The organism is Bacillus hominis (genome assembly GCF_018332515.1).
GTDB lineage: Bacteria > Bacillota > Bacilli > Bacillales > Bacillaceae_G > Bacillus_A > Bacillus_A hominis.
Genome location: NZ_BOQD01000080.1, coordinates 1 through 49,241 on the forward strand (window position 1 = coordinate 1; position 49,241 = coordinate 49,241).

The following is a 49,241-nucleotide window of genomic DNA, read 5'->3' on the forward strand; positions in this document are numbered from 1 at the left end:
AGATCCTTTCTTTCTATTAACGATTATCGATCGTTTCTGGATATAAATCGTGATTCATCATGCGGTAATCTGCCATTTGCTCATACTTAGTTCCTGGGCGGCCGTAGTTACAGTAAGGATCGATTGAAATACCACCACGTGGTGTAAATTTCCCCCATACCTCAATATAGCGTGGATCCATTAATTTAATTAAATCATTCATAATAACGTTCATGCAATCTTCGTGGAAGTCACCATGATTTCGGAAGCTAAATAAATATAGCTTTAAAGATTTACTCTCTACCATTCTTTGTTCTGGAATGTAGCTAATATAAATTGTTGCAAAATCTGGTTGTCCTGTTTTCGGACATAAGCTTGTAAATTCAGGACAGTTGAATTTTACAAAGTAATCACGGTTTGGATGGTTATTATCAAATACCTCTAAAATTCCCGGGCTATATTCAAATAAATATTTTGTATTTTGATTTCCTAGTAATGTTACATCTTTTAAATCTTCGTCTAATCTTCCTGCCATTTTAAACATCCCTTCTTGTTATACTCCTCGTTTATTTCCCCATACTAACGCATGGAGCTGAGGCAATACTTTCGCATCATTCATTTCTTTACAATTCACAGCTTTTTCAATAAGCCATTCATATTTTTCTAATAAGTTTTTTATAAGCACCGCATCATCCACTGTTTTCGTATCATCATTCCCTACTTGTAAGAAAAATGGTACATTCGGATAACGCTCATGCATCTTAACTGCATATTCAAAATCTTGATCATCGAATACTACTACTTTTAAACTAAAATCTTTCCCTGCTAGTTTATGAATAACAGAATCTAACATTTGAAAATCTGTTTTCATCGTTGAACTTGGTGGTTTTGGAGAAATCGTTACCTCATCAATTTGAAGCAACCAATCTTGCCATTTACTTCCTTGTGTTTCTATCGCTGTTCGCATTCCATTCTCCTTTAATATAGAAAGAAGAAATTGCATATTTTTCAGCAAAACAGGATTTCCACCTGAAATCGTAACATGAGAAAAGTTTTCTCCACCAATTTCTACAAGATCATTCCAAATATCTTCCGGTGTCATTTGCTTAATTTGATCTTTGGCCGATCCATCCCATGTAAAAGCAGAATCACACCAAGCACAGCTATAATCACAGCCCGCTGTACGGATAAACATTGTCTTTTGGCCTACAACCATTCCTTCTCCTTGAATGGTCGGACCAAATATTTCTAAGACGGGGATTTTACTCATCGAGCATCCACTCCCGTCTTACTTCCGCATAACTAGTCGGTGTCTCAAAAAGACGAACAAATTCAACACGAGCTCCCTTGTATTCGTTCTCACGATTATCTTTCGTTAATGCTTCTGCCATCTTTTCATAAATCCAAACGACCATATTTTCAGCAGTCGTATTCATTTCTGGCAATGTTTCGTTTAAATAACGATGATCTAAATAAACTTCTATTTCATTTTTCCAAATCTCTTTTATATCTCCAAAGTCAATTGCAAGGCCTATTTCATTTACATATCCGCTAATTCCAAATACGACTTTATATGTGTGTCCATGTAAATTTTTACATTTCCCTTCATAGCAGTGTAAATGGTGCGCTGCATCAAATGTAAATTCCTTGCTGACCATTACTCTTTTATTATGATATTTGAGTTGTTCACGCTGAATATCCTTGTCCATTTTTTGTAAATTTTCTACGATGCGAAATCCAAAAAAGTTATCCATTAGTTGCTCGCTCCTTCGCGTTCTTGTAGATACGTATCTAATCCTGCTTTACGAAGTTGACATGCTGGACATTCACCGCAACCATCACCAATGATTCCGTTATAACATGTTAATGTTTTTTCTCTAACAAACTCAAATGCTCCAAGTTCATCAGATAATTTCCATGTCTCTGCTTTATCAATCCACATAAGTGGTGTATGAATAACAAACGGATAATCCATAGATAAATTTAATGTAACGTTTAATGATTTCACAAACACGTCACGACAATCTGGATAACCGCTGAAATCAGTTTCGCATACACCCGTTACAATATGACGTGCTCCAACTTGTTTTGCTAATACAGCCGCAAATGATAAAAATAGTAAATTCCGTCCATCTACAAATGTTGATGGCAATTCACCTTCTTCATGTGTAATCTCCATATCCGTTCTCGTTAACGCATTTGGAGCAAGTTGATTTAATAAGCTCATATCTAGTACCGTATGTTTAATTCCTAACTCTTTCGCGATTTCCGCTGCACAATCAATTTCTAACTTATGACGTTGATTGTAATTAAACGTTACAGCTTCCACTTCTGCAAACTGTTGTATTGCCCAAAATAAACATGTTGTACTGTCTTGTCCACCACTAAAAACAACAACTGCTTTTTCTTTTTTCATTTCACTCATTCTCCTTCTCTACTACGAATAAGAAGAAAGAACGTTCTTGAACTGTCACAATAAAAAAACAAAACAATACCTAAGGATATTGTTGTTTCCATAGTTTTTTATAGAGGGAGTTCGCGAACCTCTCCCATGCAGTGCACGGAATTTCTTCTTTCATTAACAAAGATTATTGTAACATATTGTATACTACCAGAAAAAATTTCTGATTTTTTCCGCTATTTCACATTTCATTTCTTTCATTTTATAGTATGATTAATTTAATGTGAGAAGAGAGGAGGCATCCAACTGAAACTCTTTATTATTTATCTCTTTTTAAATATATTATCCATCCTTGTTACAATGCTTGTATATCATTTATTTTGGAATCAAAAAGGGAAACGCTCTCCAAAATTAAATTCAGCTATATTTATTGTATTATGTTGCCTCGCTACCATACTATGTATCACTTTCGCAGCAAAAACAAATTATGGATTTCAATTTGATATGCGTCATATCGTATTAATTGTTGGTACATTAACGGGAGGTCCTATTGCCGGTGCTTCCATCTTAGCTGTATTAAACATATACCGCTTCTTATTAGGAGGAATAGGTGTTTTCCCATCCTTTATCGCTTCGGTTCTACTATTCATTGTTCTACTATTAACATACAAACTGTTTAACCGAAGTTCTAATCGTATAAAAATAGCACTCGCTATCTTTTACAGTCTCATATTCGGATTTAGCTGGATACCATTTTTCCTTTCAGAGGTTACAAATACGGCAGATTATATACCACATATTATCGTGTACGAACTATGTACGATGCTTGGTACAATCCTTATTTTATATTTGCTACACATATTACAAACGCAAGTTCGTCTCCAAAATGAACTTATAAATGCTGAAAAATTTCATTTAATCGGTGAAATGGCAGCTTCTATCTCTCATGAAATTCGCAATCCTTTAACTTCAACGAAAGGATTTTTGCAACTTTTACAGTCAGATACATGTTCTGAGGAGGAACGAAAATTATATATCGACATAGCCATTAATGGTGTCGAACAAGCAAATCATGTTCTTACAGACTACTTAACTTTTGCAAAACCGAGTATTGAAAAAGAACAACAATTACAAGTAGAGGAAGAATTACTTCATGCGTTATCTTTAATTACACCTCTCGCCAATTTAACAAATGTTCGTATACATTACATAAAACAAAGTACATCTTTCTTTATAGCTGGTGAAAAGCAAAAGCTGAACCAATGCTTATTAAATATTTTTAAAAACTGTATTGAGGCTATGCCTAACGGTGGTGACCTTATTCTTACATTAGTTCCAGACCATAAACATATACAATTATATATAAAAGATACAGGTATTGGTATGGATCAAGAACAAGTAAAACGCCTCGGGTCACCTTTCTACTCGACGAAAGAAAAAGGGACCGGACTCGGGATGATGGTCGTCTTCAGTGTTATTCAAGCAATGAATGGAAAGGTTGATATTATTAGTGAAAAAGGAACAGGTACAACATTTTTATTAACTTTCCCAATCATACAAAAAACGTGATGAAATTCATCACGTTTTTTCTGTTCCTTCAACTAATTCTGCAAAAGCTTTCACCTTTCCATGTGGCTTTTGATTTTCTTTCCGAGCTTTCCAAGCGCGCTCTTCTTCTCTCTTTTTCTTTGACATACTCTGTTCAACTCCTTCTAACTCTTTCACCAAGTATTATTCCAAAGTAAGACAGGAAACTATGCATAGTTTTTTCTACCCTTTTTGATTATTTACCATACATTCACCGGCTTTTGAAGTGAGCTGCGCACAAAAAAAGAAGCAGGAAGATCCCCCGCCCCTCTCATCTTACCTTTGTAGTATTGCATGTTTCGCCTCTTTTAACTGCGTAAGATGTCTTTGCTCATGCAAATCAAGAAATTGAACCCATTGATATAAATTCAAATCATTAAAAATAGGATGTTTTAATCCATTTTCAAATAATTCTTTCTCATCTATCACACTATGAAGCGCATGGAATAGTTCTTGTCGTGAATGTTCTAGTAATTGAATTCCTTGTTGTTTTTTCATTAAAGTTTCTGTTGGTTGCATTTGCTGAGGAGCTTCTCGTTTATATGTGCGATCAAGCGTAAGTTGGAGGTCTTTAAATGGAGTCAGTTTTCTTTCTTTTTTTTGTAAAGCATATACAAGGGCAGATGTAACAGATTGTTCCACTAAATGCAAGTGATGTAAAATTTGAATAATACTCCATTTATCACGGCGTGGCTTTACATTCACTTCTGTGTCATTTAACATTTCAATTTCTGATAATAGCGTGCTTCGAGTAGACTGTAATGAGTTCACCAAACTTTCTAAACTCACATCCATATTAGATTGGAGCATATTTCTTTCCCCCTTTTTGTTGGTGAAAAGAGGTGTTCTTTATTCGAAACACCCCTTTAATAATTCTGAATTTTCTTTTATTATCTCATCATTTTCCCATTATGTCGATGTTAAACATGTGAAAAAAAGCGCATGTTTTTTACAATTTTGTGTCGTCAATCGCATGTAACCATGCTTCAATTTCTGTAATAACACTTTTCACACAGCCTTCAGCAAATGGTGATGTTAAATTTGCCACTTCTACTAATTCTAAGAACGATTTACTTCCACCTTGTTGACACAGGTTCACATAATCTTCCCACGCCTCTTGTCTATTATCTCTTGCACGTTTCCAAAATTGTAGTGCACAAATTTGAGCAAGCGTGTAATCAATATAATAGAAAGGTGAGCTATAAATATGCCCTTGACGTTGCCAGAAACCACCACGCTCTAAATAATCATTATCTTCATAATCACGATGCGGTAAATATTTCTTCTCTATGTTACGCCATGCTGTCTTACGCTCTTCGGGTGATGCTTCAGGATTTTCATATACATAATGTTGATATTCATCAACAGATACACCATAAGGTAAAAACAGAAGGGCTGAACTTAAGTGAGAGAAGTAATATTTATCTGCATCCTCTTCAAAGAATAGCTTCATCCATGGCCATGTAAAGAATTCCATACTCATAGAGTGGATTTCACACGCTTCATATGTTGGCCAATTATATTCTGGAATTTCAAATTTACGACTTTCATATACTTGGAAAGCATGGCCCGCTTCATGTGTTAATACGTCAATATCACCAGATGTTCCGTTGAAGTTCGAGAAAATAAATGGCGCTTTGTAATTCTCAATATATGTACAATATCCACCGCCAGCTTTTCCTTTTTTCGCAACTAAATCTAATAAATCATTATCTAGCATGAAATTAAAAAATTCATCTGTTTCAGCTGATAATTCTTTATACATCGTTTTCCCGTGATTAATAATCCAATCGGCATCGCCTTTTGGAGTTGGATTACCTGTAGCAAACTCAAAGTTTTCATCATAATAAGCGAGCTTTTCTACACCAATACGTGCTTTTTGTCTATTTCTTAACTCGGTTGCAACCGGAACGATATAATCTAATACTTGCTGACGATAGTTCGCTACCATTTCAGCATTATAATCTGTACGATACATTCTTGCATATCCTAATTCAACAAAGTTTTTAAAACCAAGTATTTTTGCGATTTTCGTTCTCACTTTAACAAGCTCATCATAAATACGATCTAATTCTTCCTCATTTTTAGCTAAAAATCCGTAGTATGCTTCACTTGCTGCTTTACGTTCGCTTCTTTCTTTTCCTTGCATAAACGGAATAAGTTGCGATAACGTTCTTTCTTCTCCTGCAAAGTCAATTTTTGCAGATGCTAATAACTGTGTATATTGTGAAGACAGTTTATTCTCTAATTGTAAATCTTTCACTACTTCATCTGAATATGTTTTTAAATCACATTCAGCTAGAGCAAATAATTGCTTTCCATAATACGCTTCTAATTCTTCACGGAATGGAGAATTAATTAACGCCTTATAATATTTTGTTCCATAACCTTGTACAACTGGAGAGTATTCATCAAAAAAATCTTGCTCTTCCTTGTAAAAAGCATCTGTCGTATCAACAGAATGGCGAATGTAACAAAGGTTCCCCATTGTACCAAAATCATTACGAATTTCATTAATTGAATTAATTACTTGTTTTTGTTCTTCAACCGTTTTTGCCTTATCGAACTTTTCTAAAGCAACAGTAAACTTCTCTTTTAATTCTTCAATATTTGGCCGTTTATATTCATAGTCTTTAAATGACATGAACTAGCCTCCTCTCCATCATATGCATCATTACTATAATTCAATGCTTACTTACAAATCTCCTCTTATTCTTCAGCAAAATGCGGTAGATGATGTCATGAATACATGCACACCAAAAAGCCTTGGATTTCTTTATCCAAAGCTCCTTTGGAACATAGCATCATTTTTCATACTTTCCAATTTTTTTCAATAGATCAAGTAATTCATCCTTCTCATCCTTCGTTAACATTTCAAAAGACTGATGTATAACTTGCTCATGACCTGGAAAAATAGAAGCAATAAAGCTCTCTCCAGACTCCGTTAATTGCGCATAAATAACACGCCTGTCATTTGGACATGGAATTCGTTTTACAAGCCCTTTTTTCTCTAGCTTATCTACAACGTATGTAATGCTGCCACTAGCTATTAAAATACGCTCACCAATTTGCTGAAGTGGTTGACCTCCTTTATGATATAGTAATTCTAATACAGCAAACTCAGTTGGATTTAATCCGTTACTTTGTATGGATTTATTTGTAGTATCCATAACAGAACGATGTACACGGGATAATGCAATAAATACTTTTAAAGATTGAGAAATGTCTTCTCGTTCATTATTTGATGTCATACCATTTCAACCCTTCACTTAAATTCTCCACAACAAAAGAAAAGCAACTTCGCACTTCATTGAAATTTCCGAATGAGCACTCACTCATCCCTTTTCTTTTCCCTAATGTAATACGAATAATTCTTGAATAAAAACATGACAATTTTAACATAGTTTATATATAATGATAATAAAAAAGAAGGAGTACCAAATTTGAAAGTCAAATTAAAAAGCATAGTTTTTTACATACTGCTTGTTATACTGCCAACGATAGGGATTGGCGCTACTTTTTATTCGTATCACACTTATCAAATGAAACAAGAAAACAAATTGTCTGCTCACACCGTTCTCTTTTTATATAGAGACTATTTAGACCATCACCTTGGTGAAGCTATTTCCGCCTTAGAAATGCTCGCGAAAGTAGTAGGGACCGAGACAGGGAACATCAATGGGATTAAACAGATTGTACACGATACAGATGGAAATGATGTACGTTTTTCTGGTCTATATTATGCTACGACAGATGGGATAATTACAATCGCATCCCAAGGTGAATCAACGCATGTTGATGTCTCTGACCGCCAGTACATTCAAGATACATTACAATCTAAGAAAACAACTGTATCATCAGTTATTACAGATCGCGTTCTTGGACATCAAGCTATTATGATTGCCTCTCCAATATTTAATAGACAAAAGGAACTCTCAGGCTTATTATTAGCAAGTTTACGCTTTGACTACATTTCAGCCTCTTTAAATGCTATTAAACCACAATATCATTTCGAAGTGACTGATAAACATGGTGTAATTTTTCTAACCGATGATAATAACAAAACAAGTAATGGGCATTCTAATATGCTTACTACCCCACTCCAAAAATTAAATTGGAAAGTCTCTGTTTCTCCGTTACCTATTCATCAACAAACTTTATACCAGTTAGTTGCAATAGAGTGTATAGCTACTTTATTTTTAATGTCTATTTTATTTTTACTTGCTCAATATATGTTATTAAAACGTCAAACAAAACTAGAAAGACAACAAAATGAACTGCAAAAAATTGAATTGGTTGGAACTTTTGCAGCTAGTACAGCCCATGAAATACGTAATCCTCTTACTGGAATTAAAGGACTCGTTGCTCTGTTAAAAGAGAAATATAAAGATGAACAGGATCAGTTCTACTTTTCCGTAATCGAACAAGAAATAGAACGGATTAATGAAATTGTAAGCGAATTTCTTATTCTTGGAAAGCCAACTGCCATCATTGAACAAACATATGATGTAAGAAAGATTCTTAATGAGGTAGCATTAATTATCCAATCTGAGGCGAATCTACATAACATTGTATTTCATTTACATTTGCCAGACCACCCTGTTCATATACGTTTCTCAAAAGACCATATGAAACAAGTGGTTTTAAACATTACAAAAAATGCAATTGAAGCTATGGCTTCTGGTGGTACATTAACCATTGTAGTAACAAACAACGAAAAATACGCACAATTGCAAATTATTGATACTGGAAAAGGGATTCCAAAACATATTCAAAAACACCTCTTTCATCCGTTCTTTACTAATAAAGATACTGGAACAGGTCTTGGGCTTGTCATATGTAAACGAATTGTAGAGATGTACAACGGGCATATATTTATTGATAGTAAAGAAAACAAAGGAACGACAGTTCATATAGAGATTCCATTACACATAGTATAATTATCCTTATCCTAAAAGGGTAATTATACTTATTTCATAAAACCAGCCACAAACATTCTCCAAAAATTACTCGATTTCCCTTCATACCCAATTTGAAAAATAGGAACCTTTATAATTGAAAACCATTTCGGTGTTTGTTTTTCTTTATAACGCTGATACTGTAATATAAGCTTGTCCAATTCTTGACTAACTTGAATTGTCTCCATACTATTTAACCCACTTGTTAATCCTAAATGAATCATTTCTTCACGTTTCATATGAATATCATGCGAAAGCTTTTCTAATGTGTACTTCCTTTTTACAGTAAACATCCATATCCCCCTTATTTTTCTTCCATGCTCTCAACGTCTCTTCTACTTTAGCCCTTTAAACACTTAATCCTATTTGAATTTGAAGAATCAGAAAATTTAACATTTTCCCCCTGTAATTTACAAATCTTTACCCTCACTTTGAGAATTATTACAAATTATTCTATCTTTGTAAATACATTCACAATAATAGACATTTTTTTCATCTTCTTTTTTGTAAATACTCAGTAAACAGTGGGTTCTTCATTTTTAATGTACTTTTCTTCGACATTTTTTGTTTAATTTATATAAAAACGCAAAACATAATGATGATTGATAAAGTGAAACTTTAATCAGTGGGGGTTTTGTTCATCCCCCACTGATTATTAGCCCTCACCAATCGAGCGTTTACGGGCAGTGGATTTCCCACCTAACTTCTTCGCTCCAGCCGAATTTTTGAGGTGGGAGTCTTACTGCCCGCAAATAGCGGGATAAAATAGAAAGGAAATATTTATATGCGCAAATATACTATTACATTTCTCGTCTTCACCCTGTTCATACCCTTCTTACTATTTCCTATTCAAGCAAATGCTCATACGAATAAAGTCGCTATTGTCATTGATGATTTCGGCAATAATATGAAAGGCACAGATAAGATGTTATCACTTCCTATTCCACTCACTGTTGCTGTTATGCCATTTCTTCCTTCTACTAAGCAAGATGCAATAGCTGCCCATAAAAAAGGGCATGAAGTTATTATACATATGCCAATGGAACCAATTAGAGGGAAAAAAGAGTGGCTTGGACCAAAAGCGATTACAACAGATTTAAGCGATGAAGAAATAAACAACCGACTCGAACAAGCAATTCAAGAAATACCTCATGCAATAGGGATGAACAATCATATGGGATCAAAAGTAACCGCTGATGAAAGGATTGTACGTCTTATACTTTCTGCCTGTAAAAAACACGGTTTATTTTATTTAGATAGTAAAACAAACCCTAATAGTGTTGTCCCAAAAATCGGTAAAGAATTAGGCGTGCCTATTATTGAAAACCAATTATTTTTTGATGATGTATATACGGTAAGTCACATTTCAAAACAAGCACAATTACTCATTAAAAAAATCCAAGACAAACCCATTATGGTAGCTATCGGACATGTTGGGCCTCCAGGTGAAATTACATCACGTGTTATAGAAACTTCTATTCCTAAAATTCGTGAGCATGCAGACTTTATTTTTTTATCTGATTTAGTATTGTCTCCACCTTCTGTTTCAAAATAAGATTCATTTCTCGCACTAAAAAAGGTACCTATCTACATATAGCAGATAGGTACCTTTCCTTTTCAACTTAAATATAATCTACATGACTCACCCTGAATCCCTTTTTCTCTATCTTTTCAATTAACTGCTTTAATTTTTTTTCATTTAACTCATCCGATATATTTACGATAACACGGCGAATATATTGATCACCGTTATCGAGCGTAAACAGTCCACCGATATTATATGCTTTTAATAATGTCCCAAGCTCTTTAATTGTTCCCTTACAATCTTGTGTTGCAATTGTTAATATATAACCACCCGTCCGCATACCAAACGAATCCTCAATAACATCAAATACATTAGAATGTGTTAAAATGCCGACAAATTCATTATACTCATTTAAAACCGCTAAAAACGGGAGACGACGAATAACGTAAAAAGCTCTAAAAAAAGAATCCTTTTCAAAAATAAGCGCATATGGATCTTCCTGCATATCTTTCGTAATTACATGTTCTAATCCGCTATTACACTTCTTTTCTAAAAGATCTACTTTATAAATAATCCCTGTGAATTTCTTCTCATCTTCTGCTAATACAGGGATTGCTCGAAATCCCTTTTCATTCATAATTTGCAACGCCTGTTCACCAGAATCATTCGTTTTGCAAAAGGTCACCTGCTGTTTCGGCAGAAAATGATATTTAACTCGCAAAATATGTTCCTCCTTACATGTCAACATGTAATCTATATATAATAAGGAGACCTATATTTTATGAGTAAAATTATTTTTAAAACGCTTTCATTTCTTTATGGAATGGTAACACTGTGAATACATTTTTATATAACAGAGCTCTTTGCCCCTTTTATCATTAAAAGCTTTACGTGATAGTTCATTAAATATTCTATACCTTCCAACCATTTTTTCGCTTCTTCTGGCGTTTTCCCCCACACGATCATTCCGTAATTATGAACAAGAACTACTCCTCCGCCTTCAATAAAATTTGGCACATTACTTTCTAATAAATCAGCGAATTTCTTTTCATCTTCCACAATCGGAATTGTCATTTCTGTAATACCTTCTTTTCCAAAAACACGTTCCACGCTGCGCTTTTCGAATGTTACTTCTCCTTCTTTCCCATATAACTCAGACATTAAATGACTATCTACAGTCTGTACTTGTAAAATACATTCTGCACTGCTTTTTTTATAAATATCTGCATGCATAAATGACTCTGAAGCTGGCTTCCCTTCATTTTCAAATACCGGCTCACACATGCAATTTACAACGATAAAATCTTCTTCCGAAAATAACCCTTTATCTCTTCCCTCTACATTCACTAAAAATGTTAATGGTTCTTTTGACGTGCACATCGATAAACTAATTTTTGTACCATAAAACCAATCGCGAAGTGCCAATTCTGCTTTTACATCTTTTAATTCATTCCATTTCTTCAGAAAAAATAACATTTCGTCACCCCCGGCGTAATATTAATATAATTTTCAAATCCTTTTTATGTAAAAGGATTATTTTTTGATTATTCTAAAAATTTAATTGAATTATCACATGAGAATGCCTTTTTGTCAATATGGTTTCATCACTCCTCGTAAAAATAAGTAACTCACATATACACACTCCCGTCTATTTCTTACATAATTTTGTACATATAAAAAATACGTTATCCTTCCTATTAAAGAATAACGTATTTTCCTCATTTATTATTTAGTTATTGCATTATATAAAAACTGTGCATATTGTTCACGTGTTACGAAATCCTCGCCTAAAAAGTTTCCTTTCCCATCACCTTTTGATATATTATTATCCGCTAAAGCTTTCACATATCCTTCTGCCCAATGACCAGTTGGTACATCTTTAAAGTTCACTTGAGTATTTCCATCTTCTTTTAACTGAAATACTTTGTGTAATACTACAGACATTTCGTATCGAGTTAACACGCCATCCGGACGAAACTTCCCAGTACCATCTCCTTGCATAATTCCCACTTGTGCAACTGTATCAATATCTTTTTCAAACATATGCCCTTTCGTGTCTGTAAACAGCTCTTTCTGATTTGCTTTATTTTCTAGTTTCAAATACCTTTGTACTAAAGACGCAACTTGTCCACGTGTAATATTATCACCAAATCCAAATTGCCCATTTCCATATCCTTTGAAAATATTTTCTTTCGCTAAATAATTAATTGCTGCTTCTGACCAATGTCCTTTCGGCACATCTTTAAATTCTATTACTGCTTCTATTTCCTCGTCTTCTTTAGAAGTATTATCCTCTTTACTTTCTATCACATTTTGAATAACAGATCCTGTGAAGAAGATTCCTGTATCCGCAAATGGATCTTTCACTCCAAATTCATATACCTTTTCACCTGTAGTACTCCATTTCACTACATCGTTATTATACGTACCACCTTCACTCTTCAAACGAATTTTTGTAGAGATTTCACCGTCTTTTTCATATATAGGTACTTTCACTTCTTTATTTACTTCTGTGTCCGCTAAAAAGACTTTTTGATTTTGAACATTAATGTAAGCTGTCTTACTTAACTCCACGACTGGTCTAACATCGCGAATTTCATTTGCAACAAAACTTAGAAATACTAAATTTTTCAAATTGCTAACTGGTGTTAAGTCTGAAATATAATTTGCTTCTAAATCAAGTTTTTGTAAGTTTACTAGACTTGATAATGGAGTAATATCCTTTAACTCATTGTTAGGTAAGTTTAAAACTTTCAACTGTGTCATCTTACTTAGAGGAGTAACATCTTTTATTTCATTTTTCCCAATCCATAATTCTTGTAATTGATTCAATTGATCAATGCCTGATAAATCTTTAACCTTATTACGCGTTAATACTAAATCTTTTAACGGTAACGTATAAAGTGGTGTAATATCTTCAATTTGATTTCCTGCTAAAGATAAGTATGTTACATTTTTCAACTTACTTAACGGAGCAACGTTTGAAATTTTATTGTTTGCCACATTCAAGTAATCTAATTGTTCCATTTTCGCTAATGGTGCTACATCCTCAATTTGATTTCCTGCTAAAAATAAACTTGTTACATTTTTCATTTCCGTTAGTGGTGCAACGTCCGTAATTTTATTATTACTCAAATCAAGAGATTCTAAATTATCCATCTTAACAAGCGGTGTTACATCTACAATTTCATTAGCGCGTAAAGCCAAATGTTTCAATTGCTTTAAGTTCGTAAAGAACGACGGATCTTTTATTTTCGCATTAGCAACTGTTAAGGACTCTAAATTCGGCATATATTTTAATCCACTATAATCGAGAATCTCATTCGTATTTAAAAACAAGTCTTTCACTTGTAATAACTCTTCTTTCGTAATTGGTGTATTTAAATCTTTTCTATTAAATACTTTTTTATTAACAAGTTCTCTTAATTTCTTATCTGTTATCATATTTTGACTATCAACTGGAGTATCCGTTTCCGTATTGCCTGAATTAGAGTTATCATCTGGTTTCTCTGTTTCTTTGTCGCCTAAAGTTGGATCTTTAATTTCAAATTGAACTTGATATTTGTGATCATATCCAATAGCCGGAATAAGTATATGCATTTGCATATTATGCTTCTTCTCAAATTCACCAATTTCAAATTGCACTACTTTCGTTCCATTTTTTCTCTTATCTTCTGACAAAACTTTCACATCATGAAATACACCAGGTTGGTTTCTATCTTCTATTCTAAGATATTGAAAATAATCGCTATCTTGTACTGTTGCAGTGACAACTTTTTTCCCATTTTCAATCTTTACTTTAGGATCTTTTATGTATTGAGAAACCATAGATGGCTCGTCCTTTTGATCCTTGTATATTTTAATTTCAGCATCATATACACGATCGCCTACTGTTGTTCCCGCCTTATTTGCTTCAATTGTTACCGCTGCTAATGCTGGAGTAGAATACGCAGCAAACGGAATAGCTAATGTTGTGGCTACTAATAGAGCCCTAATATGACTTTTTTTCAAAATAATATCCCCTTGTCTTATATAATTTTTAATAATTGATAACTTTTATCAATTATCTACAATTAAATGATAATGAATCTCATTATCATTGTCAACGAGAATATTACATTAAAATTATATTTTCGACGATAAAAAATTAAAAAACCCTTTATTCAAAGGGCTTTTTTACCTATCGTATGAAGGATTTCACTTTTTTCTTTTTCATTAATAACACCGAGTTTTTGCAAAACATTCGCGTACAATACAAGCTTATTATATACCCGTTCCGACATTTTCGTCCCCTCTTTCCTCCAGCCAACTTTTTTTCTATTGGTAAATTATATGAAGGAAATGAGAAAATGTGTCCAATTTTTGCACGAATGCAAATCTTTTCTCTTACTATTCGAGAGCATATCAAAATTTTTGTTAAGTAAGTCCAACTATCCATAAAAGCTTGAGTCGCTAGTCAATTAACGGGAGATGGAACCTCCCGCCGCTTACTAGCAAACTGTCCATTGAATATTATGCTTTTTAACTTCTTCTTCAAAACTATATGGCATTTTCTTATCACAAATAACATGTTGAATACGAGAAAATCCTGCTATTCGGTAGTTCCCTTTTACGCCTATCTTTGTATGATCACATAAAATATACGTTTTCTCCGATAATTTAATCATCGCTTCTGACAATTTCGCTTTTTCTAATTCAAAGCTGGAAACCCCAAAGCTAGGTAACAATCCATCAATCGAAACGAATGCTTTATGAAAATGGAATTGATGAATTACTTGCTGCGAAATAGACCCCGACACACGTGAATGTTTTGGAGATACTTTTCCACCAATAAATAAAACCTCACCGTGAAACATCTTTTTATTAATAGAAGATATTAATTGTGTCGCTACTGGAAAAGAGCTCGTAACAATCGTTAAATTTTTACGATGAACAAGATATGGCACCATTTGAAGTGGTGTACTTCCATCATCAATCGCAATAACATCTCCATCTTCCACAAACGTTGCTGCTTTATATCCAATTCTTTTCTTCTCTTCTATATGCAGCATCTCTCGTTCTAACATCGGTGCCTCTATACCAGCTCCCGGAAGTTGAACGGCTCCACCGTACACTTTCTTCAATTTTTTTTCACGATCTAATTCTTCTAAATACCGACGAATCGTCTCTGTTGATACTGCGAACTCTCTTGCTAATTCTGAAACTTTTACTTTCCCTTTAAACTCTACCTTCTCAAGAATTGTCCTCTTTCTTTCTTCACCTACTACAGACATAGCCTCACCCCATTTATATCTACCTCATATTATACAAAGTTATAATTTTCTTTTTCAGTGAAAATCTCTTCATGAATATAAATACCGCGCTTTTCTAGTTCGTCAAAAATAATTTGTGGATTTTCGAAAGCTTCTTCAGGAGTAATAACACCGACTTTATTAACTACTCCTTTTGCAATTAACTCTGTAGCAATTCCAAATGGGATTCCAACGTTTCTTGTATAGGCTCTTAATTTCTCCCAACCTACTACAGAACCGTCAGATATCGGATGTGTATGGTATAAGACATGTCGCTGTTTTTGATTCTTTTTCATACCTACTACTTCTACATGAAGTGCATAACCATAAAGCTCTGTTGCTTGCCCTTCTTTCGATTTTAATAGATACTTCGAAATACAATCCATAATACCAATTTCTTTACCGTTTATTTCAATTTGATCATTACGCAATATACCATAATCATATAAAGCACGAACGAGCTGCATATTTTGCTCTGGCCAAGTACCTCTCGTTTCTATTAGCCCAACACCTTTATCCTCCAGTGCCTTCGCTAACGTAATCGTTTCTGAATGCGGGATTATATACTGCATTGTTTTTCCGTAAGGTGCTGGTAATTCAATTTCTCTCGGGCGCGCAAACGGAAGTACTTGCTTAAATTCACCTTCCTCATACACTGTACGCGTCGGCAAATGTGGATCATATTCATATGTCGTTGTCTCTGTAATTGATGCAGAAAAAGCAATTGGACGATACGAGCCATGACTTACTCGAACTGACTCTACAGTATCTAGCTGATTTGCTGCATACATGGCCATCATTTGCGTTACACCTGGTGTCATACCAAATCCAGGTAAACATGTTTTTCCGTTTTGAACAAATTTAGAGTGGGATTCATTTTCTTCACCAAATCCATTTAAGTTCACACCGTGGCAGCCGGCATCTGCAATACAGCGAGTAGACAATCCATTTAATTTTATCGTCGTACCATCCATTACAATGTCATAGCCTTTCATTTTTGCGACCGTATCCTCATGATTTGTCACATCGACTTTCACAAAATCAACACGAGAATCATTTAACCACTCTACTACTTTTCGGCCTTCCTCTTCATTAAAATCGGCTACCGTAATCGTCTCAAAAGATGAAAATTGAACTAAATCTAAAATTGCTTCACGACAAATTTTACCCGCTCCACCTAAGCAAAATACTTTCACCCTATAACAACCCCTTTAGCAATACTATCAACTAAGCGAATAATATCTTCCTCATGTACATCACCGATATTTCCAATGCGGAACGTATCTACTTTCGAAATTTTTCCAGGGTAAATAACAAATCCATAACGCTTTAAATCGTTATATAACTGTTGAAACTCGAATCTCTCTTCTGGATAAATGAAAGATGTAATAATAGGAGATTGATATTTCTCATCTACTAGCGCTCGAAAACCAATTTCTTTCATTCTATTAACTAATAGCTTTTGATTATTATAATATCGATTGTAACGCGCTCTTACTCCGCCTTCTTCTTCTAATTCAAGCAATGCCTGATAAAAAGCGTGTACAACATGTGTAGGTGACGTAAAACGCCATTTTCCATTTTTTTCTTCCATCGTTTCCCATTGATCGTATAAATCTAACGATAAAGAACGGGCTTGCCCTTTACACTTCAGTAATTCAGCACGATTTGCGATAACAAATCCGAATCCGGGAACACCTTGAATACATTTATTCGCACTACTAATTAGAAAATCAATTTGCAACTCAGCAATATCTATTTCAATACCACCGAAACTACTCATCGCGTCAACCAGTGTAACTTTTCCGTATTGTTTTCCCAATTTACATACGTCTACAATTGGATTAATAATACCTGTAGTTGTTTCACAATGAACAACTACAATATGCGTAATCTCTTTATCTTGTTGCAATAACTTTTCTACTTCTGCAATATTAGTAGGCTCCCACTCTTCTGTTTGACTGACCACCACATTTATATGTAACATCTCTGCGATTTGTACAATCCGCTTACCGTACGCACCATTTGTACAAACTAGCAACTTTCCATTTTTAGGAATAGCAGAACCAATTACTGCTTCAACCGAAAACGTACCGCTTCCCTGCATTAAAACTGTTGTGTACTTTTCTTCTTCCTTTGTCGCTAACGATACAAGCCTATTTCTTACATCTTGCACCATCGTGTTATATTCAACATCCCACGTACACCAATCGTATAACATAACTTCTTTTACAGTTTTTGTTGTCGTTAATGGTCCTGGTGTTAATAATAAGTAGTGATTTTCATTCATGATCCTATGCCCCTTTTATGAAATAATAAGTTCTTGTTTCTCGATATGTTCAATTACGTTCTCGAGTTCTTGCATCGTTTCAATCGTAAAATGAGCCCCGTTTTCAACGAAACGATTACGAACTACTTCCATCTTTTCACGAAGTTCTACCGGATCCATATTTTCAACTTCCCACTCGCTTAAGCCGAGCTCACTACTACCGAGAATTACGCCAACAGTCCACATCCCAGCATTTATGCCCTCTTTCATATCTGACACCGTGTCTCCCACTTTTATCATATGATTCATCGGATACACACCAAGTTCCATCGCATTTTTATAGCACATCCACGGGTACGGACGACCTGCTAGAACATCATTTGGTGTAACAAGAAAATCGGGTTTATACCCTTGTATTGCTGCTTCTTTTGCTACAATATCCATCATTTCTCTCGTATATCCAGTCGTTGAACCAATTTTAATGTCTCTTTTACGTAATGAAGCCATCACTTCTCTTATCCCATCAATTGGCGTGGCATAGTTTGGCAAAATAGCAAAGAGAATTTCTTCAAATTCTTTATACATCTCATGAATGTCTGCTTCTGTTGGTAATTGTCCGAAAACACGCTTCCACTCATTCGCAATACGAGGCATTTCTGTTAGTGCTCTTACATGATCTATTTTTAATAATCCCATTGGCTTACGTGCTTCTTCTGCTGTAATTTCAACACCGCGTTTATGAAAAATTTTCATGAATACTTCCAGTGGTGCAAAACAACCGTAATCAACTGTTGTACCTGCCCAATCAAAAATAACTGCTTCAATTTTCATTCTATCCATCACCCTTCTTACTTATCTTTTTTGCCATTGTGACGTTCGGTTACGAAGTGCTTTCGTTCCCCATTCATATACAACTCTCACTACAATATTTGTAACAACAATAAGTACACTCATTGCAGCTGCTGGTGCTACATTTCCTGCATCATCCATATTTACAATTGATACCGCAGCTAGTTTAAAATCAGCCGCATATAAGAACACTACTGCCGATACAGTTACCATTGAATTTACGAAATAGTACATAACCATTTCTAAAATAGCTGGTAAACACATCGGTACTGTTACTCGAAAGAAAGTTTTATAAAATGGTACACTCATCGACTGTGAAACAAGTTCAAACTCTCGGTCCAGTTTCTTTAAAGCAGTCGTTGCGGTAACAAACGTTACAGAGTAAAAATGAATGATATTTACTAATACTAAAACAGCAATTGTGCCATATAAGGAATGAAACGGATTTGTTACTGAAAGTCCTAGAATTTGAATTGTTGGTTGACTGAAGAAAAAGACATATCCTAATCCAAGTACTAATCCAGGAATCGCTAACGGTACAATAGAGAAAAAGTAACCTACTTTTCTGAAAAACTGTAGCTGTTCTATTTTTTCAATCGCATAAGCGAACACAAATGTTAAAATCGCCCCTATAACTGCCGTAATAGCTGAGACAATTACACTATTTTTAAATGCTTCAATTCCGTCTCCTGTCAAACTTGAAAAATTAAAATGCTCAAGTGTAAAACTCATATTGTAGGGCCATACTTTCACACTTGCAGCAATACCAACTGCCACAAATAAAAGAATGATCATAAGCGTTACTACGCTACAATATACGAATGAAATAACATCTCTTTTCTTATTATTTATTATTCTGTAAGGTACTGCTTTTGAAGATAAGAGATTCGCCTGTTTTCTTTGCGTAATACGATCAACTGCAAATGCGAAAATAGCTGGGATTAATAAAATCATTCCGACAGTTGCGCCCATGGACATATTTTGCTGTCCAATTACTTGCTTATATACGTCAGTAGCAAGTACGTTATATTGTCCTCCAACAATTTTCGGTGCCCCAAAATCAGTGAAACTAAGTGTAAATACAACGAACATCGCGCTAATTAATCCATATTTCACACTAGGTAAAGTAACCGTAAGAAACTGTTTCACTTTACTTGCACCTAACATATTAGAAGCTTCATATAAACGATAATCAGAACCTTGAAAAGCAATTAATAAAATAAGGAATGCTTGCGGAAATGTATACATAACTTCAGCCATTACAATTCCTACTGGTCCATATAGCGGTATTTGTATTCCTTCAAATAAACCAAACATCCCTTTCGTTATTAACCCTTGATTACCAAATAAATAGGTAAGCGCAATACCATGCATCATCGTCGGTGCAAATAATGGTAATAATGCTACGTATTGAAATACGCGCTTTCCAAAAACATTTGTACGAGCGATTGCATATGCGTAAGCGAAAGCGAGTGTAACTGAAATAATTGTTGTAGCGCCCGAAATCCATATCGTATTTTGTAATGATTGAACTAGCGTTGGTGTTGTGAAATATTTACTGAAATTCGCAACACCAACGAAAGCCCCGTCTTTGTCATAAAAGGCTTGTGTAAACAGTTGTAATAAAGGCAATACAAGCATGATAAAAAATGAAAGAAACATACCAATAATTAATAGTCTTTGTATCCACTCTTCTTTACCGATACGTCTCTTAATCTTTTTTTTCGTACTTTCTACCTTAAAGTTTTCTAACATCTCCATCTATACAATGACCTTCTTTCCATATGACAACATATGATTTTCTGAGAAAGAGATTTGAATTGGCTTTCCTTTTCTAATAGCAGTTTCCTCTACTTCTGATGCCAATATATCCACTACAATTTTCTCGTTATAAAGGTGTGTTTTCTCTTCTATGACCCTCACTTCCGTCCGGTATACAGATCCGCGAAATTCCATACTTTCTACAACTGTTTTAATGCCATTATTTTGTACAACTGTTACATGTTCAGGACGAATTGCATGTTCTTCGTTATTTTTCGAAAAGAAATTAATAGAACCAATAAAATCTGCCACAAACGGATTGGCTGGTCTTTGATAAATCTCCTCTGGTGTTCCAATCTGCATAATTTCCGCATGATTCATTACAACAATTTTATCAGCCATCGTTAATGCCTCTTCTTGATCATGCGTTACCATAATAGTTGTTACTCCCACTTTTTCTTGCAAATCACGCATTTCTCTACGCAACTTTTCACGCACTTTTGCATCTAAAGCAGATAACGGCTCATCAAGTAACAAAATATCGGGGGACAGAGCAAGTGCACGTGCAAGTGCTACTCGCTGCTGTTGTCCACCAGACATTTGAGCAGGATATTTATCTTTTACATTCAGCAAATCAACAAGTTCTAATGCCAATAGAGCTTTCTCTTTTACTTCTGCTTTTCCATATTTTTTTGTCTTTAAGCCGTATTCAATGTTTTCAAGTGCAGTTAAATTCGGAAATAATGCATACGATTGAAAAACCATTCCGAAGTTCCTCTTTCCAGGTGGTAATGCTGTAATATCTTTTCCATTCACAGCTATACTACCTGTTGTTGCCTCTTCTAGCCCTGCTAAAATTCGAAGCAACGTCGTTTTCCCACAACCACTCGGGCCTAATAAACAAACAAACTCATTTTTTTTCACTGTAAAAGATATATCTTTTAACGCTGTAAATGCATCAAACTGCTTCTGAATGTGTTGAATTGATAAATATTCGCTCATTTTTCTCTCTCCCACTTACTTACTTTTTCGGTTCTGCTTTTTGACCAAATTCTTTTTCCCAACGTTCTAAAATTTTGTCACGATTTTCTGCTGCCCACTTGAAATCATTCTTTTTGTATAGCTTTTCTGTCACATCTTTAGGGAATCCATCTGGAAGCTTATAATCATTTTTAATTGTCGCAAATCCATTTTTCTCAAAATATAACTTCATTACATCATCTGTAATTGCCCAGTCTAAAAATGCTTGTGCTAATTTATCATTTTTTGCATTATCTTTCTTAATAAGTGCGTTCGCTTCTACTTCCCAGCCTAATCCTTCTTTCGGCAGTACAACTTCAACTGGTGCACCTTTTTGTTTCTCTTTCAAAGCACTATAAACCATTGATACACCAACCGGATATTCACCTGCACCTGCTAATTTCGCTGGTTTTGAACCTGAATGAGTATAAGTTGCCATATTATCATGAAGTTTCTTCATGTATTCCCAGCCCTTATCTTCTCCCATAATTTGTAGCCATGCAGAAACTGTTAAAAATCCTGTTCCAGAAGAAGCTGGATGTGGCATAACAAGCGTTCCTTTATATTCTGGTTTCGTTAAATCTTCATATGATTCTGGCATCGGTAAATTTTTCTTCTTCAATTCTTCTTTATTCACAGCAATTCCAGTCATAAATGCAGTATTACCTACCCATTTTTCTGGTTTCTTATCATCTTTAAATTGCGGAAGGACACGATCTGCTCCTTTTGGAGAGTATTCTTTTAACATATCTTTTTTCTCTAAAGCTAATAGACTAGACGCTGCAGTTCCCCATACAACATCTGCTTGTGTATTTTTTCCTTCAGCTAGCAATTTCGCTGTAATAACTCCTGTCGAATCACGAACAATGTTCAACTTCACATCTGGGTATTTCTTTTTGAAAGAATCAAGATAAATTGGTACAAGCTCTTCTTCAATCGCTGTGTAAACAGTTAATGATCCAGATAATTTATCATCTTTCACTTTTGCTCCAACACTTTCTTCTTTCTTTGCACCACACCCCATTAATAACGAAAATACCATTCCAGTTGCTACAGCTTTAAAGATCGTTTTTTTCACTGTTTCTCTCTCCTTTGACAAATCTTATGTACAATTCAAATATAAACAACTAGTGTAAAAGCAGTATTAAACCAACATTAATCTTTTGTTTGTTGTTTGTTTTTGTGTAATACGTTGCTACTTCTATGTTTTTTCGCATTTTTCTGCTAATAACAAACACGAAATTTACAAAAAATTAAAAAAACCTTTATAATCCCACAAAAAAATGAGGCGTTTGTAAAAAACGCCTCATTTTTGTTTACCTTTTTTTGAATTACGATTTGCATACTTCGCACTATTTTCTCCTTCATACTCTAATGCAAATTCTGCATCTGGTAGGCTTTCTTTCGGAGTTTTATTATTATTAATTGCTGCATTTTGTTTTACTTTTCTTTTTACCAACATACTCACCTGCTCTCACTAAATAACTTTCTATTCTAGTTTGAAACAACTTAAAATAATTATTACTGGGAAGTGTTAACAAGTACATAAGGGCTTATAGATGGAAATACTACATACGAACAAACCATTACAAAAAGGAGCGATTACTTTGAAGGAGAAAGAACCGATCCAATCGCCAATTTTAGACGAAACGCTCCCGCATCAAATGAATTTCCCATCATTTAAAGGAACGGGAAAACAAATGCAACAACCTTTTGTAAATCAATACGACGTTGTTATCGGTGATAGTAAATATAATTCTGAAAACAGCCCTCTTAATAATTGGAGTGATGAGGTGGATCCCGCCATTATGTCTGGGAAAGAATGGATACACCCTACAAATGATATTGGGTGGATTTCAGAAGAAAATCAAGAACTACTAAAAAATGAAGTTGATAATAAAAATGATGGTTTTATGCATCCTCAATTTGGAATTAATGACTAAAAAACCATTCTACCTAACATAGGTAGAATGGTTTCATACTATCCAATAATAATTCTCTCTTTCGGATACTTATAGCGAGGTGGTTGTTCTCTTCCACCACTAGCTAAAATAAATGTCAAAATACCGACGCGTCCAATAAACATAAGTACAATGAGTACAAGTTTACCAACAGTTGTTAAATCTGGCGTAATACCTGTTGATAGTCCCGTCGTCCCGAAAGCAGAACAAACTTCAACGATTAAGCTCATAAGCGGTACATTTTCCGTAATGGATAAAATAAATAGCGCCGTGGCACATAATAAAATCCCCATCGTCATAACGACAGATGCTTTCAACACATCCTCTTCATGTAACTGACGCTTGAAAACTCGGACTGTTCTCCCGCCCCTTGCAAATGTATATAACGATAATATACTAACCGCAAATGTTGTCGTACGTATCCCGCCCCCAACCGAACTAGGAGATGCTCCTATAAACATTAATATACTCATAAATAAAAGCGTCGATTGTGACAATTCACGTATATCCATCGTGGCAAGTCCACCACTTCGCGTCGTCACAGATTGGAATAATGTATAAAATACCGTTTCATGCCATGACTTTCCTACTAAAAAATGATTTCGTTCTAATAGAAAAATCATAATTGTTCCAACCACAACGAGTGCAAAAAATGTCGTTGTCGTTAATTTCGTAAATAATGAAAAACGAAATAGTTGCTGTCGCCTTTTACTAAGGAATTGCTTCACTTCCATTAACACAGGGAAACCAATAGCCCCTAAAACAATAAGAAACATATGAATAATTTGAACAATATAATCTTTCTTGTACGGAATAAGTGATTGCCCTGTTAAATCAAATCCCCCGTTCGTTGTTGCACTAACAGCGGCAAAGAAACCGTGAAAATATGCTTCTTGCCAAGTCGGGAAATACAACAAAAATCTTGTACCTAACAGTAACGCTCCAATGAGCTCTATTGAAATAATTACAATTAAAATAGAACGCATCAATTCCACAAGACCTGCCAAATTCCCTTGGTTATGGTCTGCCATAATTAATCTTCTTCTTTGCAAACCAATCTTTTTACCCGTTATAATCCAGACGAATGTACCAAGTGCCATAATTCCTAAGCCGCCTAATTGCAAAATAAGGGCCAAAACAATAATTCCTGCCGTTGTAAATGTATCTGAAATAGTAACAACAGACAGCCCTGTAACACTTACAGCACTAACAGATGTAAACAGTGCATCTATAAATGTCCATTTCACGCCAGGCTTCGTAACAAATGGTAAACTAAGCAAACTTACCGATACGACTACCGCTAGTAAATAGAATACAACGATTAGTTGTACGGGACGTAATTTTTGTAAAAACTTTTTTATATCTCTCATTCCATCACTTCGCTACCTTTTTTCTATCGATTAAATAAAGAAAAATCATCACTTTCTTTATTTGTAAATAACTGCTGAAATAGTTTCGCAAATACCATTCCGTACACGGTCCCATTTCCCCCATATGGCAGTGCGTAATATAAATTATGTATCTTTTTATCTTCTTTTAAAATAGGAAGACCGTCATGACTACCACCAAATGCGGCTGCCCAATAGTACTCTGCCTGTATATTTTTATACTGCGGGAACATTTCTTTTACAGTGTTAATAAGGATATCACGCTTATGCAATAATTTCGTATCGCCGATTGTTTGAATTTGCATCGCTTCATCTAATCCACCTACAATAATGCGGTTTTGATACGTTCGAAAATATAAGTAAGGCCGTGCTGTTTCCCAAATTAATGATTGCTCATGCCAGCCTTCAAAATGATTTAGCTTATTTGTAACAATTGCATAAGACGTTTCTACCGTTGTGTTTTTTTCTTTCTTTCCAGAGATTGCTTCATAACCTGTCGCCATAATAATATTCTTTGCTACGATTTTATTTCCTGTTTTCGTGTAACAAATTAAATCATTTTGGATTTGTTTAACATGTAATGCCTCTGTATGTTCATATATAGTAGCACCCATTTGTTTCGCTTTATGTAAAAGACTATGCGCTAATAAATATGGATTCACTTCTGCATCACCATGCGTATATAACGCTGCTTGTTTTTTAAATGAATAACGTTTCTTAATATCAGACTCTGTAAAATATTCAACTGGAAATCCATAATGGTGTAACGTATTATATTCTTCTTGTAAAAATGAAATATCCTCATCTCTACTTGCATAATACAAACTATTTCGCGGAATAAAATGGGGGTCAATATCGAGAGTTGGAACAACTTTCTCCATTGTTCGCAGCGCTTCATAACAAAGTCTATATGCCCGTACCCCTTTCTCTTCACCAAATGTATGAATAAGAGAGGTCAACGATTTATCATGAACAAATTGTAATAACCCTGTATTTGCAGCTGTGCTACCACATGCGATTGCTCTTTTTTCAATGAGCATAACACGCATTCCAATTTCCGCTAACGAATACGCTATATGAGCACCTGCTTCTCCACTTCCAATTACGAGCACATCACATATCATATCATTTTCTAACGATGGATAACAAGGTACAGAAACTCCAGAATTCCAAAACAACTTACCAGTCATAAGCTTCATAATTATACTCCTACCATGTAATTTTCTCCTTTCTATGTTTCGTCATTTCCCATAAAAAAATCCAACTAACATACGCTAGTTGGATTTTTTCTCTTTAATTAGAACGCTCTTCAAGCCAATTTCCAACCGTCGGATATGTTTGCTTTACAGCCGTCCCACCATACACAATAGACATATGTCCTGTCGGTAAACATACATACTGTTTATCTGTGCTAGAAATATGATCAAGTAAAGCTTCTACTTGACATGGCAGAGCGATATGATCACGTTTCGCAGAAATATTTAAGACATTCGCCTTAATATTTGCAAGGTTTACCTTTTGTCCGCGAATAACGAGTTCACCCTTCACTAATTTATTGTTTTGATAAAAATCACGAATCCACTGTCTATATGATTCGCCTGGGAACGGAATACCATCGCCAACCCACTTTTGAACTAATTTCCAACTTTCGACGAAGCGCTCATTTTCTGAACGATCTACTAAAGCAACATATGGACCGACAAAGTTTGTAATTGGTTTTAACATCTTGTTTCCGAAGTCAATCATTTCTGGCGGAATATTTCCGAATGTATCAACCGCTTTATCTAAATTGAAATATTTCTCATCTAATAAAGGACCGTATAATCCTGTTTCAGAGAAATCAAAAGGACTTGTCATAAAAATCAAGTTACGAATTGGCATGTCCGGATGAAGCGCTGCATAAATAGATGTTAACGTTCCACCCATGCAATAACCAAGTAAAGAAATCTCGTCCGATTTTGCAGTTCGCATTACTTTTTTCACTGCTTTTGCAATGTAATCGAACACGAAATCATCAAACTTCAAATGACTATCTTCTAAACCAAATGTGCCCCAATCAAGCATATACACATCAAAACCACGATCGACTAAATATTCCACTAAACTATTCCCTGGAGTTAAATCCATAATATACGGTTTATTAATAAGAGCGTATATTAATAAGATTGGAACTCTCTGTGTTTTTTCTTGTTTTGGAATGTAACGATAAAGCTTCGTTTTATTCTTCGTCCAAATAACCTCTTTCGGTGTTAAACCAACTTGTGGTTCTGGTTCGCGTAATAAAACTTCGCTCGCTCTTTTCACACGGCGATATGCTTTACGATATTCTTCTGGGTACAACTCTAATTGCTTTTCCCATTCTGTTACGAATGTAGTCATTTTTTTATCTCCTTTTCGGTCGATTTCTTTCTAAAAAAGAAGTGCATTCCTGCTATGGATATGCACCTTTTTCTTACTTCATTACATGTATAATCCGCCGTTAATGTTTAATTGCTGACCTGTGATATACGCACCGTCACGGCATAGGTATACTACACCTTTTGCAATTTCATCAGCTTGACCAAAACGTTTTTTCGGGATTTTCGCAACGATTTTTTGACGCACTTCTTCTGGTACTTCTGCTACCATTTCAGTATCAATAAATCCTGGGCAAATTGCGTTTACAGTTACATTTGTTCTTGCAAGTTCTAACGCTAATGATTTTGTAAATCCTAACATACCTGCTTTTGCTGCTGAGTAATTTGTTTGTCCAAATCCACCAGCTTGGCCAATAATAGAAGAAATACTAATGATTCTTCCTTCTTCTGCTTCCGATATGTATGGAAGTACCGCGCTTGTCGTATTAAATACACTGCTTAAGTTCACGTCAATTACGCGCTCCCAATCTTCACGATTTAATTTTTTGAATGTACGATCTCTTGTAATACCAGCATTATTAACAAGAATGTCAACTTTACCAAAATGATTCACAGCTTCTTCTACAAGTCTGTTTGCATCTTCTACTTTAGAAACATCTGCTTGAACTGCATAAACATCATGTCCTTCTTTTCCTAATTCATTTACTAAGTTTTCAGCTGCTTCTTTACTGCTGTTATAGTTAATAACTACTTTTGCTCCCTCTTGTGCTAATGCTACTGTAATTGCTTTTCCAATTCCTTTTGCCCCACCTGTTACGATTGCTACTTTGCCATTTAATTGAACCATTTCTTTTCCCCCTTAAATGAATTTGTGAACGATTGTTATGAATCATTTTGGTACTCATACTAATTGAGTCCATATATTAATTATGTTTCGTTGTTTATACATGAAAAGAGATTCTCCCTCTCTCTTTTACACGTTATAAACAAACGCGATTATCATTTTTTATTTTCTGGCTTATTTACAGGCTTTACTTCTTCTTTTACAGGTACTTGTAGTTTAGCTAGTACTGCATTTTGCTTTTCTAGCAATTCTAAAATTTGATCAACTTTCGTTTCTAACGTGCGCATATCTTGTTTTACTTTCGTAACATCACGCTTTAATGTAGGAGCTTGTCCTAATGAATCCACTTTCTCTTCTAGAATTTCCTCGATGTTATCAACTTTATTTTCTAAGTTAATAACAAGCGTAGCTACTCTAGCGATATCCTCTCTCGTCGGCACATTCACCTGCTCTAAATAATTTTTTGTCGTATCATTTAATGCTTTTTGATAAAACAAATTCAAATCTAGAACGCTGCCCATCCAAGCAGAATATTCTTCTGTTTTAATTGTTTCATTGAGCGCTTTTCCCCAAAATGTTTCGGTTTGTTCATAAGCATTTTTCCATGCTTGCAATGGATCGAATTTTTGATCAATCACTTCGCCTACACTCCCTTTTTCTTTTTTGAAACAATTCAACCTATTCACTATTTTCTAATATTCCAAATAAAAATTCAAGTCTATATTTTATTTTTCTTTATTTTCCGATAAATGTATTGACATTAAAAACAGATAGGTGTAAATTGCACTTATAAGCAAAAAATTCCATTTAACTGATTCATGAGGTGATGCACAATCATGCTACATAATGAACCAGAACACCCAGAAAGTTTGGAAAAAAACCAAGCAAAACAACCAAACTCCATGCCAAAAAACTTCTTAGTTCCTTTCTTACTTCTCTGTCTAAAAGACTGGAGTCTTCATGGTTACAAACTGATTCAAATGCTAATGGACATCGGCTTTTCTTCTGTTGACCAAGGTAATGTGTATAGGACCTTGCGCAAATTAGAAAAAGAAAATCTTATTTCTTCTACTTGGGATACAAGTGAAGGCGGGCCAGCGAAACGAATTTATTCTTTAACAGAATATGGAGAGCAATATTTAACAACATGTGCGACTTCTTTTGAACATTATCAAAATATGTTGCGGACGTTTTTCACGTTATACACCAATGCATTCTTTCCATTTTCTACTTCTCCAGAAAAGGATGAAAAGGATTCTTCATCTTCACCTGGTGGTACAGCAGAGTAATCTGCGTTCACAATATGCAAAAAAACATTTGGAGGTTCAAACAATGGAAACTAAGCCATACGAATTAGTCGATGCATTTTGGAAAAACTGGTCTCAATCTCTTTCCCTCTTCTCTTCAGCTGGGAAACAATTAGAACAACTTACTTTAGAAACGTTAAAACAACAACAAGACGCTTTGCATAAATTAACATCAGGAGTAGATGAACTAGAAAAAGAACTACACCAATTCACTGCTCAATTCAATAACCAATATACAGACTATGTGAAGCAATTAACTGGAAACTCCTTAAATGATCAAATTAACGAGTGGCAAGAAAAGTGGAATGAGCTTTCTAATCAAATGCACCAACTTACTGTTTCTCCTACGAAAACATCTTTGTCTATTCTTACTCAAACTAGCGGCCAATTTGAAGAAACAACAAAACACTTTATCGAACAACAACAGTCGCAACGTGAAGAGGTTCAAAAACAGTTAGAAGTTTTTTTGGGAGAGTTCAAGTCCAAACAACTAGAACTCGCAAAGCAGTTCGAGGAAAACTCAAAAAATCTATTTACTTCCATCAAGTAAGAAAAATGTGGCAAATAACTGCAGCACAAACAAAACTCTTTCTTCCTCCTACTACATCAAGATGGCTTACATTTTTCGATATGGAAAAGAAGGAGGACAAAATGAATCCATTTCAAGAAGCACAAACTGTTCCGGAGCTTCGTTACGATGAGATTCAAGTCGGTGATCAAGCATCACTTACAAAAAAAATTACGGATGAGGACGTTATCAATTTTGCAAAATTGACTGGAGATGTAAATCCTATTCACATTCTAGACTCTTTTGCAAAAACGACAATGTTCAAAGAACGTATTGCCCATGGCATGCTCGTTTCAAGTTTTATTTCTACGATTCTTGGAACGAAACTCCCAGGCAAAAATACGATTTATTTATCACAAAACGTTTCATTCCGTGCTCCTGTCAAAATCGGTGATACACTTCGCGTTGTGGCAGAAGTTATTAAAAAGCGTGACGATAAAAAAATCATTACATTGCAAACAAACATATATAATCAATCCGATGATATTGTCGTAGAAGGTACAGCGACAATACTGAAAAAAGAGTAGCAAATTTGCTACTCTTTTTTCTATCCAAGAACTTCTAATCACACCGTTTACTTCCGTGTATGAGTATGTCGTTTACACATAAAATAACGTTACCAGATGGCACTTAGCTAAACTGGATTACTCTTTAAGGATGTGTATCAGCATGGTTAAAACAAACAAATTACTAGTTCCGGGTGCAGAGCAAGCACTTGAACAATTCAAATATGAAATCGCACAAGAATTCGGTGTAAGCTTAGGATCTAACACAGCATCTCGTTCTAACGGATCAGTTGGCGGTGAAGTAACGAAACGTCTTGTTGCTTTAGCTCAACAACAATTACGCGGATAACTATATAACCTATGGCTTAGAGGCAGATATTCTCTGCCTCTTTCTTTTTTAACATACATAATAGTGCTTTTTCACATACTAGTAAGAGCAAATTGAAAGGAACGATATGTGAAATGAAACGGATTAACATTAGCATGAGTCCTCCCCGTGTTCTTACTTTATCTTTTATTATGCTATCAATTATCGGCACATGCCTATTGAAATTGCCAATTGCTACAACAACGTCTATTTCATGGCTCGATGCCTTATTTACAACGGTTTCTGCTTGTACGGTTACAGGGCTTGGTGTTGTAGACACTGGTAAAGTATTTACCTTATTTGGCCAATGTGTCATTTTAACACTTATACAAGTTGGCGGGCTTGGCATTATGAGCTTTGCTGTTTTAATCGCAATTATGCTCGGCAGAAAAATCGGCCTTCAAAACCGAATTTTATTACAACAAGCATTAAACCAAACAAATATCGGCGGTGTCATTCGTCTTGCAAAAGCATTATTTTTATTTTCTTTTGCTGTAGAATGTATCGCTACTTTACTGCTCTCTTTTGAATGGGTACCAAAATACGGGATTGCCAAAGGTATATATTATAGCTTTTTTCATTCTATCTCTGCCTTTAACAACGCTGGCTTTTCTGTATGGAGCGATAATTTAATGTCCCACTCCCATAGCATTCTCGTCAATCTCGTTATTTCTTCCCTCATCATTTTAGGTGGGATTGGTTTTACGGTTATCGTAGATATAAAAAGAAAGAAAAACTTTAAAAACCTTACTCTGCATTCAAAACTTATGCTCTCTTCCACTCTTATCGTCAATATTATTGCTACAGCTTTTATTTTCATATTCGAGTTTCATAACTCAATTTCCATGAGAGGTTTTACACCATTTGAAGAAGGTATGGCTGCTTATTTTCAAGCGATTTCGACGCGCACTGCCGGGTTTAACACTGTTGATATCTCTGCATTATCAAAACCTTCTCTTTTATTAATGATGCTTCTTATGTTTATCGGTGCTGGTAGTGCTTCAACTGGTGGTGGAATTAAGTTAACTACTTTTTTAATTATGTTTTTTGGCGTATTTAAATTTTTGCAAGAGCAAGATGATATTGTCGTGTTTAAAAAATCCATTAAAGATACGCTCATTGTCAAATCATTAACCATTACCATTATTTCAATTTCGTTTATTTTTCTTTCCATTTTAATTTTAAGCATCACTGAGCAAGTTCCTTTATTAATGAGTGCTTTTGAAGTATTTTCAGCATTTGGAACTGTCGGCCTTAGCATGAATTTGACGCCACACTTAACAATCATCGGCAAAACAATTATTATCTTTATGATGTTTTTTGGAAAGATGGGGCCTTTAACATTAGCCTTTTCATTTGCACGTAAAAAACAAAGAAAAATAAAATATCCAAACGAAGATATTTTAACAGGTTGACAACCGTATAAATTATCCATATAATGAGAATACAATAGCATATCTCCAAAGGGGAGTAGCGTCCAAGAACTATTTCTTGGAAACAAAGTCGTCATTACGTAGAACTTAGTTCTTCCGGCTTTGTTGGCATTTTCATTACATATGTCTAGCAAGACCTTTGCCTATCAACGGCAGAGGTCTTTTTTGTTTTTACCAATTCCTTCCACCGTTGATGCGCAGGAGTATGGGGAAACTAAACAGTGGGGAACTTCTTCACTTGTTTAGTCTTTATAGAAATGAGAGGAGAATGTACATGGATGTATCATTATTATTGGAGTATGGTTGGGTATTACTCATCCTAATTGCACTAGAGGGGATTTTAGCGGCTGATAACGCTCTCGTTCTCGCAATTATGGTAAAACATTTACCAGAAGAAAAACGAAAGAAAGCACTATTTTATGGATTAGCAGGAGCGTTCGTTTTCCGCTTCGGGTCACTATTTATGATTTCGTTCCTAGTCGATGTATGGCAAGTGCAAGCAATTGGTGCGATTTATCTTATGTTTATCGCGGGGAATCACTTATTTAAAACGTATGTTAAAAAGAATACACATGAAGAGACAGAAGAAAAAGAAGCAAAGAAAAAACAAGAGAACTTTTGGTGGACTGTATTTAAAGTCGAAGTTGCTGATATCGCCTTCGCTGTTGATTCAATTTTAGCTGCTGTTGCATTAGCAGTGACTTTACCGGAAACAGGATTAGGTAAGATTGGTAGTCTTGATACAGGTCAATTTATCGTTATCTTTACAGGTGGACTTATCGGATTAGTTATAATGCGATTTGCAGCAACTGCTTTCGTACAAATATTAAAACGTAAACCAGGACTTGAAACTGCAGCATTCTTAATTGTAGGTTGGGTTGGTGTGAAATTAGCGATTTATACGCTAGCACACCCTGCTTTAGGTGTCATTCCGCATTCATTCCCAGAATCTACTCCGTGGAAGCTTACATTCTGGATTGTATTAATTGGAATCGCAGTTGGCGGTTGGTTCTTCTCAAAAGAAGTAGAAGTAAAAGTAGAAAAGAATTTAGACGAAAAAGCGCTGTAATTACAGCGCTTTTTCTTTTTCACTCATTTCAATCCCTCTCTATTTTTAGAAAAAATTCCATTATACTTCCTATTGTAAGCGCTTCTTTTCTAGATCTATGTCCTTTTTGTGAAATATTGAACAAACTTATTGAAAACGAGAACAAATCCATGTACTTTATTCATATAAGGAGTATTTATAGACGATGTACTAAAGGAGCGTATTACTCATGCTAGAACAAGGATTAGATTATGTTGTCAAACTGGCTAAGAGCAAAAAGCAAATGATAGATACAAACCCAATGCAATATTTCATTCGTGCTGCACTTGCTGGTATTTATATCGGTTTTGTTATTGTACTATGTTTTAAATTAGGTAACTTTTTTCACATTGCAGATTCACCAGCAACCTATTTAGCTGAGTCCATGTTTTTCGGAATTGCCCTTGTACTTATTATATATGGCGGTGCTGAACTATTTACTGGAAATACAATGTATTTCACAGTGGCAACTTTACGAAAAGAAACAACGATTTCTGATACACTTCGTAACTGGGTTGCTTGTTATGCAGGTAACTTAGCTGGCGCTTTATTCTTTGCCTTACTATTTTACGCAACTGGCATTTTCGGAGCAATTGATCACGGTCATTTAATGAATACAGTCGTTGAAGGTAAAATGAACACACCTACAATGCAATTATTCTTTAAAGCAATTTTATGTAACTGGCTCGTATGTCTTGCCTGCTTCTTACCTTCTCAAGTAAAAGGTGATACAGCAAAAATATTGATGATAATGATGCTCGTTTTCACATTCTTCTTATCTGGCTATGAGCATAGCATCGCAAACTTATCATTGTTTGCCTTATCTTTAGTTTCACCACATCCTGATACGATTACTTTCGCTGGGGCTATTCATAACTTAATTCCAGTTACAATCGGTAACATTATTGGCGGATCAGTATTTGTCGGTATGGTATATCATTACTTAACAAAGAAAGCACCTGTTGCTAAACAAGAAGAAACTGAATTAGTAGCAGCTCAAACAGAGGAAATTATTCCTTTACAAGCACATATGAAACATTAAAAACTCCAAAGTATCACTTATCAAGACTTCAATTATAAAAATCTCTAAAATAAAGGAAAGCACATATTATACATGACTAATATATGCTCTCCTTTTATTCCATTAAAGCGCCCGATTGTCGAAAATCACCAGACCTTTATTAGCTAGTTAGTTGAAGAAAAATTTGTTCCACAACCCTTAAGTTATTATAATACAAAAAATAAAATTCTCCTCCTGCAATTCCTTCAAATCGGTCAATCTCCACGTCTTTTGAATTCCCTGAAAGTTGCTAAATTTAAGCTGAATAACTATACCATCTCTAGCAAAATAATTAACATATTCTATGCAAGAAAGTTTAGGTAGCTAATAGCATATGTTTTATTGAAAGGGTGTGATTGAATTATGGATCGGCCGAACTGGGGAATTGGAGGATTAGTATTCGTTGGCTGCATGTTTCTTGGTGGAGGAGTGGGATCTATGTTAGGGAGTACCCAAACTGGATGGTTAATAGGAATGGGTGCTGGATTTCTTGGGATGGCTTTAACGAGACTGATTAGAAAGTAATATAACATGGGTTCTTCTTCCAGTAAATAAGAAGATATGCATGTAAGTAATTACTTACATACGCGCTCTATAAGATGTAGTAATCGTACTTATACAAAGCCACTCTCTAACAGAAAGTGGTTCTTTTTATTTTCGGCTCTTTTAAAATTCATTGTATACATAATAAACTATGTTTAATCTCTGTTTATATAATATACAATGCAAGAAAAAAGAGGATAATACGTCCTCACATTGGACATATTATCCTCTTCTTATTATAGTCTGTTTAAGTTTCACTTTGGAGGTTTTAGCTCCCTACATATTTCAAGACAATACAAGGATTAATTTCCCCTTCTCCCTTCCCTCTCTCTATTCTCTGTTTCATCTGATGCATACCGATGACATCATTTGTATGAAGGTGAATTTCATTAACATATAGACCTTCTGTACAAAAGACTTCTACAAAATCTAACCCATTCTTTTGCCTCCATCCCATGTTAAAATCAAGAGAGAGGATGTTTACCTTATTACTCCGAACAAATTGTAATGCAGATTCTACTGTAGTTGCCAAAACATATCCGTACGGGCAACTTCTTTGATCATCCATATATACATTCATTTTCTATCTCCTCTCTATTTTGCATATGTGACCAATACATAACATATTGCTCCAAGGCTAATAAAAGGTCCAAACGGCATTTGGGTTCTTATTTTTATACGTTTTAACGCTATACCTATTCCGAAAAAACAAAGACTAAAGCAAGATGCTAAAAATAAAGTTATAAAAACCCCTTTCACTCCCACTATAAATCCGAGTAACGAAAGTAATTTTACATCACCTCCGCCAAGACCATCTGGATGAATCTTTTGCATGCAATATAACAAAATGAATATAATTCCACTACCAGCTAAACTATCTATCCAAGTAACTAACGGTACAAAAATACATTCTAAAATAAGCAAAAGCGCAAACCAAATTAAAATACAATTAGGTATTAGCATATATACTAAATCTGTAACTGAAATAATAAGAAGTAAAGAAAAGAGTGATAAAATGATGATGAGCTCTCGTTCTATTCCAATTACATATACAGTAAGAAAAAATAAACTCCCTGTAACAAATTCAAATACTATGTACAAACTTGAGATTTTTTTTTTACAATTCGTACAACGCCCTTTCTGCATACAAAATGAAATGATTGGAATAAGTTCTTTCGGCTGTAACGTATATTTGCAGTAGTGACAATACGAACGCGGTGTAATAATAGATTCACCTATTGGAACTCTCATTGCGATTACCATAAAAAAAGAACCAAACACCATACCCACTAACAATGCATATAAATAAGTGAACATCCCTTCCTCTCCTTTCCAAAAGAACATAGCAAAAAAAGGAGAGAACTTCTACTTCATATTATCTTTATTCTATTAAAAAAGCAGGCCGTTTTCCGGCCTGCTTTCCCCTATTTTATACGATGAAATATACTGCTTTTAATGGTCCATGTACTCCGACAACAAGATTCATTTCAATATCCGCAGAGTTACTTGGTCCTGTAATAAAGTTAATACAAGATGCGACTGCTTCACCTTTTTCCACACGAGAGTTCATATGTTGAACTGCTTGTGTAATACGAGGTACAAGTGTTTCACGTGGAATAATAGCAAAGTATACAGTCGGTAAAAAGTGTAAAGAACGCCCTTGGCCTTTATGACTCTGTACAACAATCGTACCAGATTCAGCTAAAGTATAATCACTAAATGCGATTCCAATATTCGCTTTTTCTGCTATACGCATATTCTCTTCTTTTTTCTCAGGATCCCATACATTTACTTCAACATTTTGCTTTGGAAGCTCTTCTTTAAATAAAGAAGTCAATCCATAGGAATCAAAACGTTCATCTGCTGATAATAGAATAGGTCCCCCGCCGTTTTCAACGATTACTTTTTGAATATCTTCACATAAACGGTCGTTTGTCGTTTCCACAACAGTTGTATGAATGTTTGTACATTGATTTTTAAATACTTCTAACAATTCTTCTTGTGAATAATCTTTTAACGTTTCTACATTCACATTACTTTTCCATGCTGGACGTTCTACGCCTTCTGTCTTCCGCGCGCGCCCAAGTTCTTTTGCGATATTATCTAGAAAGGACTCACGGTTTTGAATTAATCCTGTCATTATTTGTCCCCGCCTTTCTTATGATCTTTATACCAATCACGGAATCGTTCTTTACTTGGAGCCGGGAATTCACGAATATCCGTCCAGTTTTTAAGTGGTCCAACACCTTTTGATACACGGTTACCAGATGTAAATGGACTCATTGCTGCCGGTGCCATTTTTGATCCCATTTTATATAAAGCTGCTGAAGAAGCACCCATGCTAAACATTTTCATTGCTAATTTTTCTGCAAGTGGAGCACGTCCTTCTTGCTCAACGATAACTTGACGATGTTTTAATAATAAATCATGTAACGGAATCTTTACTGGACAAGCTTCTGTACATGCTCCGCATAAACTAGATGCATAAGGAAGCTCTTTGTAATCATCATACCCACCTAAAAGTGGTGTTAACACTGCACCAATTGGTCCTGAATAAATAGAACCATATGAATGTCCACCAACGTGACGATATACAGGACACACATTGACACAAGCAGCACAACGAATACATTGCAATACTGAACGGAATTCCGATCCAAGAATTTGAGAGCGGCCATTATCAACAACGACTAAATGAAACTCTTCTGGTCCATCTACCTCTTCCTCTTGAATTGGTCCTGCTACTGTTACATAACTTGTTAATTTTTGACCTACTGCACTACGACATAGTAAACCAACTAAAACATCTAATTCTTCCATTGTCGGAACCATACGTTCCATACCCATTACTGCAATTTGAGTTTTCGGAATCGACATAACAAGATCGGCATTGCCTTCGTTCGTTACTAAACAAAGAGAGCCAGTATTTGCAACAGCGAAGTTACAACCTGTCACACCAATTTCTGCATCCATAAATTTCTCACGAAGCTGTTTACGAACAAACTTTGTCATTTCGTATGGATCATCAGAATTTTCATATCCAAGTTTTTCTTTAAATACATCACGAATTTGCGTTCTGTTTTTATGAAGTGCAGGCGCAATAATATGTGATGGTGGATCGTTATCTACTTGCAAGATATACTCTCCTAAGTCACTCTCTAACACTTCACAACCAATCTCTTCAAGGGCATGATTCATACTAATTTCTTCAGTTACCATTGATTTTGATTTTACAACTTTCTTCGCTTGTTTCTTTTTCGCAACGTCTTGAATATACTTTGCTGCTTCCTCTTTCGTTTTCGCAAAGTAAACATGTCCGCCTCTTTTTGATACATTTTCACTTAACTGCATTAAATAATAATCAAGATTTTCTAGCGTATGTTGACGAATTTGTTCACCTAGTTCACGCCACTCTTCCCAGTTTCCTAATTCGTCCGCTGCTTTTAATCGATTTGTATATAAACGCGTTTGTGCAGAAGATACTGCTCCGCGCATAAACGAATCTTGAATTCCATCGCCAACGCGATCATTAAATTTTTTCTCACTGATTTTCATAGACATAGCTTATGTTCCCCCTTCATGAGCGACTATTCAAGACCTCAGCAATATGCATTACTTTTATTTCTTTTCCTAAACGCTCAATACGTCCGCCAATGTTTAACAAACACCCACAATCTGCACCGATTAAATAATCAGCACCTGTTTCCATTGCACTATCTACCTTTTCATCTACCATTTGCTCAGAAATTGGAGTCATCTTCACTGAAAACGTTCCCCCAAACCCACAACAATTTTGCGCGTTTGGCAGTTCTCTCACAGTTAATCCTTTGACGTTTGATAATAAAATTCCTGGCGCCTCTTTTACTCCAAGCAGGCGTGTCATATGACAAGATTTATGAATTGTAGCTATCCCTGGTAAACTTGCACCAACATCTGTAACTTTTAAAACATCTACAATAAATTGTGTAAATTCATATGTTTTATCAGCAACCTTTTGTGCACGTTTAGCCCACTTCGGATCATCTTTAAAAACATGTGGATACTCATGAAACATTGTCGCACAAGAACCAGATGGTGTAACGATATATTCTGCATCTTCGAAAGTTTCAATCATATGTTTCATCGCTTCTTTTGCTGCTTCTACATGGCCGCTATTATAAGCAGGCTGACCGCAACAAACTTGTGCTTCTGGAAATTCAATTTCACAACCTAAACGCTCCAACACTTCAACTGTTGCTTTGCCGACGTTTGTTTCAAACATATCGACTAAACAAGTAACAAATAAAGTAACTTTCATAACTATAATTCCCCCTCATTACAACTTCGCCAACAATCATATGGTCATCAGATGACTTAGATTAGAAGAAGTAGGCTCAACCATGGCCTATCCTCTCCCTCTTCCAAAGAAAACGCTTACTTAATCTCTTTCTATTTTATCAGAAAATTAGATTTTTAAAAGATTAAATTACGAATTTATATCGCTTTTACCTGTGACAATATGTTCTACATTTGTTAAATGATTTAGCATCGCTTGCTGCGCTAATTCCACATCTTGCTTTAACACCGCATCATATATAGATTGATGCTCTTCTATAAGTCGTTCTGATGTTGTTTGTTCACCATATAAAATAATGCGTCTTGATTCACCAATTGTTTCAGCAATCATCTCTGAAACATGATTCATGAGTTCAAGTAAAATGTTATTATGTGAAGATTGTGCAATTCCCATATGAAAATGAAAATCTGCTTTTTCACCAGCCTTTTCATCACCAATGCTCTTTGCCATTTCATCTAACCAATGTTTCATATTTTGCAAATTATCTTCCGTACGTTTTGCCGCAGCTGCTCGAACCGCCCCCACTTCAAGCACCTTTCGTACTTCTAATAAATTCAAAATATCCTCTTTCTTCATTAATAATTTATTATTTAATGATTTTGTTAATGAAGAAGAATCGAAATTCTTCACATATGTACCTTCTCCTTGTTTCATCTCAATTAAGCCCATCGCTCTTAGCGCACTTAGCGCTTCACGAACAGCAGATCTGCCAACTTGAAACTGCTCAGCTAATTGATGCACAGGAAGTAGTTTGTCACCAGGTTTTAACGTACCATTTTTAATCATTGTTAAAATAGCTTCAGATACTTCTTCGTAAATTTTTTTCGGTTTAATAGATTTGTACTCCAGTTAAATCACCTCAGTATCTTCCAAACAACAATTGAAACGATTTATAAGAACTTAGCATCCATAACTATTTTAGAACGAATTGGAAAGAAGTACAAATGTTTTGTTCATAAAACCGTCAAATTTTTAATATTTATTTGATATTAATTTATATTTAATAAAAAGCATGTCCTTTTTACATTAGAACATGCTTTCCTCATCTTGCACTTTTAATTTAATAATAACTGTCGTTCCCTTACCTTTTTCACTTTCTATTCTCCACTCACCATCATGTATATGAACAATTTGCCTTACAATTGCAAGACCTAAACCTGTTCCACCATGTTGACGACTTCTCGCTTTATCTACTCGGTAAAAGCGTTCCCCGAGATTTTCTAAATGCTCTATATCAATACCTATTCCTGTATCTTTTATGTGCAATTCACAGTAATCATCGATTTGCTTTAATCTTATTATGATGTCCCCGTTTTGATTTGTATAACGTATCGCATTATCTAACACATTATGAAGTACTTGTTGCATACGATCCTCATCAATCATTACGATAATTTCAGGATTTAAATTCGTTGAAATACGAAGTTTTTTTTCTATAAACTGTAACTCATACGTATCTAGTACATCTTCAATAAGCTGTGAAAAAACGATCGGTTGTTTCTTTAGAGGAAAATGTTCACCTTCTAGCTGCGCTAGATCTAATAAATCATGAACGAGGCGCTGCATGCGATCTGCTTCTTTATGGATGAGTTGCGTTACTTTTTCCTGCTGCGGCCCCTTTGCTACACCGTCTAAAATAGCTTCACTGTATCCTTTAATATAGCTAAGCGGTGTTCTAAGTTCATGCGAAACATTCGCTAAAAATTCCTTACGCTTTACATCTTCTGTTTCTAAAGAATTCGCCATTTTATTAAACGCTTTTCCCAATCGTCCAATTTCATCTTCTGAAGAAATTGTAATTCGCTCTGAGAAATCTCCTGTAGCCAGATGATTTGCAACTCGTTCCATTTGCGAAAGCGGTCTCGTAATAGCAATAATAATTTTTCTACCAATCCATATTGTAATTAAAATCATAGCAAGTGCTAACGGCGCTAAAATAAGTCCCATATCAAATATTAAATCTTTTATACTTTTTAAAGGAATATAAGAGTATACAATACCAACTAATTTTTTATTATCTAAAACAGGAATGACAACACCCATAATATTGCGATCAAAATGTTCTTCATACCCTATCTTTGTCACAGTTTTCCCATCTAATAGCGCCTGTCTATCCCCTTCACTTATAAGAGAATGATGGTGAACATCAAAAGGCAAACATGCGCTTAAATCACGCGGATTGTACACGAAAAGGACATCTGAACTAGATATTTGATCGTATGCCCTTACTTTCTCTTCAAAAGTGGATACTCCTTCGCTCTTATCATATTGCGTGGCAAGACGCTTCCCTTCCATTACTAATGAATCTTTTAAATTGTCCACGTATAACTTTTCATATGAGTATAAAGATACAAAATAAAGAAAGGAAACTGTTACACATACTGCACATACTACTGTAAGCCAAAGCTTTTGTACCATCGTAAACATACGTTACACCTCAAATTTATAACCTACACCCCAAACGGTTTGAATGTAGTTTCCACTTTCTCCGAGCTTTAGACGCATCGTTTTCACATGCGTATCTACCGTTCTTGTACTTCCTGCATAATCATATCCCCACACCTTTTCAAGCAATTGTTCCCGGCTAAATACTTGTCCATTATGTTGGCAAAGGAAATATAGTAAATCAAACTCTTTAACCGTAAGTGATACTGCTTGTCCATCCGTCTCAATTCGTCTACTTTTTTCATTAATAAGGATTGGTCCAAACTGAATCTCCTCTTGCTGTTCTTGCTTTGTATATCGTCTTAAAACAGCTTCCATACGAGCGATTAATTCCCCAGGACTAAACGGCTTTACAATATAATCATCTGCTCCCATACGTAAGCCGTTCACCCTATTCCACTCTTCACCTTTTGCTGTTAAAAATATAATCGGTACATCTGATGTTTTTCTAATTTCTTTGCAAACCGAAAGACCATCCATCTCTGGCATCATGATATCTAGTACAACGAAATCGTAATGATCCGTCTCTAATTTTCGAAGTGCCTCTTTTCCATTTTCAGCTTCTCCCCACTCGTATCCGAAGTTATCTAAGTACATTCCGACAAGTTGCCTCATATCACTTTCGTCATCTACGACTAGCACTTTATATTTACTCATTGTCCTTCCCCTTCTCTCTCTATGAGTTGAAACGGTCCTTTTCCGACTTTAATTGTTTGTTTTATTTTCAAATTCTTCATATCCATTACGCATACTTCATCGCTATCATAACTAGCTACGTATCCTTCTGCCCCGCTCTTTAAAAATGCAAATGGGTTCGATCCTACTTCTACAGAAGCTACCTCTTTATACGTGCTAACATCAAACTTTCTAAGTGTATTCGAACCGTGACTTAATGCATAGACGTACTTATTATCCTTTGTTATATTCACAGGCATAAACGGAGCGTGTAAAGAACGTACCATTTCTCCGCTCTGTAATGAATACACTAATACTTTCTCATTCACTTGACTTCCATCACCATGTCCGCCAATCCATATTTCTTTCCCATCAGGACTAATCGTCGCTCCTGTTGATGCTGGGGGTATCATAAAGGATTGGATAACCTCTTTTTTCTTTGTATCAATTGTTGTTAGTTTCGTATCATAAAAATTTAGTACAGATAACTGATTATGATGCTCTACCATCGTTATCGGCCCTTTTCCTGTTGAAACACTCCCTGTCTCTTTCCCTTCTATCGTAAAGAACCTTACCTTTTGAGCATTTTGATCGGCAACAAATAATTGTTTTTTATCTTCTGATACGACTACATTCACAATTCCTTTTCCTGTTTTATATTTTTCCACTTGCCTTCCTTCTGCTAGTGAATATACATACATATATTCTAACTGCTTGCCGTATACAAGTATTTCCTCGTTATTTGGAAGTAGTGCAATTCCTGCCATCGGTTCATTTAATTCCCATGTCCCGATTAACTTTTTAGCTTTTTTATCAATAAAACTAATACTACCTTCCTTTATATTCGTTGTTATAATAACACTTTTATCTTTAGTAATCGGTGTATATGAACTTCCTTGACACCCTACTAATAGAAATAAAAAACAGAGAAGAAAAACATACTTTCTCAAAAGATTCCCTCCATCTTCGGATGATTTCGTTATAATTGTAAAATAACAAATAAATGTGTGGAAAATGTGAAATCTTCCTTTATTAATAAACTTACATATATAATGTACAACAAATAGAATTTGAGGTGTGCAAATTATGCTTTTTCCTGATTTAGCGAATAAAATTGTACGTGAAGTACGCAGATTAATTACTGAAAACATTATTATTATTAATATACAAGGAGTTATTATCGCAAGTACAGATGCGGAGAGAATCGGTCAATTTCATGAAGGTGCACTCCGCTGTGCGAAACAAAAGAACACTGTCATTATTACAAAAGATGATGAACGACGAATGCAAGGTGTAAAAGCTGGGGTGAATCTTCCTTTACTATTCCATGACGAAGTAATCGGCGTGATTGGAATTACAGGAGAACCTGAAAACATTTCACAATACGGAGAAATATTACGTAAGATGACCGAATTATTAATTCATGAAAACTACTTTTTGGAACAACTAGAACTTGAGCACCGTTCTTATGAAGCATTTGTCTTTGATTGGCTTCAAAATACAGACTGGTCTCCAAGTTTTCTAGATCGTGCAAAAACGCTTGGCATTGATTTATATAAGAAGAAACAACTTATTTTATTATCAATCGCCCAAGATAATACGATGCTCCAGCGTAAAATTTGGCAACATATGCGCAACATTTTAGCAAAAGAAAATTTATTTGTTCGCTGGGGAAATGATCGGTTTATTTTGTTTACAACAATGCAATCCAAAGAGCAAACCTTTCAATTTTTAAAACGGTTAAAACAAGACTGTGAAACTTTATTTTCTATTACTTTATATATCGGGATTGGACAAACAGTTACGCCAAGCAATATGAACTTATCGTACGAACAAGCATTACGCGCCCTTTCAGTATCACTTGAAACGAAAAAAATTATATTCAATGAAGATTTACGTTTAGAAATGTGCTTACAAGATATTTCTACCGAAACCCGGGAACAGTTTCTAGAGCGTACCATTAAAAACTTAGTATCAGCTCCTGAGCTTATGCACACTTTACGTTTATTTATCGATTATAACCAATCTTATAAGCAGACAGCTGAGCAATTACATATACACATTAACACATTACATTACAGGCTAAAAAAGATTGAAGAACATACAGGACTTGACCCGAAACAATTCAAAGATTTAAATGTTTTATACTTCGCACTCCTCTTATTAGATAATCATACAAAAAATAACGATAAAACAGATTAATCTTTAGATGATTGTACATAGAAAGAATCCCCCAACTTTTTTATCATTATAATGAAAGCACTGTTACAACGTTTTTTATTATAACGAAATACGTTAACAGTTTGAGGGGGATTTCCAATGTTAGAAAAGCAAATTATTAATTCATTCGTATCTATTGTTGGCGAAGAGAATGTAGATACATCCAATATGGGGCGTTTAACTTATAGTTATGATGCCACTCCAAACTTCCAAGCAATGCCTGATGCAGTCATTGCTCCTCGTAATACAAATGAAATAGCAGACGTGTTAAAAGTGTGTAACACCCATGCAATCCCTGTATATGTTCGCGGATCTGGAACAAATCTTTGCGCTGGAACGTGTCCATTAGAAGGCGGTATCGTCCTTATTTTCCGCCATATGAACAATATTTTAGAAATTGACGAAGAGAATTTAACAATTACTGTACAAGCTGGTGTTATTACACTTGATATTATTAAAGCAGTAGAAGAAAAAGGTTTATTTTATCCACCAGATCCAAGCTCTATGAAAATTTCTACAATCGGCGGTAACATTAATGAAAACTCTGGCGGATTACGTGGTTTAAAATATGGCGTAACACGTGATTATGTAATGGGGCTTGAAATTGTCTTACCGAACGGCGATATCATTCGCACTGGCGGTAAATTAGCAAAAGATGTAGCTGGTTATGATTTAACTCGTTTATTTATTGGTTCTGAAGGAACACTTGGTGTTGTTACGGAAGCTATATTAAAACTTGTCCCTATGCCTGAAACGAAGAAAACGATGCTTGCGCTATATGAAGATATTAACGAAGCTGCTCGAGCTGTTTCTGCTATTATTGCAAATAAAATTATTCCGGCGACACTTGAGTTTTTAGACCAACCAACAATTGAAGTTGTAGAAGAGTTTGCACAAATCGGTTTACCAACTGACGTCAAAGCAATTTTATTAATTGAACAAGATGGCCCGCCCGAGGTTGTCAATCGAGATATCGAAAAAATGGCTAACGTTTGCCGTTCTATGAATGCGGTCGATGTTCGCGTTGCAAAAGATGAAGCCGAAGCAGATGCGCTTCGTACAGCACGCCGTAGTGCACTATCAGCACTTGCAAGACTAAAACCGACAACAATATTAGAAGATGCAACTGTGCCACGCTCACAAATCGCTCCAATGGTTGAAGCAATTAATGCAATTGCAAAAAAATATAATATTCCTATTTGTACTTTTGGGCATGCTGGTGATGGCAACCTACACCCAACTTGTATGACAGATGCACGTAATGAAGAAGAAATGCACCGTGCTGAACAAGCTTTTGCTGAAATATTTGCGAAAGCGATTGAGCTTGGTGGTACGATTACTGGTGAACATGGTGTTGGCGCGATGAAAGCCCCGTATTTAGAAATGAAATTAGGTAAAGAGGGTATCGCTGCTATGCAAGGAATTAAACAAGCCTTCGATCCAAATAACATTATGAATCCTGGAAAAATGTTCGCGAAAGACTCTCGTAAAAGAGTAGTGGTTGAGCGATGACCACATTAAATAAAGAAAACATTCAAAAAGAATTTAAAGAACGATTAAGTGAAGATGAACTATTAAATTGTATGCGCTGCGGTTTTTGTTTACCGACTTGTCCTACTTACATTCAATCTGGATATAAAGAATCGCATTCACCACGCGGGCGTATCGCATTAATGAAAGCCGTCGCTGATGGTTTAATTGAGCCGGATGAAGATGTTGAAAATACATTAAACGTTTGCCTTGGCTGCCGCGCTTGTGAACCTGTTTGTCCATCTGGTGTGAATTATGGACATTTATTAGAAGAAGCTCGTGATATTATAAATCAAAATAAAAAGTTCTCGATGCCCGTGAGAGCTGTTCGTAAAGTCGTTTTTGAAGGACTATTCCCGCATCAAAATCGAATGAGAACATTAACTGGACTTATCGGATTTTATCAACGTTCTGGTTTACAAACGCTAACACATAAAACAGGTATTATGAAGTTATTTCCTGAAACACTTGCAACGATGGATCTCGTTTTGCCAAAAGTCCCTAAAATGAAAGCAATGAAAGATCGTCCTGAATTTTTACCTGCTGAGGTGGTAAAGAAGAAACAAGTTGCATTCTTCACAGGTTGCTTAATGGATACGATGTTTTTAGAAACAAATAACGCAACAATGAAACTTCTTCAGTTAGCTGGTTGTGATATCGTTATTCCGAAAACACAAAGTTGCTGCGGGGCATTACATGGGCATGCTGGTGAAAAGAGCGGAGCAAAAGAATTAGCAAAACGAAATATAAAAGCATTCGAAGATTTAAACATCGACTATATTATTACCAATGCAGGTGGTTGCGGAGCTTATCTCGTAGATTATGATTATTTATTAAAAGATGATCCTAAGTGGGCAAAGCGAGCAAAGCAGTTTGTTTCTAAAATTAAAGATATTACTGCTATACTAGTAGAATTAGATTTCCATAAACGTACTGACTTACGACTCACGCCACAAATTATTACGTATCAAGATTCTTGTCATTTACGTAATGTTATGCGAACATCTTCTGCGCCTCGTATGTTACTAGAGGCCATCCAAGGCGCAACATATCGCGAAATGAAAGATGCGGACCGTTGCTGTGGTTCTGCTGGTATTTATAATATTGTCCATTCGGAGTTATCAATGGAATTTCTAGATTACAAAATGGAATGTGTGCATGAAACAGATGCGGCGACAATTGTTACTGCAAATCCTGGATGTCTATTACAAATGAAACTAGGTATTGAACGTGAAGACCTTTCTCATAAAATGAGAGGAATTCACATTGTTGATCTATTATTAGAAGCAATTGAAACTAACTCGTAATAACTCGTAACATACGTAATAATAGGAAAACGGCTATCTCCTTCGTCTATGTAAAGAGATAGCCGCTTTTTTGTCCGCTACAACATTAAGAATATGTTACTTTATTATAAAAAAGAACAACAGAAACATTACAGTTTTGTAAAAATCAATCCAGTATATTCCTTAAAAAAATGCTGAAACCATTGATACAATAGGATTCTTTATTTTCGATTTAGGTAGATTTATCCAAAAACACCCTCTTAAAACCAAGTATAAAAATGCTAAAAATTCCTTTTACACTCTATGTTTCTCTTATTTCTGCCCTTTTCTTCTCTTAGGATAAATTAGGTAATTTCGAAGTCTATGAATTTTTTTCCATCTTTTTTCTTGTAAATTGTATGCTACGATGAATTTGTCAGTCAGACAGGCTGTCAAAAACAAAGCGTGTGAAAACAAATTAAAACTTTATATAGGGGGACACACATCATGAAAAAGCGTGTTTTATTATCTGTAGCTGCTGCAACAGCTCTTACTTTAGGAGTATCATCTTTAGATGCACAAGCTGCAACAGTACAACCATCTAACATAAAGGTTCAAAATATTCAGCATTCAAAAGTAATGATGAAACAAATGAGCCAACAAGAATTACAAGCATTCTTACAATCTATGGGAGTTGAATCTTTAGCACAATGGAATCAAGGTCAATTCCAACAAGATTGCTTCATTCCTGGTCAACAGCCTACTGAAAATGTTGTAACTGAACAACCAACAGCTAAGCCAGAAGCTCAAAAGCCTGCTGAGGAAACTCAAAAACCTGCTGAACAAAAGCCTGCTGAAGAAGTGGCTAAACCAGAAGCTCAAAAACCTGCTGAAAACAACAATACTCAAAACGAGACACAAAAACCTGCTGAGCAAAAGCCTGCTGAAGAAGCAAAATCTTTAAGCGAATTCGAACAACGCGTTGTTGAATTAACAAACGCTGAGCGTACAAAACAAGGCTTACCAGCATTACAAATCGATACTGAATTAAGCAAAGTAGCACGCATTAAGTCTGAAGATATGCAAAAAAACAACTACTTTGATCATAACAGCCCTACATACGGGTCTCCGTTTGACATGATGAAGAAATTTGGTATTTCTTATACATCTGCGGGTGAAAACATCGCTCAAGGCCAACGTACACCTGAAGAAGTAGTACAAGCTTGGATGAACAGCGCTGGACACCGTGCAAACATCTTAAATAGTGGCTTCACTCATATCGGTGTTGGCTATGTAGAAAGCGGAAACTACTGGACACAACAATTTATTACGAAGTAAATAGATTAAAAGAGTCTTCTCATGATGAGAAGACTCTTTTTTAAGTTTCATAACTTTCTATTATGTACGCGTAGAAAATGTAGAACATAAACAAAATAGACCCGCAGCTTATTACACTAAGTAACACATAAAATCCCCACTTCAAGTTCAAAAACAATGAAAATAATATGCTGTATGCCATCCCTTGAAAGATTCGCCTACTAACTAAACGGATTTTTTGTAATTTGATCGGTTCTTTCTCTCTATCCTTCACCTTTTCAAACACTTTACTAAACATAAAAAGAAACATACTAATTCCAATCGTTAGTCCTATCTGAAAGGATATAATATTTCCCAAATTAATAAAGAGAATTAGTATATGGACAAACATC

The 49,241-nt window shown here is 35.2% G+C and carries 50 protein-coding genes, 1 pseudogene and 2 riboswitches; of the genes and pseudogenes, 16 read left to right on the plus strand and 35 right to left on the minus strand.

The annotated features are described in order from the left end of the window. Nucleotides 1–16: 16 nt before the first annotated feature. From queF to queC, 4 genes are read right to left on the minus strand one after another with little or no spacing between them, the layout of a single operon-like run. The gene (gene queF / locus KI356_RS09330; RefSeq protein ID WP_002117354.1) at nucleotides 17–514 is read right to left on the minus strand and encodes a preQ(1) synthase; all 498 of its coding nucleotides are present in this window, start codon (nucleotides 512–514) and stop codon (nucleotides 17–19) included. Nucleotides 515–532: 18 nt separating this feature from the next. Further along, complete coding sequence (gene queE, locus KI356_RS09335) at nucleotides 533–1,249, minus strand: 7-carboxy-7-deazaguanine synthase QueE (RefSeq protein ID WP_128282257.1); 717 nt, start codon at nucleotides 1,247–1,249, stop codon at nucleotides 533–535. Then, nucleotides 1,242–1,733 carry a 6-carboxytetrahydropterin synthase QueD gene (gene queD / locus KI356_RS09340; RefSeq protein WP_128282256.1) on the minus strand — a complete coding sequence of 164 codons (492 nt, stop codon included), beginning with the start codon at nucleotides 1,731–1,733 and terminating at the stop codon, nucleotides 1,242–1,244. The genes queE and queD overlap by 8 nt, the downstream gene beginning before the upstream one ends. Continuing rightward, a complete protein-coding gene (gene queC / locus KI356_RS09345) occupies nucleotides 1,733–2,395 on the minus strand; it encodes a 7-cyano-7-deazaguanine synthase QueC (RefSeq protein ID WP_002117350.1) in 663 nt (220 codons plus the stop codon). The genes queD and queC overlap by 1 nt, the downstream gene beginning before the upstream one ends. Nucleotides 2,396–2,488: 93 nt before the next feature. Continuing rightward, a riboswitch (PreQ1 riboswitch) is annotated at nucleotides 2,489–2,532 on the minus strand. A 208-nt stretch (nucleotides 2,533–2,740) separates the two neighbouring features. Here queC and KI356_RS09350 point away from each other — a divergent pair. Then, nucleotides 2,741–3,949 (plus strand): ATP-binding protein, encoded by a 1,209-nt coding sequence (locus tag KI356_RS09350; protein WP_212935309.1) that lies wholly within the window; start codon nucleotides 2,741–2,743, stop codon nucleotides 3,947–3,949. A gap of 9 nt (nucleotides 3,950–3,958) precedes the next feature. On the opposite strand, the gene KI356_RS28165 is transcribed toward KI356_RS09350, so the two are convergent. From KI356_RS28165 to KI356_RS09365, 4 genes are all read right to left on the minus strand, one after another. Beyond that, entirely contained in the window at nucleotides 3,959–4,075 is a 117-nt protein-coding gene (locus tag KI356_RS28165) for a DUF6254 family protein (RefSeq protein ID WP_000038354.1), read from the minus strand. A gap of 168 nt (nucleotides 4,076–4,243) precedes the next feature. Then, a complete protein-coding gene (locus KI356_RS09355; protein WP_088057961.1) occupies nucleotides 4,244–4,777 on the minus strand; it encodes a DinB family protein in 534 nt (177 codons plus the stop codon). Nucleotides 4,778–4,916: 139 nt separating this feature from the next. Next, on the minus strand, nucleotides 4,917–6,611 hold the full coding sequence (locus KI356_RS09360) for a M3 family oligoendopeptidase (RefSeq protein ID WP_128282254.1): 1,695 nt from the start codon (nucleotides 6,609–6,611) through the stop codon (nucleotides 4,917–4,919). Nucleotides 6,612–6,771: 160 nt separating this feature from the next. Then, nucleotides 6,772–7,218: a MarR family winged helix-turn-helix transcriptional regulator gene (locus KI356_RS09365; protein WP_000203343.1), complete on the minus strand. Its 447-nt coding sequence runs from the start codon at nucleotides 7,216–7,218 to the stop codon at nucleotides 6,772–6,774. A gap of 192 nt (nucleotides 7,219–7,410) precedes the next feature. Here KI356_RS09365 and KI356_RS09370 point away from each other — a divergent pair, with 192 nt between their 5' ends. After that, nucleotides 7,411–8,907: a sensor histidine kinase gene (locus KI356_RS09370; RefSeq protein ID WP_212935310.1), complete on the plus strand. Its 1,497-nt coding sequence runs from the start codon at nucleotides 7,411–7,413 to the stop codon at nucleotides 8,905–8,907. A gap of 29 nt (nucleotides 8,908–8,936) precedes the next feature. Here KI356_RS09370 and KI356_RS09375 read toward each other — a convergent pair whose 3' ends face one another. Further along, on the minus strand, nucleotides 8,937–9,218 hold the full coding sequence (locus tag KI356_RS09375) for an aspartyl-phosphate phosphatase Spo0E family protein (protein ID WP_002117343.1): 282 nt from the start codon (nucleotides 9,216–9,218) through the stop codon (nucleotides 8,937–8,939). Between the two features lie 491 nt (nucleotides 9,219–9,709). Between KI356_RS09375 and KI356_RS09380 the strand changes: the two genes are divergently transcribed. Beyond that, complete coding sequence (locus tag KI356_RS09380) at nucleotides 9,710–10,480, plus strand: divergent polysaccharide deacetylase family protein (RefSeq protein WP_128282251.1); 771 nt, start codon at nucleotides 9,710–9,712, stop codon at nucleotides 10,478–10,480. Nucleotides 10,481–10,547: 67 nt separating this feature from the next. On the opposite strand, the gene cbpA is transcribed toward KI356_RS09380, so the two are convergent. From cbpA to ykzP, 11 genes are all read right to left on the minus strand, one after another. Next, complete coding sequence (gene cbpA, locus KI356_RS09385; RefSeq protein ID WP_128282250.1) at nucleotides 10,548–11,171, minus strand: cyclic di-AMP binding protein CbpA; 624 nt, start codon at nucleotides 11,169–11,171, stop codon at nucleotides 10,548–10,550. A 125-nt stretch (nucleotides 11,172–11,296) separates the two neighbouring features. Continuing rightward, nucleotides 11,297–11,926: a class II aldolase/adducin family protein gene (locus KI356_RS09390; RefSeq protein ID WP_128282249.1), complete on the minus strand. Its 630-nt coding sequence runs from the start codon at nucleotides 11,924–11,926 to the stop codon at nucleotides 11,297–11,299. A 249-nt stretch (nucleotides 11,927–12,175) separates the two neighbouring features. After that, nucleotides 12,176–14,461 carry an NEAT domain-containing leucine-rich repeat protein gene (locus tag KI356_RS09395; protein WP_212935311.1) on the minus strand — a complete coding sequence of 762 codons (2,286 nt, stop codon included), beginning with the start codon at nucleotides 14,459–14,461 and terminating at the stop codon, nucleotides 12,176–12,178. Between the two features lie 479 nt (nucleotides 14,462–14,940). Beyond that, nucleotides 14,941–15,723 (minus strand): DeoR/GlpR family DNA-binding transcription regulator, encoded by a 783-nt coding sequence (locus KI356_RS09400; RefSeq protein WP_128282247.1) that lies wholly within the window; start codon nucleotides 15,721–15,723, stop codon nucleotides 14,941–14,943. A gap of 29 nt (nucleotides 15,724–15,752) precedes the next feature. Then, nucleotides 15,753–16,937 (minus strand): saccharopine dehydrogenase family protein, encoded by a 1,185-nt coding sequence (locus tag KI356_RS09405; protein ID WP_128282246.1) that lies wholly within the window; start codon nucleotides 16,935–16,937, stop codon nucleotides 15,753–15,755. Continuing rightward, nucleotides 16,934–18,031 carry a 2-aminoethylphosphonate--pyruvate transaminase gene (gene phnW / locus KI356_RS09410; RefSeq protein WP_212935312.1) on the minus strand — a complete coding sequence of 366 codons (1,098 nt, stop codon included), beginning with the start codon at nucleotides 18,029–18,031 and terminating at the stop codon, nucleotides 16,934–16,936. The genes KI356_RS09405 and phnW overlap by 4 nt, the downstream gene beginning before the upstream one ends. Nucleotides 18,032–18,046: 15 nt before the next feature. Further along, nucleotides 18,047–18,841, minus strand: a complete 795-nt coding sequence (phnX, locus tag KI356_RS09415; protein WP_128282244.1) for a phosphonoacetaldehyde hydrolase — start codon at nucleotides 18,839–18,841, stop codon at nucleotides 18,047–18,049. 21 nt (nucleotides 18,842–18,862) lie between these two features. Next, nucleotides 18,863–20,620 (minus strand): putative 2-aminoethylphosphonate ABC transporter permease subunit, encoded by a 1,758-nt coding sequence (locus KI356_RS09420; RefSeq protein ID WP_212935313.1) that lies wholly within the window; start codon nucleotides 20,618–20,620, stop codon nucleotides 18,863–18,865. Next, nucleotides 20,621–21,622: a putative 2-aminoethylphosphonate ABC transporter ATP-binding protein gene (locus tag KI356_RS09425; protein WP_212935314.1), complete on the minus strand. Its 1,002-nt coding sequence runs from the start codon at nucleotides 21,620–21,622 to the stop codon at nucleotides 20,621–20,623. Between the two features lie 19 nt (nucleotides 21,623–21,641). Further along, nucleotides 21,642–22,718, minus strand: a complete 1,077-nt coding sequence (locus KI356_RS09430) for a putative 2-aminoethylphosphonate ABC transporter substrate-binding protein (protein ID WP_212935315.1) — start codon at nucleotides 22,716–22,718, stop codon at nucleotides 21,642–21,644. Nucleotides 22,719–22,946: 228 nt separating this feature from the next. Continuing rightward, complete coding sequence (gene ykzP / locus KI356_RS09435) at nucleotides 22,947–23,099, minus strand: protein YkzP (RefSeq protein WP_000240799.1); 153 nt, start codon at nucleotides 23,097–23,099, stop codon at nucleotides 22,947–22,949. A gap of 100 nt (nucleotides 23,100–23,199) precedes the next feature. Here ykzP and KI356_RS09440 point away from each other — a divergent pair, with 100 nt between their 5' ends. Then, nucleotides 23,200–23,583 (plus strand): DUF3905 domain-containing protein, encoded by a 384-nt coding sequence (locus tag KI356_RS09440; RefSeq protein ID WP_002117319.1) that lies wholly within the window; start codon nucleotides 23,200–23,202, stop codon nucleotides 23,581–23,583. A gap of 38 nt (nucleotides 23,584–23,621) precedes the next feature. Here KI356_RS09440 and KI356_RS09445 read toward each other — a convergent pair whose 3' ends face one another. The 5 genes from KI356_RS09445 to phaR form a co-directional block, all read right to left on the minus strand. Next, nucleotides 23,622–24,971 (minus strand): TrkH family potassium uptake protein, encoded by a 1,350-nt coding sequence (locus tag KI356_RS09445; protein ID WP_212935316.1) that lies wholly within the window; start codon nucleotides 24,969–24,971, stop codon nucleotides 23,622–23,624. Between the two features lie 23 nt (nucleotides 24,972–24,994). Then, complete coding sequence (locus KI356_RS09450) at nucleotides 24,995–26,188, minus strand: NAD(P)/FAD-dependent oxidoreductase (RefSeq protein WP_212935317.1); 1,194 nt, start codon at nucleotides 26,186–26,188, stop codon at nucleotides 24,995–24,997. Between the two features lie 94 nt (nucleotides 26,189–26,282). Next, nucleotides 26,283–27,368 (minus strand): class III poly(R)-hydroxyalkanoic acid synthase subunit PhaC, encoded by a 1,086-nt coding sequence (gene phaC / locus KI356_RS09455; RefSeq protein ID WP_212935318.1) that lies wholly within the window; start codon nucleotides 27,366–27,368, stop codon nucleotides 26,283–26,285. A gap of 81 nt (nucleotides 27,369–27,449) precedes the next feature. Further along, nucleotides 27,450–28,193 (minus strand): acetoacetyl-CoA reductase, encoded by a 744-nt coding sequence (locus KI356_RS09460; RefSeq protein ID WP_002117312.1) that lies wholly within the window; start codon nucleotides 28,191–28,193, stop codon nucleotides 27,450–27,452. Nucleotides 28,194–28,345: 152 nt separating this feature from the next. After that, the gene (gene phaR / locus KI356_RS09465; RefSeq protein WP_000566956.1) at nucleotides 28,346–28,828 is read right to left on the minus strand and encodes a polyhydroxyalkanoic acid synthase subunit PhaR; all 483 of its coding nucleotides are present in this window, start codon (nucleotides 28,826–28,828) and stop codon (nucleotides 28,346–28,348) included. 198 nt (nucleotides 28,829–29,026) lie between these two features. On the opposite strand from phaR, the gene phaQ reads away from it, so the two are divergent. The 8 genes from phaQ to KI356_RS09505 all read left to right on the plus strand — a co-directional run bounded on the left by phaQ (nucleotide 29,027) and on the right by KI356_RS09505 (nucleotide 35,043). Next, nucleotides 29,027–29,479 carry a poly-beta-hydroxybutyrate-responsive repressor gene (gene phaQ / locus KI356_RS09470; protein WP_000903018.1) on the plus strand — a complete coding sequence of 151 codons (453 nt, stop codon included), beginning with the start codon at nucleotides 29,027–29,029 and terminating at the stop codon, nucleotides 29,477–29,479. Nucleotides 29,480–29,522: 43 nt separating this feature from the next. Continuing rightward, entirely contained in the window at nucleotides 29,523–30,047 is a 525-nt protein-coding gene (gene phaP / locus KI356_RS09475; RefSeq protein WP_002011575.1) for a polyhydroxyalkanoic acid inclusion protein PhaP, read from the plus strand. A gap of 101 nt (nucleotides 30,048–30,148) precedes the next feature. Beyond that, entirely contained in the window at nucleotides 30,149–30,592 is a 444-nt protein-coding gene (locus tag KI356_RS09480; protein WP_001067911.1) for a MaoC family dehydratase, read from the plus strand. Between the two features lie 142 nt (nucleotides 30,593–30,734). After that, entirely contained in the window at nucleotides 30,735–30,920 is a 186-nt protein-coding gene (locus KI356_RS09485) for an alpha/beta-type small acid-soluble spore protein (protein WP_000241212.1), read from the plus strand. 113 nt (nucleotides 30,921–31,033) lie between these two features. Further along, nucleotides 31,034–32,353: a TrkH family potassium uptake protein gene (locus KI356_RS09490; protein WP_212935319.1), complete on the plus strand. Its 1,320-nt coding sequence runs from the start codon at nucleotides 31,034–31,036 to the stop codon at nucleotides 32,351–32,353. Between the two features lie 38 nt (nucleotides 32,354–32,391). After that, a riboswitch (yybP-ykoY riboswitch) is annotated at nucleotides 32,392–32,566 on the plus strand. A gap of 79 nt (nucleotides 32,567–32,645) precedes the next feature. Continuing rightward, nucleotides 32,646–33,440, plus strand: coding sequence for a TerC family protein (locus KI356_RS09495; RefSeq protein WP_128282236.1), 795 nt, complete (start codon nucleotides 32,646–32,648; stop codon nucleotides 33,438–33,440). A gap of 208 nt (nucleotides 33,441–33,648) precedes the next feature. Further along, a complete protein-coding gene (locus tag KI356_RS09500; RefSeq protein ID WP_002201260.1) occupies nucleotides 33,649–34,500 on the plus strand; it encodes a formate/nitrite transporter family protein in 852 nt (283 codons plus the stop codon). A gap of 381 nt (nucleotides 34,501–34,881) precedes the next feature. After that, on the plus strand, nucleotides 34,882–35,043 hold the full coding sequence (locus KI356_RS09505; protein WP_164881585.1) for a hypothetical protein: 162 nt from the start codon (nucleotides 34,882–34,884) through the stop codon (nucleotides 35,041–35,043). Between the two features lie 286 nt (nucleotides 35,044–35,329). Here the strand turns inward: KI356_RS09505 and KI356_RS09510 are convergent, their stop codons facing one another. The 9 genes from KI356_RS09510 to KI356_RS09550 form a co-directional block, all read right to left on the minus strand. Next, nucleotides 35,330–35,641 carry a cyclic-phosphate processing receiver domain-containing protein gene (locus KI356_RS09510; protein WP_212935320.1) on the minus strand — a complete coding sequence of 104 codons (312 nt, stop codon included), beginning with the start codon at nucleotides 35,639–35,641 and terminating at the stop codon, nucleotides 35,330–35,332. Nucleotides 35,642–35,655: 14 nt separating this feature from the next. Beyond that, nucleotides 35,656–36,378, minus strand: a complete 723-nt coding sequence (locus KI356_RS09515) for a prepilin peptidase (protein WP_212935321.1) — start codon at nucleotides 36,376–36,378, stop codon at nucleotides 35,656–35,658. A gap of 112 nt (nucleotides 36,379–36,490) precedes the next feature. Continuing rightward, the gene (locus KI356_RS09520; protein ID WP_212935322.1) at nucleotides 36,491–37,201 is read right to left on the minus strand and encodes a LutC/YkgG family protein; all 711 of its coding nucleotides are present in this window, start codon (nucleotides 37,199–37,201) and stop codon (nucleotides 36,491–36,493) included. Further along, a complete protein-coding gene (locus KI356_RS09525; protein WP_000061930.1) occupies nucleotides 37,201–38,622 on the minus strand; it encodes a LutB/LldF family L-lactate oxidation iron-sulfur protein in 1,422 nt (473 codons plus the stop codon). The genes KI356_RS09520 and KI356_RS09525 overlap by 1 nt, the downstream gene beginning before the upstream one ends. A gap of 16 nt (nucleotides 38,623–38,638) precedes the next feature. Further along, nucleotides 38,639–39,358 carry a (Fe-S)-binding protein gene (locus tag KI356_RS09530; RefSeq protein WP_120341896.1) on the minus strand — a complete coding sequence of 240 codons (720 nt, stop codon included), beginning with the start codon at nucleotides 39,356–39,358 and terminating at the stop codon, nucleotides 38,639–38,641. A 168-nt stretch (nucleotides 39,359–39,526) separates the two neighbouring features. After that, nucleotides 39,527–40,216 (minus strand): FadR/GntR family transcriptional regulator, encoded by a 690-nt coding sequence (locus KI356_RS09535; RefSeq protein WP_265176553.1) that lies wholly within the window; start codon nucleotides 40,214–40,216, stop codon nucleotides 39,527–39,529. Between the two features lie 207 nt (nucleotides 40,217–40,423). After that, entirely contained in the window at nucleotides 40,424–41,824 is a 1,401-nt protein-coding gene (locus KI356_RS09540; RefSeq protein WP_212935323.1) for a sensor histidine kinase, read from the minus strand. 3 nt (nucleotides 41,825–41,827) lie between these two features. After that, nucleotides 41,828–42,499, minus strand: coding sequence for a response regulator transcription factor (locus KI356_RS09545; RefSeq protein WP_078202984.1), 672 nt, complete (start codon nucleotides 42,497–42,499; stop codon nucleotides 41,828–41,830). After that, a complete protein-coding gene (locus KI356_RS09550; protein ID WP_212935324.1) occupies nucleotides 42,496–43,467 on the minus strand; it encodes a YncE family protein in 972 nt (323 codons plus the stop codon). The genes KI356_RS09545 and KI356_RS09550 overlap by 4 nt, the downstream gene beginning before the upstream one ends. Nucleotides 43,468–43,603: 136 nt before the next feature. Here KI356_RS09550 and KI356_RS09555 point away from each other — a divergent pair, with 136 nt between their 5' ends. The 4 genes from KI356_RS09555 to KI356_RS09570 all read left to right on the plus strand — a co-directional run bounded on the left by KI356_RS09555 (nucleotide 43,604) and on the right by KI356_RS09570 (nucleotide 48,870). After that, nucleotides 43,604–44,719, plus strand: a complete 1,116-nt coding sequence (locus tag KI356_RS09555; RefSeq protein ID WP_212935325.1) for a CdaR family transcriptional regulator — start codon at nucleotides 43,604–43,606, stop codon at nucleotides 44,717–44,719. Between the two features lie 117 nt (nucleotides 44,720–44,836). Beyond that, nucleotides 44,837–46,249, plus strand: coding sequence for a glycolate oxidase subunit GlcD (gene glcD, locus KI356_RS09560; protein WP_212935326.1), 1,413 nt, complete (start codon nucleotides 44,837–44,839; stop codon nucleotides 46,247–46,249). Further along, nucleotides 46,246–47,574 (plus strand): (Fe-S)-binding protein, encoded by a 1,329-nt coding sequence (locus tag KI356_RS09565; RefSeq protein WP_128282227.1) that lies wholly within the window; start codon nucleotides 46,246–46,248, stop codon nucleotides 47,572–47,574. Before glcD ends, KI356_RS09565 begins: the two co-directional genes overlap by 4 nt. Before the next feature lie 465 nt (nucleotides 47,575–48,039). After that, a complete protein-coding gene (locus KI356_RS09570; RefSeq protein ID WP_002117266.1) occupies nucleotides 48,040–48,870 on the plus strand; it encodes a CAP domain-containing protein in 831 nt (276 codons plus the stop codon). 40 nt (nucleotides 48,871–48,910) lie between these two features. Here the strand turns inward: KI356_RS09570 and KI356_RS09575 are convergent. Then, nucleotides 48,911–49,241 (minus strand): annotated as a pseudogene (locus KI356_RS09575) (DUF1648 domain-containing protein); the annotation flags it as partial.

Bases quoted from the DNA above. Each gene is read 5' to 3' on its own strand.
- queF (WP_002117354.1), bottom strand. From the start codon at position 514: ATGGCAGGAAGATTAGACGAAGATTTAAAAGATGTAACATTACTAGGA.
- queE (WP_128282257.1), bottom strand. From the start codon at position 1,249: ATGAGTAAAATCCCCGTCTTAGAAATATTTGGTCCGACCATTCAAGGA.
- queD (WP_128282256.1), bottom strand. From the start codon at position 1,733: ATGGATAACTTTTTTGGATTTCGCATCGTAGAAAATTTACAAAAAATG.
- queC (WP_002117350.1), bottom strand. From the start codon at position 2,395: ATGAAAAAAGAAAAAGCAGTTGTTGTTTTTAGTGGTGGACAAGACAGT.
- KI356_RS09350 (WP_212935309.1), top strand. From the start codon at position 2,741: ATGCTTGTATATCATTTATTTTGGAATCAAAAAGGGAAACGCTCTCCA.
- KI356_RS28165 (WP_000038354.1), bottom strand. From the start codon at position 4,075: ATGTCAAAGAAAAAGAGAGAAGAAGAGCGCGCTTGGAAAGCTCGGAAA.
- KI356_RS09355 (WP_088057961.1), bottom strand. From the start codon at position 4,777: ATGCTCCAATCTAATATGGATGTGAGTTTAGAAAGTTTGGTGAACTCA.
- KI356_RS09360 (WP_128282254.1), bottom strand. From the start codon at position 6,611: ATGTCATTTAAAGACTATGAATATAAACGGCCAAATATTGAAGAATTA.
- KI356_RS09365 (WP_000203343.1), bottom strand. From the start codon at position 7,218: ATGACATCAAATAATGAACGAGAAGACATTTCTCAATCTTTAAAAGTA.
- KI356_RS09375 (WP_002117343.1), bottom strand. From the start codon at position 9,218: ATGTTTACTGTAAAAAGGAAGTACACATTAGAAAAGCTTTCGCATGAT.
- KI356_RS09380 (WP_128282251.1), top strand. From the start codon at position 9,710: ATGCGCAAATATACTATTACATTTCTCGTCTTCACCCTGTTCATACCC.
- KI356_RS09390 (WP_128282249.1), bottom strand. From the start codon at position 11,926: ATGTTATTTTTTCTGAAGAAATGGAATGAATTAAAAGATGTAAAAGCA.
- KI356_RS09400 (WP_128282247.1), bottom strand. From the start codon at position 15,723: ATGTCTGTAGTAGGTGAAGAAAGAAAGAGGACAATTCTTGAGAAGGTA.
- phnW (WP_212935312.1), bottom strand. From the start codon at position 18,031: ATGAATGAAAATCACTACTTATTATTAACACCAGGACCATTAACGACA.
- phnX (WP_128282244.1), bottom strand. From the start codon at position 18,841: ATGAAAATTGAAGCAGTTATTTTTGATTGGGCAGGTACAACAGTTGAT.
- KI356_RS09420 (WP_212935313.1), bottom strand. From the start codon at position 20,620: ATGGAGATGTTAGAAAACTTTAAGGTAGAAAGTACGAAAAAAAAGATT.
- KI356_RS09425 (WP_212935314.1), bottom strand. From the start codon at position 21,622: ATGAGCGAATATTTATCAATTCAACACATTCAGAAGCAGTTTGATGCA.
- KI356_RS09440 (WP_002117319.1), top strand. From the start codon at position 23,200: ATGGAAATACTACATACGAACAAACCATTACAAAAAGGAGCGATTACT.
- KI356_RS09445 (WP_212935316.1), bottom strand. From the start codon at position 24,971: ATGAGAGATATAAAAAAGTTTTTACAAAAATTACGTCCCGTACAACTA.
- KI356_RS09450 (WP_212935317.1), bottom strand. From the start codon at position 26,188: ATGAAGCTTATGACTGGTAAGTTGTTTTGGAATTCTGGAGTTTCTGTA.
- phaC (WP_212935318.1), bottom strand. From the start codon at position 27,368: ATGACTACATTCGTAACAGAATGGGAAAAGCAATTAGAGTTGTACCCA.
- KI356_RS09460 (WP_002117312.1), bottom strand. From the start codon at position 28,193: ATGGTTCAATTAAATGGCAAAGTAGCAATCGTAACAGGTGGGGCAAAA.
- phaQ (WP_000903018.1), top strand. From the start codon at position 29,027: ATGCTACATAATGAACCAGAACACCCAGAAAGTTTGGAAAAAAACCAA.
- phaP (WP_002011575.1), top strand. From the start codon at position 29,523: ATGGAAACTAAGCCATACGAATTAGTCGATGCATTTTGGAAAAACTGG.
- KI356_RS09480 (WP_001067911.1), top strand. From the start codon at position 30,149: ATGAATCCATTTCAAGAAGCACAAACTGTTCCGGAGCTTCGTTACGAT.
- KI356_RS09485 (WP_000241212.1), top strand. From the start codon at position 30,735: ATGGTTAAAACAAACAAATTACTAGTTCCGGGTGCAGAGCAAGCACTT.
- KI356_RS09490 (WP_212935319.1), top strand. From the start codon at position 31,034: ATGAAACGGATTAACATTAGCATGAGTCCTCCCCGTGTTCTTACTTTA.
- KI356_RS09495 (WP_128282236.1), top strand. From the start codon at position 32,646: ATGGATGTATCATTATTATTGGAGTATGGTTGGGTATTACTCATCCTA.
- KI356_RS09500 (WP_002201260.1), top strand. From the start codon at position 33,649: ATGCTAGAACAAGGATTAGATTATGTTGTCAAACTGGCTAAGAGCAAA.
- KI356_RS09505 (WP_164881585.1), top strand. From the start codon at position 34,882: ATGGATCGGCCGAACTGGGGAATTGGAGGATTAGTATTCGTTGGCTGC.
- KI356_RS09510 (WP_212935320.1), bottom strand. From the start codon at position 35,641: ATGAATGTATATATGGATGATCAAAGAAGTTGCCCGTACGGATATGTT.
- KI356_RS09515 (WP_212935321.1), bottom strand. From the start codon at position 36,378: ATGTTCACTTATTTATATGCATTGTTAGTGGGTATGGTGTTTGGTTCT.
- KI356_RS09520 (WP_212935322.1), bottom strand. From the start codon at position 37,201: ATGACAGGATTAATTCAAAACCGTGAGTCCTTTCTAGATAATATCGCA.
- KI356_RS09525 (WP_000061930.1), bottom strand. From the start codon at position 38,622: ATGTCTATGAAAATCAGTGAGAAAAAATTTAATGATCGCGTTGGCGAT.
- KI356_RS09530 (WP_120341896.1), bottom strand. From the start codon at position 39,358: ATGAAAGTTACTTTATTTGTTACTTGTTTAGTCGATATGTTTGAAACA.
- KI356_RS09540 (WP_212935323.1), bottom strand. From the start codon at position 41,824: ATGTTTACGATGGTACAAAAGCTTTGGCTTACAGTAGTATGTGCAGTA.
- KI356_RS09545 (WP_078202984.1), bottom strand. From the start codon at position 42,499: ATGAGTAAATATAAAGTGCTAGTCGTAGATGACGAAAGTGATATGAGG.
- KI356_RS09555 (WP_212935325.1), top strand. From the start codon at position 43,604: ATGCTTTTTCCTGATTTAGCGAATAAAATTGTACGTGAAGTACGCAGA.
- glcD (WP_212935326.1), top strand. From the start codon at position 44,837: ATGTTAGAAAAGCAAATTATTAATTCATTCGTATCTATTGTTGGCGAA.
- KI356_RS09565 (WP_128282227.1), top strand. From the start codon at position 46,246: ATGACCACATTAAATAAAGAAAACATTCAAAAAGAATTTAAAGAACGA.
- KI356_RS09570 (WP_002117266.1), top strand. From the start codon at position 48,040: ATGAAAAAGCGTGTTTTATTATCTGTAGCTGCTGCAACAGCTCTTACT.